Origin of the sequence: Ensifer sp. ENS06, assembly GCF_014852205.1 — a bacterium.
Classification (GTDB): domain Bacteria; phylum Pseudomonadota; class Alphaproteobacteria; order Rhizobiales; family Rhizobiaceae; genus Ensifer; species Ensifer adhaerens.
Map to the genome: position 1 here is coordinate 286032 of NZ_JACVBC010000005.1, position 57100 is coordinate 343131.

52 protein-coding genes and 4 pseudogenes (2 of these 56 only partly in view) are annotated in these 57100 nt (G+C 59.6%); 31 read left to right on the plus strand and 25 right to left on the minus strand.

The window, feature by feature from the left end:
* The 8 genes in view from IB279_RS20415 to IB279_RS37285 are tightly spaced (at most 4 nt apart) and all read right to left on the minus strand, a layout consistent with a single transcriptional unit that may run on beyond the window.
* Positions 1–653, minus strand: the 5' portion of a protein-coding gene (locus tag IB279_RS20415) for a type IV secretion system protein (protein WP_090300428.1). The gene continues 283 nt to the left of window position 1, outside the view; 653 of the gene's 936 nt are visible here — the first part of the coding sequence; it begins with the start codon at positions 651–653; the stop codon falls past the left edge of the window.
* 3 nt (positions 654–656) lie between these two features.
* Positions 657–887, minus strand: a complete 231-nt coding sequence (locus IB279_RS20420; RefSeq protein ID WP_060582387.1) for an EexN family lipoprotein — start codon at positions 885–887, stop codon at positions 657–659.
* Positions 884–1582, minus strand: coding sequence for a P-type DNA transfer protein VirB5 (virB5, locus tag IB279_RS20425; RefSeq protein WP_192339765.1), 699 nt, complete (start codon positions 1580–1582; stop codon positions 884–886). Before virB5 ends, IB279_RS20420 begins: the two co-directional genes overlap by 4 nt.
* Entirely contained in the window at positions 1582–3966 is a 2385-nt protein-coding gene (locus tag IB279_RS20430; protein WP_176960395.1) for a VirB4 family type IV secretion/conjugal transfer ATPase, read from the minus strand. Before IB279_RS20430 ends, virB5 begins: the two co-directional genes overlap by 1 nt.
* Entirely contained in the window at positions 3941–4276 is a 336-nt protein-coding gene (locus tag IB279_RS20435; RefSeq protein ID WP_060582385.1) for a type IV secretion system protein VirB3, read from the minus strand. The genes IB279_RS20430 and IB279_RS20435 overlap by 26 nt, the downstream gene beginning before the upstream one ends.
* 4 nt (positions 4277–4280) lie before the next feature.
* Entirely contained in the window at positions 4281–4580 is a 300-nt protein-coding gene (locus IB279_RS20440; protein ID WP_060582384.1) for a TrbC/VirB2 family protein, read from the minus strand.
* The gene (locus tag IB279_RS20445) at positions 4577–5248 is read right to left on the minus strand and encodes a lytic transglycosylase domain-containing protein (protein ID WP_060582383.1); all 672 of its coding nucleotides are present in this window, start codon (positions 5246–5248) and stop codon (positions 4577–4579) included. The genes IB279_RS20440 and IB279_RS20445 overlap by 4 nt, the downstream gene beginning before the upstream one ends.
* Positions 5249–5250: 2 nt before the next feature.
* A complete protein-coding gene (locus IB279_RS37285; protein ID WP_090300486.1) occupies positions 5251–5772 on the minus strand; it encodes a hypothetical protein in 522 nt (173 codons plus the stop codon).
* Positions 5773–5865: 93 nt separating this feature from the next.
* Here IB279_RS37285 and IB279_RS20450 point away from each other — a divergent pair, with 93 nt between their 5' ends.
* Positions 5866–6228 (plus strand): MarR family transcriptional regulator, encoded by a 363-nt coding sequence (locus IB279_RS20450; RefSeq protein ID WP_060582382.1) that lies wholly within the window; start codon positions 5866–5868, stop codon positions 6226–6228.
* Between the two features lie 186 nt (positions 6229–6414).
* On the opposite strand, the gene IB279_RS20455 is transcribed toward IB279_RS20450, so the two are convergent.
* The 3 genes from IB279_RS20455 to IB279_RS20465 form a co-directional block, all read right to left on the minus strand.
* Positions 6415–7947, minus strand: coding sequence for a hypothetical protein (locus IB279_RS20455; protein ID WP_192339706.1), 1533 nt, complete (start codon positions 7945–7947; stop codon positions 6415–6417).
* Positions 7948–7998: 51 nt separating this feature from the next.
* Complete coding sequence (locus tag IB279_RS20460; protein ID WP_309142304.1) at positions 7999–8703, minus strand: autoinducer binding domain-containing protein; 705 nt, start codon at positions 8701–8703, stop codon at positions 7999–8001.
* 148 nt (positions 8704–8851) lie between these two features.
* Positions 8852–9811: a LysR family transcriptional regulator gene (locus IB279_RS20465; RefSeq protein WP_082584582.1), complete on the minus strand. Its 960-nt coding sequence runs from the start codon at positions 9809–9811 to the stop codon at positions 8852–8854.
* A 151-nt stretch (positions 9812–9962) separates the two neighbouring features.
* On the opposite strand from IB279_RS20465, the gene IB279_RS20470 reads away from it, so the two are divergent.
* On the plus strand, positions 9963–10856 hold the full coding sequence (locus IB279_RS20470; protein ID WP_090300434.1) for a nucleotidyltransferase and HEPN domain-containing protein: 894 nt from the start codon (positions 9963–9965) through the stop codon (positions 10854–10856).
* Between the two features lie 218 nt (positions 10857–11074).
* On the opposite strand, the gene IB279_RS20475 is transcribed toward IB279_RS20470, so the two are convergent.
* Both IB279_RS20475 and IB279_RS20480 read right to left on the minus strand, forming a co-directional pair.
* Positions 11075–11356 carry a hypothetical protein gene (locus IB279_RS20475; RefSeq protein WP_063979503.1) on the minus strand — a complete coding sequence of 94 codons (282 nt, stop codon included), beginning with the start codon at positions 11354–11356 and terminating at the stop codon, positions 11075–11077.
* Between the two features lie 116 nt (positions 11357–11472).
* The gene (locus IB279_RS20480) at positions 11473–12627 is read right to left on the minus strand and encodes an amidohydrolase (RefSeq protein ID WP_089045890.1); all 1155 of its coding nucleotides are present in this window, start codon (positions 12625–12627) and stop codon (positions 11473–11475) included.
* 513 nt (positions 12628–13140) lie between these two features.
* On the opposite strand from IB279_RS20480, the gene IB279_RS20485 reads away from it, so the two are divergent.
* From IB279_RS20485 to IB279_RS37295, 17 genes and pseudogenes are all read left to right on the plus strand, one after another.
* Positions 13141–14166, plus strand: coding sequence for a BMP family protein (locus IB279_RS20485; protein WP_034800184.1), 1026 nt, complete (start codon positions 13141–13143; stop codon positions 14164–14166).
* 18 nt (positions 14167–14184) lie between these two features.
* Entirely contained in the window at positions 14185–15825 is a 1641-nt protein-coding gene (locus tag IB279_RS20490) for an ABC transporter ATP-binding protein (protein WP_210338676.1), read from the plus strand.
* A complete protein-coding gene (locus IB279_RS20495; RefSeq protein ID WP_090300443.1) occupies positions 15815–16864 on the plus strand; it encodes an ABC transporter permease in 1050 nt (349 codons plus the stop codon). The genes IB279_RS20490 and IB279_RS20495 overlap by 11 nt, the downstream gene beginning before the upstream one ends.
* A gap of 1 nt (position 16865) precedes the next feature.
* The gene (locus IB279_RS20500; protein ID WP_034800188.1) at positions 16866–17807 is read left to right on the plus strand and encodes an ABC transporter permease; all 942 of its coding nucleotides are present in this window, start codon (positions 16866–16868) and stop codon (positions 17805–17807) included.
* Positions 17804–19096, plus strand: a complete 1293-nt coding sequence (locus tag IB279_RS20505) for an amidohydrolase family protein (RefSeq protein ID WP_112984687.1) — start codon at positions 17804–17806, stop codon at positions 19094–19096. Before IB279_RS20500 ends, IB279_RS20505 begins: the two co-directional genes overlap by 4 nt.
* 380 nt (positions 19097–19476) lie before the next feature.
* Positions 19477–19743, plus strand: a complete 267-nt coding sequence (locus IB279_RS20510) for an AbrB/MazE/SpoVT family DNA-binding domain-containing protein (protein WP_034800189.1) — start codon at positions 19477–19479, stop codon at positions 19741–19743.
* The gene (locus IB279_RS20515) at positions 19740–20177 is read left to right on the plus strand and encodes a type II toxin-antitoxin system VapC family toxin (RefSeq protein ID WP_034800191.1); all 438 of its coding nucleotides are present in this window, start codon (positions 19740–19742) and stop codon (positions 20175–20177) included. The genes IB279_RS20510 and IB279_RS20515 overlap by 4 nt, the downstream gene beginning before the upstream one ends.
* 276 nt (positions 20178–20453) lie before the next feature.
* Complete coding sequence (locus IB279_RS20520; RefSeq protein ID WP_060643745.1) at positions 20454–20702, plus strand: hypothetical protein; 249 nt, start codon at positions 20454–20456, stop codon at positions 20700–20702.
* Between the two features lie 216 nt (positions 20703–20918).
* The gene (locus tag IB279_RS20525; RefSeq protein WP_192339708.1) at positions 20919–21959 is read left to right on the plus strand and encodes an ABC transporter substrate-binding protein; all 1041 of its coding nucleotides are present in this window, start codon (positions 20919–20921) and stop codon (positions 21957–21959) included.
* A gap of 80 nt (positions 21960–22039) precedes the next feature.
* On the plus strand, positions 22040–22849 hold the full coding sequence (locus IB279_RS20530) for an ABC transporter permease (RefSeq protein WP_246802053.1): 810 nt from the start codon (positions 22040–22042) through the stop codon (positions 22847–22849).
* A 15-nt stretch (positions 22850–22864) separates the two neighbouring features.
* A complete protein-coding gene (locus IB279_RS20535; RefSeq protein WP_113136167.1) occupies positions 22865–23668 on the plus strand; it encodes an ABC transporter permease in 804 nt (267 codons plus the stop codon).
* On the plus strand, positions 23665–24753 hold the full coding sequence (locus IB279_RS20540; protein ID WP_192339710.1) for an ABC transporter ATP-binding protein: 1089 nt from the start codon (positions 23665–23667) through the stop codon (positions 24751–24753). Before IB279_RS20535 ends, IB279_RS20540 begins: the two co-directional genes overlap by 4 nt.
* A 122-nt stretch (positions 24754–24875) precedes the next feature.
* A complete protein-coding gene (locus IB279_RS20545; RefSeq protein ID WP_060643750.1) occupies positions 24876–25736 on the plus strand; it encodes a TauD/TfdA family dioxygenase in 861 nt (286 codons plus the stop codon).
* Positions 25737–25769: 33 nt separating this feature from the next.
* Positions 25770–26417, plus strand: a complete 648-nt coding sequence (locus IB279_RS20550; protein WP_060643751.1) for an RraA family protein — start codon at positions 25770–25772, stop codon at positions 26415–26417.
* Positions 26417–27346 carry a carbon-nitrogen hydrolase family protein gene (locus IB279_RS20555; protein ID WP_082584583.1) on the plus strand — a complete coding sequence of 310 codons (930 nt, stop codon included), beginning with the start codon at positions 26417–26419 and terminating at the stop codon, positions 27344–27346. The genes IB279_RS20550 and IB279_RS20555 overlap by 1 nt, the downstream gene beginning before the upstream one ends.
* A gap of 58 nt (positions 27347–27404) precedes the next feature.
* Positions 27405–28775, plus strand: a complete 1371-nt coding sequence (locus IB279_RS20560) for an MmgE/PrpD family protein (RefSeq protein WP_113136166.1) — start codon at positions 27405–27407, stop codon at positions 28773–28775.
* A gap of 89 nt (positions 28776–28864) precedes the next feature.
* A pseudogene (locus IB279_RS37295) lies at positions 28865–29010 on the plus strand (integrase); the annotation flags it as partial.
* 41 nt (positions 29011–29051) lie between these two features.
* Here the strand turns inward: IB279_RS37295 and IB279_RS37300 are convergent.
* Positions 29052–29198, minus strand: a pseudogene (locus IB279_RS37300) (type II toxin-antitoxin system RelE/ParE family toxin); the annotation flags it as partial.
* 223 nt (positions 29199–29421) lie between these two features.
* Between IB279_RS37300 and IB279_RS20565 the strand changes: the two are divergent.
* Entirely contained in the window at positions 29422–30498 is a 1077-nt protein-coding gene (locus IB279_RS20565; protein WP_162733080.1) for an ornithine cyclodeaminase, read from the plus strand.
* 33 nt (positions 30499–30531) lie between these two features.
* Positions 30532–31881: an MmgE/PrpD family protein gene (locus IB279_RS20570; RefSeq protein ID WP_192339712.1), complete on the plus strand. Its 1350-nt coding sequence runs from the start codon at positions 30532–30534 to the stop codon at positions 31879–31881.
* Positions 31882–31952: 71 nt separating this feature from the next.
* Here the strand turns inward: IB279_RS20570 and IB279_RS20575 are convergent, their stop codons facing one another.
* From IB279_RS20575 to traI, 3 genes and pseudogenes are all read right to left on the minus strand, one after another.
* Positions 31953–33299 (minus strand): amidohydrolase family protein, encoded by a 1347-nt coding sequence (locus IB279_RS20575; RefSeq protein ID WP_113136164.1) that lies wholly within the window; start codon positions 33297–33299, stop codon positions 31953–31955.
* A gap of 34 nt (positions 33300–33333) precedes the next feature.
* A complete protein-coding gene (locus tag IB279_RS20580) occupies positions 33334–34095 on the minus strand; it encodes a response regulator transcription factor (protein WP_177235740.1) in 762 nt (253 codons plus the stop codon).
* 159 nt (positions 34096–34254) lie between these two features.
* Positions 34255–34845 (minus strand): annotated as a pseudogene (gene traI / locus IB279_RS20585) (acyl-homoserine-lactone synthase TraI); the annotation flags it as partial.
* Positions 34846–35089: 244 nt separating this feature from the next.
* On the opposite strand from traI, the gene IB279_RS20590 reads away from it, so the two are divergent.
* Positions 35090–35437, plus strand: coding sequence for a hypothetical protein (locus tag IB279_RS20590; protein ID WP_192339714.1), 348 nt, complete (start codon positions 35090–35092; stop codon positions 35435–35437).
* Between the two features lie 162 nt (positions 35438–35599).
* Here IB279_RS20590 and traA read toward each other — a convergent pair whose 3' ends face one another.
* Entirely contained in the window at positions 35600–40219 is a 4620-nt protein-coding gene (traA, locus tag IB279_RS20595; RefSeq protein ID WP_192339716.1) for a Ti-type conjugative transfer relaxase TraA, read from the minus strand.
* Positions 40220–40438: 219 nt separating this feature from the next.
* Here traA and IB279_RS20600 point away from each other — a divergent pair, with 219 nt between their 5' ends.
* The 4 genes from IB279_RS20600 to IB279_RS36990 all read left to right on the plus strand — a co-directional run bounded on the left by IB279_RS20600 (position 40439) and on the right by IB279_RS36990 (position 43746).
* Entirely contained in the window at positions 40439–40726 is a 288-nt protein-coding gene (locus tag IB279_RS20600) for a TraC family protein (protein ID WP_034800234.1), read from the plus strand.
* A complete protein-coding gene (locus IB279_RS20605; RefSeq protein ID WP_113136161.1) occupies positions 40716–40955 on the plus strand; it encodes a conjugal transfer protein TraD in 240 nt (79 codons plus the stop codon). Before IB279_RS20600 ends, IB279_RS20605 begins: the two co-directional genes overlap by 11 nt.
* The gene (gene traG, locus IB279_RS20610) at positions 40946–42859 is read left to right on the plus strand and encodes a Ti-type conjugative transfer system protein TraG (RefSeq protein ID WP_192339718.1); all 1914 of its coding nucleotides are present in this window, start codon (positions 40946–40948) and stop codon (positions 42857–42859) included. The genes IB279_RS20605 and traG overlap by 10 nt, the downstream gene beginning before the upstream one ends.
* Before the next feature lie 644 nt (positions 42860–43503).
* On the plus strand, positions 43504–43746 hold the full coding sequence (locus IB279_RS36990) for a hypothetical protein (protein WP_210338685.1): 243 nt from the start codon (positions 43504–43506) through the stop codon (positions 43744–43746).
* 448 nt (positions 43747–44194) lie between these two features.
* Here the strand turns inward: IB279_RS36990 and IB279_RS37305 are convergent.
* From IB279_RS37305 to IB279_RS20625, 3 genes and pseudogenes are all read right to left on the minus strand, one after another.
* Positions 44195–44535: pseudogene (locus tag IB279_RS37305) on the minus strand (prevent-host-death family protein).
* A gap of 49 nt (positions 44536–44584) precedes the next feature.
* The gene (locus IB279_RS20620; RefSeq protein WP_192339720.1) at positions 44585–44752 is read right to left on the minus strand and encodes a hypothetical protein; all 168 of its coding nucleotides are present in this window, start codon (positions 44750–44752) and stop codon (positions 44585–44587) included.
* A 340-nt stretch (positions 44753–45092) separates the two neighbouring features.
* Positions 45093–45416 carry a DUF736 family protein gene (locus tag IB279_RS20625; RefSeq protein WP_034800240.1) on the minus strand — a complete coding sequence of 108 codons (324 nt, stop codon included), beginning with the start codon at positions 45414–45416 and terminating at the stop codon, positions 45093–45095.
* Between the two features lie 1317 nt (positions 45417–46733).
* Here IB279_RS20625 and IB279_RS20630 point away from each other — a divergent pair.
* A complete protein-coding gene (locus IB279_RS20630; protein ID WP_113136159.1) occupies positions 46734–47924 on the plus strand; it encodes a DUF1173 domain-containing protein in 1191 nt (396 codons plus the stop codon).
* A gap of 408 nt (positions 47925–48332) precedes the next feature.
* On the opposite strand, the gene IB279_RS20635 is transcribed toward IB279_RS20630, so the two are convergent.
* Both IB279_RS20635 and IB279_RS20640 read right to left on the minus strand, forming a co-directional pair.
* Entirely contained in the window at positions 48333–49250 is a 918-nt protein-coding gene (locus tag IB279_RS20635) for an ArdC family protein (RefSeq protein ID WP_112772580.1), read from the minus strand.
* 1386 nt (positions 49251–50636) lie between these two features.
* The gene (locus tag IB279_RS20640) at positions 50637–51737 is read right to left on the minus strand and encodes a DUF475 domain-containing protein (RefSeq protein ID WP_034800249.1); all 1101 of its coding nucleotides are present in this window, start codon (positions 51735–51737) and stop codon (positions 50637–50639) included.
* Between the two features lie 456 nt (positions 51738–52193).
* Here IB279_RS20640 and IB279_RS20645 point away from each other — a divergent pair, with 456 nt between their 5' ends.
* The 3 genes from IB279_RS20645 (at position 52194) to IB279_RS20655 (ending at position 54480) form a co-directional block, all read left to right on the plus strand.
* Positions 52194–53102 carry a DMT family transporter gene (locus IB279_RS20645; protein ID WP_060521316.1) on the plus strand — a complete coding sequence of 303 codons (909 nt, stop codon included), beginning with the start codon at positions 52194–52196 and terminating at the stop codon, positions 53100–53102.
* Between the two features lie 75 nt (positions 53103–53177).
* Complete coding sequence (locus tag IB279_RS20650) at positions 53178–53573, plus strand: VOC family protein (RefSeq protein ID WP_110819785.1); 396 nt, start codon at positions 53178–53180, stop codon at positions 53571–53573.
* Positions 53574–53700: 127 nt separating this feature from the next.
* Positions 53701–54480 (plus strand): ABC transporter substrate-binding protein, encoded by a 780-nt coding sequence (locus tag IB279_RS20655; RefSeq protein ID WP_192339723.1) that lies wholly within the window; start codon positions 53701–53703, stop codon positions 54478–54480.
* A gap of 74 nt (positions 54481–54554) precedes the next feature.
* Here IB279_RS20655 and IB279_RS20660 read toward each other — a convergent pair whose 3' ends face one another.
* Positions 54555–55613: a GNAT family N-acetyltransferase gene (locus IB279_RS20660; protein ID WP_192339725.1), complete on the minus strand. Its 1059-nt coding sequence runs from the start codon at positions 55611–55613 to the stop codon at positions 54555–54557.
* A gap of 350 nt (positions 55614–55963) precedes the next feature.
* Between IB279_RS20660 and IB279_RS20665 the strand changes: the two genes are divergently transcribed.
* A complete protein-coding gene (locus IB279_RS20665; RefSeq protein ID WP_127890610.1) occupies positions 55964–56713 on the plus strand; it encodes an SDR family oxidoreductase in 750 nt (249 codons plus the stop codon).
* A gap of 125 nt (positions 56714–56838) precedes the next feature.
* Here IB279_RS20665 and IB279_RS20670 read toward each other — a convergent pair whose 3' ends face one another.
* Positions 56839–57100, minus strand: the 3' end of a protein-coding gene (locus IB279_RS20670) for a LysR substrate-binding domain-containing protein (RefSeq protein ID WP_112984706.1). 602 nt of this gene lie beyond the right edge of the window; the window shows 262 of its 864 coding nt (coding positions 603–864); the start codon falls outside the window, past its right edge; its stop codon occupies positions 56839–56841.

The window sequence follows — 57100 nt, forward strand, 5'->3', positions numbered from 1 at the left end:
CAGGTGATCAGCAGTGAGCCGACGGCGACGACGAGCACCTGGAGGATCACGAAGTTTGCAAGTTGTCCCAGCCACGCCTCGGTGAAGCGCCGCGTCGCCTGAAACATCGCCAGGGCCACGAAGATCGGACCGATGGCGAGCACGATGGCAAGCGCCAGCCGGGCATAAAGCGATACAACGTAGCCGATCGCCGCTACCGTGAAGCTCGCGCCGATCACCATTGCGCCACCGATACCCATCACAATACTCGACGACCAAGTAGCACGGGACCAGATATCGACGGCTGTATCCTGTCCCTTGTCGAGCAGACTGTCGAACGTTGTAGCGCTCGGCGCCGCGCCGGTGTTCAGTGCCTGCGATAACTCACGCGGCAACACGTCGAAGAAGACGTCTGTGACGTAGGTCTGGTATTCGTCGGCGTCCCTCACCAGCGTCGCGATGATGGCTAGCTTGATCGTCCGAAATGCGAAGTCGAGGATGGGTTCCTGGACCGAGCCGCGGAGCACGAGATAGCCGTAAAGCACGACGTAGAGCGTGACCGCTGCCGTCAGGGGACCCGAGATCCACTCGGAGACGTTCGAGGTTCCGTCGGAGATAAAGGTCTCCAGCGGAGCCTTGAACTGCTCGTCGACGAAGGCGAAGACCTGATACATGCCTCAGCCTCCAAGCGCTTTTCGCATGCGTCGAAAGCTAGCCTTGAAATCTGCAGCCGCTGCGTTTTGACAATTCGGTGTATTTCCTAATTCACCGGGGTTGGTGCCACACGCCGCCATGATTTCGGCCAGCAGAGCCTCGTCGGCGATGAGTTCGTCGACAGTGTAGGTCCGTTCGGCTTGCTCGGAGCAGCTGACCAATAGGACAGCGAGAAGAACGATATGGCCCTTCATTGCAGTGCAGCCTTCATTGCATCCATGCGTCGGCGCCAGTCCTCCACCTCGCGCTGCTCGTCGACCTGTGCCTGTGCCTGCTGGACCATTCGGAGGGCCTCCATGCGCAGTACATCGGCCTGGAGGAAAGCTGTTTCTGCCTGAAGTCGCGCCTGAAGGTCGGCTATGTCCTTGGCGTCAGCCGCTGTCGAAATCTTCTCGCGCAGTTGGTCAATGCCATCGACGCGCTTGGCCGCGGCATCGTAGATATGCTGCGCTAGGCTCAACTGCCCGGCATTCTTGTTCTGAATGCGGGAAAGCTCCTGCGCGTAGAAGTCCTCTGCGCTGGTCCGATAGGTCGAATTACCCTCAAGGAATTTTGTGGCCGTATCGCCGAACACGCCCGTTGCGCTTCCCTTGAACAGTCCCTCGATGACGTTAAAGTCCTCAGGCAGCGCCTTGCGAACGGCAGGATCGTTCAAGACGCCGGCAACATCCGCCATGTCGGTGATCTTGTTGAGCGAGCCGTAAAGCTGCTGCGCCTGCTCTATCTGCTGGTTGAGCGCATCAAGCTGAGCTTTCAGTTGGGCGATACTCTCGAGGTGCTTGGCGATCGCGGTTCGGTCGATCACCGGGATTCCCTGCCCGGCTGCCGTGCCGGCGCAGAGAATGAGCGCCGCGGCTATTGCCGCGCCGTGAATTCGATTAGAAGCCATTAGCTCAATCTCCTTCTTTGCTGAAAAATCGGAAGCCAATCCGCGAGCCGGTCGCCGACTTCTGTGCGGATGGCATCGGCGAGTTCGACATTCGCGGTGCGGCCGGAGAGGATGGCAAGTTCGTCGTCAAAACCGCTGAGGTTCAGTTCGGCGACAACGCTATTGTGTCCTTGCTTCAATATGAATCGGCGGCTCTCGACGGAGAGCTCGCGTGCAATGAGTTCATACTCCCGCTCGGTGAGCTTGAAGCCGTCGACATAGTCGGCGTAGTTACTGCGGGAATTCGGTAGGAAGATCTGCGTCGGGCATTGCTCGATGATCGTATGAGCGATCGGCGATACGATCGCATCGCGCGGGCTCTGCGTAGCAAAGAGCATAAGCCCGTTCTGCTTGCGGATCGTCTTGAGCTTGTTCTGTGCGAGATCGCGAAATCCTTCGTCCTGGAGCGCCTTCCAGAACTCATCAATAACGATGATGATGCGCCTGCCATCGATCAGTTGCTCGACGCGATGAAAGAGGTAGGCCATCAGCGGCGTGCGGATTTCCTCGTTGTCGAGGAAATCGGTCATGTCATAGCCGACGAATTTGCCGTCGAAGCCGATGTCCTCAATAATGTTATCGAACACCCAACCGAGCGGGCCACCTCTCTCCCATCGCCGCAGTCGCGCGGCAATGCCTTCGGGATCGGCGTTGTTGAGGAAGGTCCTGAGCGCGCCGATCGTCCGGCGCCCCACCGGCAAGTCGGCAAGGCCGTCGATCGCGGAGGCGATGTCGCGGAGCTCGGTCACAGTCAGTTCCCGTGTCGCCGAGCCGACAAGCCTGCCGACCCAGCGCGTCAGAAACACCTTGTTGTCCGGCGTCGGTTCCAGTGCCTTCAGGGGAGCGCACCCGGTCGGGGCACCATTCTTCAGCGGCAGATAGGTGCCGCCGGCGGCGCGCACGTAGAGATCAGATCCCCTGTCCTTATCGAAAAACACAACATGCGGGTCATGTTTCTCGAGCTGCGACAGCATGAAGTTCAAAAGCACGGTCTTGCCGGCACCGGACGGTCCGCACACGAAAGTGTTGCCGAGATCGCCATAATGGAAATTGAAGTAGTACGGTGACCCCGACGCCGTCTTGAGAAGAGCGACGGCAGGTCCCCATTCATTGCCGTGCTTCCGACCGATCGGGTAGGAGTGGAATGGTGCGAGCGCCGCGAAGTTGCGCGACGTAATCGCGCCGGACCGGGCGCGATAGCGGAAGTTCCCTGGTAGTTGTGCCCACCAGGCCGCCTCGAGGCCGAGATCCTCGCGCGCGACGACGGCGGCTCCACTGGTCAGGCTGGCGCGCGCCTTGGCGAGATTGTCGGTCAGTTCCTTCACCGATGGTGCAAAGACGGAAAGCGTCAGGTGGTGCTCGCCTAGCACGAACCGATTGGACTCCAGATCGTCCATCGCCCCATCAAGTTCCTCGATCTGCGAGGCCGCCTTGTCCCCACTGCTGACCATCTGGTTTTGCTTGCGGCCCATGATCACGCGGGCGTCCGCTTTCGAGACGAAGGAGAAGGATTGCGTCAGGATCAGTTCGAAGGGACTAGTGAGCACACCGTCGAGCATGCCGGTCCGAGTTCTGGCCGGATATTCCTTAAAACTCAGCATGCCGGCAAAGCGGCTTTCGGCCTCGTGCCGGATCTCGACTGTCTCGCGGCCGACAATGACACGATCCGAGTAGATCGCCGAGGCGATACGCCCCTCCGTCAGCGGGATCGGCTCCCGACGGCCGCCGACGAACTGATGCAGCACTTCGCTCGGCTCCGAGAACAACAGGCCGTCACGTTCGTAGAGGCACAGCACGCGCGGTTCGAAGCGTTTCAACGCCGCTGTGACATCGATGACCTTGTCGCGGAGCTGCTTGAGGGCTTCCTCGTCTAGTTCGGCCCCGGCCTGACGTGCCCGACGCAAGCGCGCCAGCAGCCTTGCCGCCTTGTCGGACGGATCGCGGGCCGGAGACCACAGGATCGTCAGATAGAGGTCGTTGCGAAACAGGTCCTCCCCAACCATGCGCGCGCGATACTTATCATTGAGCGCCGCCGAGAAAGGTGTGGTGAACGTGCCTTCCGGATAGCTGTTGTCGCGACGGCGGATGAGATGAGTCCACAAGGCAAGCCGCTCGTCGGCGATGTTCCGATAGAGCGTGTTGAGGTCCCGATGCAGAGCATTCAGGTCGAGAACATCCGCGGTCTCGAAAGAGACGCCTTCGAGCGCGATCATTACCATCAGCGCCCGGGAACCGAGCGCGATCGTCGACACGTCGACATGGCGGACATAGGGGATGAAGGTCTCCGGACCGAGTTCGCGAGATCTGAGTGTGGTCAGGCTAGGCAAATCCGAGGTCCCTTTCATCGTATTTCCGGGCGAGCTTCAGGGGACTAAGCGTCGCTCCGCCCCAAAAGGCGCTGTTGCGCGACCGGCCACGCGTCTCCACCCAAACCAGCAAGATGCGGAACATGTTGTGGTCGTGTTTGACGAGCGCGCGGAAAATGAGGTGAAAGACGACGCCAACAGCCAAGTAGGCGATCGAGCCGGCGACGATGTAAAGAATGGTCGTCAGCATGATGTTCATACCCATGGCTTCCATCGTCACGCCCGCGATCATCGCCGGCCGGGTGCAAGCGATGAACAGCGTGTCTTCCTCAAGCCGCGAACTCGCCATGGCGTCAGCTTCCGACGATGGTGTTCACGAGTTCGGTAGCGCCGAAGATGCCGCCAATGCCGATGATCCAGAACCCTGCCCGTCTCAGATCCATGTAGCCGAACATCCAGGCTATGCAGATCACGATGATCGCGATGACGGCCAGAAGCTTGGCGATGTTGCCCGTCAGCATATCGACGATGTTCTGCAGCACGGTTTCGATGCCGGCCGCCTGCGCGAAGGCAGGTTCGACCATGGATGCCAGGATGGCCGTTGCCATTACGGCGGATGCGGCGATCGGGCGGATACGGGCGCTGAAAGTCATTCACTCTCCTCCATATGACTGTTCTGAAACACGAGGACGGAGGACCTCCGTCTCGATCTGAAAACGTCCCAGGACGGCACCGACGCCGTTTGATCGGCAAGGGCCTCGTCCTTACGTGCATCGCCGATCGCCTCGACAAGAGGCGCTTCGTTGAGCTCCCTCTCCCGTCCATCATCTTCGATCATGAGCGTCGTGATGGTGCTGGCGAGCCGGCTTTCTTCCTGGCGGACCTGCTCATCGTACCTGACCATCGCGCCGACAGATGGATCGTTTCGTCCGTAGTAGGAGTGCAGCATCACCTGTTCGGCCCGGCTCGGGTCAGCGCCCGCTTTCACCGCCAGCCGGTAGTACCCATCGAGAATGGTGGCCGTGGCCCGAAGGTTGCGGCATGGGTCGAAGGCATCTGAAATCGATAGATTGAGCTTGCGGAGTTCTTCCATGCCGATGCCGCCGAGGCCGAGCTGTATGTCGTGCCGCTCGGCTGCCAATGACGTGGCGATTGCGATCGCCTTCACCTTGGTTGTGGGCTGCACCGAGAGTGTCGCGCCGCTGTTGACCCGGATGGCGAAGGGTTCGAACCGGCTTTCAAGGCTGACGATGGCGGCGAGCGTCTCGCTTGCAATTGTGGGTGCGCACGTTTGCGCCAAATCGAGGAAAGCAACAGGCATGCTCAGTACCACACTCGTTGCTTGCCAACCCCGTCGATGATCACGTCGATGTAATGGGGTTGGGGGCGGATGTTCGGTCGAGTCGTCACATAGCGCTGACACTGTGTACGGCCGTCTCTCCGCCGCCACGCTGCCGATGAGTTCATCCGATCATCGTTGGAGTAGCATTCAGCGTTCGAGACGGTCTGTTGCGTGGCCGAGATACAACTCGCTTCGAGCCCATGGTCTCCATACCGCGTTGTCAGGCGATAACCGTCATTGCAATAATAGGGGTCGTATCGAGGACGCGAGGCCTGAAACCCAACGCTGCCGCAAGTGGGAAAGGAGCGCCCTCTTGCAAGCGCGCGCCAGAGCCTGTGGATTGGCGCCCGGCATTCCGCGTATTGCGTCGGACCGCTCGGATTGGAAAGGCACAGGATAACCTGGCACCCCCATTCGCCCGCCTGCGCTTTACTCTCGAAAACAAGATAGAATGGCGCTAAACTGGCTGCAGTGACAAATGCCCGTGTAAGAGACTTGTTCATGGCCACCACCTTCACCAACGCGATTGTGCGCAATCCTAATAGCGGCGCAATTTCGCGACGCTTTTTACAATCATATATCTGACAGTATAAAAAATGACAAGCGCACTTAATGCCCATTGGCAGAGCCAGCTGTTTTCGGCTTACGCACTGCAGGAAGTTTTCGACAAACCGGTTGAGGGAGAGACGCCGCAATCGCGTTTGAAGCAGGTCGGAATGATGACGGTGCTCTATATGATGCATCAAAACCATGAAAAGCTAACGCTCTCGAATATAAGCCAAATTACCGGTTTGACGCGCAATGCTGTGGCGGAATCGATCGATCCTCTGATCGCGCGGGGGATATTGACCGAAACGATTGTGAAGAATTCGATGGGACGAGGAACTGCGAGGCAGTTTGAGTTCTGCCCGGACGTTTTCGATCGCCTGAGGTTAAGTCCCGAGCAGCAAAAACCTTGAACTTAGTGATTTTTTTACGACACTAACAGCATCACGCGACGGCGGCGTTGAACCAGCACGCGCAGCATCGTGACCTTTCAGAAGGCGTAGGTTTGGGGCCGATAAATTCAACTCGGCCATCCAGGTCTGCTTTTCGGCGGCCGTCAGGCGAATGCCTGCATCGCGATATCCCAAGAGGTACTTTAATCACTTGGCCGTGCGCCGCAGCTCTTCCAGTAGCGGTCGCAGCTTGTGCTTGCGCCGGTGCTGCTCGATAAGCCCATCAAGGTACGCAAGCCACTGGCCGGACCGCCCGCAAGCCTTATACGCGCGGGCGGCAATCCCGAGCCACAATGCGGCCGTGTCATAGCGGCTTGATCTTCCTTCAGACATAATCGGGTCGGCCATGCGGTATGCAAGGACAATCACCCAATCGGGGTGATCCGCCAATGCCCGTTCAGCAAGTCGACCCAGCGTAGGGTCACGTGGACTGAAGAAACGCGTTTCCTGCAGGTCGATGCAAGCAACGGCGTCGGCGACCAAGTCCTCGTCGAGCAGGATTTCGATCCGCTCATAGGCGTAAGGTGCCGCCGTCAGCGCCGCAAGCAGCAATTCGCGCAACTTCGGCCAATCCGGCGGAGCAACGAGTTTCTTGGCCACGCGGAAATCTTCCCGTGCAAGGCTTTCTTCGAAGGCTACTTGCGTTGCCTTGAACATCATATCCCGATTGCCTACCTCATGCGCCTTTTCGCGCAGCCAGCGTGCCAGCATTGCCCTGCCTGTTCTGTGATGCCAGTTTTCTTCGCCTTCGTCGCGCCCGTCTCGCGACAGCCCCCAGGCAGCAAGGTCGAACGCGGTTTCCACCCGGCCGACAGAAGCCACGACCTCGACAAGCCGCAAGAGATCACCATGGGAGGTTAGGCGCACATGGGCGAGCGCGACCGCCTCACCGACACGCCCCATCTGCGCCAGCTTCACAGCATGGTCGCAATGAAACCCAGCCGCACGGGAAAGGTTGAGGAAATGCTCACCACGCCCCATGGCTTCGAGCGCGGCAAGTCGGGCCCGCGTCAGATCGGCATCGAGCGGATCGCTACCTCCTCCAGGCGGCCAGCTCTGCCCAAGCCCTGCGAGCGTCGCCTGAAGGCCTGGCTCGTCCCAGCCCTGCATGCAAGCTGCAATGGCAGTAGCAAAGGCATCGTCGGCGCCGAATTCTGCGAGTTCGCGCTGCCAGTCGGCCAATTCATCGGCGAGGTTATCGCGCGCCTCCTGTGAGACACCATCCATGAGGGCGGCTTGAGCGATCAATTGATCAAGCCGGGGAAAGAACTCGTGCAGGGTTTCATCCCAATCGGCGTTTTCCGGCCAATATGCGGCCAGCCCCGAGGCAACGGGCTTCAAGATCGTTAATGCATGGGCGCCGCGCCCGGTAGCAAGAAGGGGTTCAGCCTCGTCAATCAGTTGTTCGAGCGCCGCTTCATCGATACCCGCAGACCGTTCGCCCCAACTGTGCCGATGCCGCCCCGAACCGGTCGAAGCGAAAAGCGCTTCGGCGCGACGACGAAACGGCACCGGATCGAGCAGCGCGCTTGCCTCGTCAGCTACCGAAGCCGCGAACCTGGCATCGAGCCAAAGGGCAAAGCCCTCGTCTCTCTCGGCACGTTCCAGCACAAGCGCCTCAAGCCGTTCACGCGAAATCGCCCGTAAATGCTCCGCGCGCTCGTTCGCCGCCTGCTTCATCTGTACTCCTAGAAATTCGACTTCAGACGTTTGGCGGCGAAGCGCTTGGCTTCAACTCAGCTTTAGCTTCGTCGCCAGAGCCGTCGCCTGCGGAAGCGAGTAGGCATTTAGCTTCCTGCGCGCATTATTCATGTGGAAGTTGACGTTCCAGTAGGTCATGTTCTCGATGTCGGCGATTGCTCTCATGGATTTGCCCTCGGACGCCCACTTAAGCATAAGCGCCTGTCTAGTGGTCAAAGCGATGCTCGGTTTTGCTGTAGGCTCAATGTTCGTTTGCTCGATCCGCACATGAAGCTGGGCGACCGCCATGGCGGCCGCTACCGGATCGACATCACCTTTCAGCGAGAGGGAAGGCTTGTGTGAGGCCATGGTCAGCATTGCTATACGTCTGAACGCAGTCGCGACTGGAATGGTGATCCCCGACCGAATACCGAAACCGGCGGCATCCAGATAAAACTGCCGAACGCGCCTCGATCTGACAGTCCTTGAATTTTCGGAAGACCAGGTGAACGCCTTCATCGTCGCCCTTGCAATCTGGATCACGGGATCGATCTCGTTGAAGCTTTTGGCGAAGTACCAATCCTGCCATTCAGGATGATAATTCGAAACGGCGAATGTTCCGATTGGTTGAAGATTAAGGTAGGCGTAATACTCGAAGCCGAGCTCTTGCGCGAGCTCGGTGAGCGCTTCATTGAACATCTCCTTGGTGCGCGCCACGGTGGAAACATCGGTTAGCTTCTGAAACCAGCCCTTCACCTTCTCCTCCTTTTTTGCCCTCTCGTCTTACTCAAACAATACTCGGCCCAGCGACATTCTGGACCTTTTGGAGAGCCGCCGGCAAGTTGTGCTCCTGCCAAGGACCCCCATCGCCAACCTCTGACGGCTTACGTTGCCACTTACCTACCTATTCGCCATGGGCCGGAAGACCGCGCTTGGTGTTGCTTCTTCCGGTATCGTCACCCACAGCTTTAAGCGATCTCGATGCCGCGGCCAGCGTGCGGGCAACTTCTACGATCTCTTCACGGTTCGCGGTCGGGTCCTCTTTGTTCCACGCAAGCCCCATGCCGATCGTGAAATCCACCCCCTCCACTTCCCGAAGGCGGAACGACTGGTGGGGCAAATCTCTGGTCCATTCCGGCACGAAACCTACGCCCATCCCGGCCGCAACCAGCGAAACCAACGAGAGCGTGTCGTCGCAACTACAGGCAACCTGATCGAGAAGGCCAAATTTTCTGAACTGCTCGAAGAAGTACTTTTCCGTGTAAGATAGATTTGAGCGGGAAAAGGAGATGATCCGTTCCCGTTTCAGATCGCTCATTGTGACGGTCTCCGCCGTCTCAAGCCGGCTGCCAAGTGGCACCGCCAGAAGATATCGTTCGTTGGCGATGCTCTGCCAACGGAGCGATCCGATGTTTTCGACCGGCCGGATGAAGCCAAGGTTGATACGGCCCTTCTCCAGGTCGCGGATGATTGCATCGGTGGAACCACTGCTCACGTGGATCTGAATATCGGGAAATCGCTTGCCGAGCTTGTTCAGAAAAAGCGGCAAGACACCGAAGGTCGCGGGATATATGGTTCCGATGGTGATCCGATCGACATTCTTGCCCGCAACGGCCCGGACGATAGCGGAACTGTTTTCGATCTCCCGCAGAACATTGATGCACCGCTCGTAAAAAACTTCGCCGGCTTTTGTCAGTTGAACACGACGCGTAGAGCGGATGAGAAGCTGAACGCCGAGCTCCTTTTCCAGCGTTTGTATCTGCACGCTAAGGGCGGGCTGCGCCATGGAGAGCGTCGCCGCAGCGCGCCCGAAATGCAACTCCTCGGCCAGGGTTGCAAAACACCTCATTTGACGGAATTCCATTCGCCTGTCCTCTGCATCCACGCAAGCCAGTCTACAAGGACACATATCATCCATTAATCGCGGAGTTAGATCAATCTGTTATTTTTTAATAACACGAAACCCATAAATTGCTGCAGTAGACGGCGAATCGTCTTTATCCTATCGGTTGAGTATGAAAACGAGCCTGGAACATCTTCCCGAGAAGAAGCAGCGCGAGATTGCGCGCGTCGTGGAGATCATTCACGAGGAGTTTGCCGATGCACTCGAGGGGGGCTCGGCCGACTTCAAGAAGCGCGGTCGGATCCTGAAAATCATCCTCTTCGGCTCCTACGCCCGCGGCACCTTTGTTGACGAACCGCATACGATGAAGGGCTATCGCTCCGATTACGATATCCTCGTCATTGTCAATTCGAAGAAGCTCGCAGAACCGCAATACTGGGATAAGGCTACCGACCGTCTGATGTGGGACAAGGGGGTCTCGACGCCGGTTGGGCTGATCGTCCATGGCGCCCGGGAGGTGAACAACTTCCTTGCGGACGGACAATATTTCTTCGTCGATATTCTGCGCGAGGGCATCGTGCTCTACGAACTCGACGACCGGCCGCTGGCCGAGCCGAAACGGCTCTCCCCAGCTGATGCGTTTCGATTTGCCAAGGAGTATTTCGATGACCGGATACCTCACGCGAGGGTCTTCTTAAAGACCGCAACGTTCTGCGTCAGGGAACACGACCTCAAAGAAGCGGCTTTTCTACTGCACCAAGCGATCGAACAATCGTACGCGGCGGTTCTCTTGGTCCTCACCAACTACAGCCCGCCGTCGCACAACCTCAAATTTCTCCGCGGTCTCGCCGAGGATCGCGACCAGCGGCTCGTCGAGGCTTGGCCGCGGGACCAGCATCGCTTTACCGCCTGGTACAACGTTCTCAACGAAGCCTATGTGAAAGCACGTTATTCGAAGCACTTCGAGATCACCGAGGAAGGGCTCGGCTGGCTTCTCGAGCGGACGGAGCATCTCCTCCGCCTCGTCGAGATGATCTGTCAGGAGCGGCTGGCGGAATTGGAATAGGGCTCAGCCCAGCTCCCACATACCTACAGCTCGGCACGGCATGCGTTGAAATGAGATCAGGGCGCGATCAACCTCGGGATCGTGCCGCCCGAAGGCGCCCTCGACCATGCCCGAGACGTCCCTGCCGTCGGCGCCCCATCTTTGTGCAGTGTCTATGTTGCCGCGCTTCAAGGCTTCGCCCAACGAGGTCCTGATAGTCGTCCTGTTTGCAGGATGCATCAATTAGCGATGCGCCTGGTGCACTGGTTCTCTCCTTTGATGCAGGCAATCTCCGCCGTCGAGCATTCGGCAATGCCATTAACGATAACGCAGTGCGAGCATTGATCGGTGAATTCCAGGCAATCCGGATTGGCCTTGATGAAGTCTTGCAGGCTGGCATTCTCGGTCTGCTGCGGCTCAGGAACAGCATCGGCAGCCGGCGTATCCGCCGCCTGAGCGGCGGTCATCCCCGCGATGGCAAGCGCCAGGCAAAGCGCGACACGAATGTTGAACTGCCTCATCCCCTGCTCCTTCTCAGCGTACATCCGGCGCGACGTGAAACGGCTCTCGGCCGAAACTGCGCACTGTGAGAGAGTGCCGTCACGGCGCCCGCCGTGCAAGCGACCGTCCGGCGCCCTCACCCCAGTTCGTTGCGGATCGCCCGCATGAACACCTTGGCGCCGATACCGATCAGGCCATCGGGAAAATCATAATCAGGATTGTGCAGCCGCGCGTGGTTTTCGCCAGCGCCGAGGAAGAACATCGCCGCTGGCGCCACGCGCCCGAAAAGCCCGAAATCCTCCGAACCCTTCATTGGCAGCACGCCCTCGCCGCGGTCACGGCTGACGCCCTCCTCGTCCATGGCCCGTCCAAGCGCCGTCACGGCGCGTTCCGCATTGCTGCACTGGTGGAACACGTCCTCGTAGCCGATCGTGACCTTCAGCCCGGCAGCACCGGCCTCTTTCGCAACCAGCCACTCGGCCCGGGCGACGAGATCGGCCATGCGCTCGTCGGTCAGTGTGCGCAGCGTCGCCCAGATCTCGGCATAGCCGGGGCTGATGCCGAAGGCCGCCTCGCCGAGGCGGGCATGCGTCACCGTGACCAGCGTGTAATCCTCGTTAAGCGGCCCGTTGTTGCCAAGCGCCGTCAGCCCGGAAAGCAAGGCGGCCATCGCAAAGGTCGGCGCAATGCCGTCCTCCGGCGTCGAGGCATGCGCGGTCTTGCCGGAAAGCGAAATCCGCATGCCCCGCGAGGCGCAATTGACCGGCCCTGAGCGCAGCGCCGCACGGCCAAAACTTAATCCCGGGAAGTTGTGCAGCGAGAAGACGAGATCCGGCTTGATCTCTTCAAATTTTGGGTCGGCAAGCACCGCCGCAGCACCGGCGCCGTTTTCCTCCGCCGGCTGGAACATCAGGATCGCCCGCCCCTTCGCTGGCCGTATTTGAGCGAACCCTTTGGCAAGCGCCATCAGGATCGTCATGTGGCCGTCATGGCCGCAGAGATGCCCCTTGCCCTTGATCTCCGAGCGATGGCCGATCTCCGAGATCTCCTCGATCGGCAACCCGTCGAGCTCGGCACGCACCATCACCGTCGGCCCTGGCTCTCGGCCCTCATAGATCGCCGCCACTCCGTGCCCGCCAAGACCTGTGATCACCGCATCCGGTTTCGTCTCGGCCAGAGCCTTGACGATCGTATCCGCCGTCTCCCGCTCCTCGCCCGAGACTTCCGGCCGCCGGTGCAGCTCGCGCCGAAAAACGGTGAGCGCCTCAAGTTCACGGTCGATCAGAAACATTCACGCGCCTCCGCTTCTTTATCAGGATAGAAGCTCCAGTTTCCGGCTCCACTGCTCATGCCTCTGGACAACGCATGATCCTGGTGACCTGGCCCCTTCAAAAGTCTCCCAGCCACGACCTTAGACCATCTTCGCTATTGAAAGAGAAGCGCGAAAGACGTCGTTGGACACAGCTGCAGTGGATCGACTTCAGCCCGATCTCACACTTGCTTTGCCGGTCGCACTGGAACTTGTTCGCCCAGGTCGCAACCAAGAAACCGGTTTCTCGAAACTGCGCCCAAAGTACGCACGGCTCTCGGTCTTCAAGTGAGGCCTCCAACTTGAATGATCGGTTAGCGGCTTCAGACGCGACACGTCTTTGTTCAGACTGCACAGAGCTTGTCGCGCAAGCTGCGTCATATCCGGTTGAATGGCGTACCACACCCCAATTGCTGCAAACTCCAACTTCCCCTACATTGACCAAGTGGTAAAAAAGACGCGCGCCAAACGCGCAATCAATCAGAGGGGAACTTAATGCAAAGCGATTCCTTCAATTTTGCCATTTCCAGAAGAACCCTGATCAAAGCTGCTGGCGCTTCCGCCGTGGTGGCGGCGACGGGTCTGCCGGGCCGTCTGCTCGCTGCGGATCCGATAAAGGTGGCGGCCATCTACACCGTTCCGGTCGAGCAGCAGTGGGTCAGTCGTATCCACAAGGCAGCGAATGCAGCCAAGGAGCGCGGCGACATCGAATATGTCTATTCGGAAAACACCGCGAACAACGATTACGAGCGCGTCATGCGTGAGTATTGCGAGGCGGGTCACAAGTTGATCCTTGGCGAGGTCTTCGGCGTCGAGGATGCGGCCCGCACGGTTGCCAAAGACTACCCGGATGTCGCCTTTCTGATGGGCTCGAGCTTCAAGCCCGACGCCGCTATTCCTAACTTCTCAGTTTTCGACAACTATATCCAGGACGCATCCTATCTGTCCGGCCTTGTCGCCGGCGCAATGACGAAGTCCAAGAACATCGGCATGGTGGGAGGCTATCCGATCCCAGAGGTTAACCGGCTGATGAATGCATTCATGGCCGGCGTGAAGGAAGTGGCCCCGGACACCAAATTCCAGGTCGCCTTCATCGGCTCATGGTTCGATCCGCCAAAGGCCAAAGAGACCGCTTTCGCCCAGATCGATGGGGGTGCGGACTTGCTATATGCCGAACGTTTTGGTGTGTCCGACGCCGCCAAGGAGAAGAAGGTCTTGGCCATCGGCAATGTCATCGATACCCAGGCGGACTATCCGGACACCGTTGTCGCATCCGCACTGTGGCATTTCGAACCGACGCTAGACAAGGCGATCAGCGAAGTGAAGGCCGGCGCGTTCAAGGCTGACGACTATGGCATCTATTCCTTCATGAAAAACGGCGGCTGTTCACTGGCGCCTTTCGGCACCTTTGAGAGCAAGGTTCCGGACGCCATCAAGGTCAAGGTCGCGGAAAAGGAAAAGATGATCAAGGACGGTTCGTTCGCCGTCGAGATCAACGACGCCGAGCCGAAGTCGACCTAGCCTTCCTTCCTCGCGTTCATGGGAGAAGTGGTCGGCTGTGGCGGACCAGGAATTACACTTCGCCAACAGCGACCATTCTCTCCTTGGACGGGAAAGGAAGTCCCCACAACTCCTCTTCCGGTCGCCGACGTGTCTAGCAAAACCGCCCTTCGTCTTTCCCGCATCAGCAAGCGCTTCGGCCCACTCAGGGCTAACGACGCCATTTCGTTTGAACTCAAGCAGGGCGAAGTCATAGCACTTCTCGGGGAGAACGGCGCCGGCAAGACGACTCTGATGAACATTCTGTTCGGCCACTACGTCGCCGACGAAGGAACCGTCGAGGCATTTGGCAAGCCGCTACCGCCGGGAGATCCGCGCGCTGCCATAGATGCCGGCGTAGGCATGGTTCACCAGCACTTCACCCTCGCTGACAACATGACGGTGCAGGAAAACATTGCGCTTGGCACGCAGAGCATTTGGCGCCTGCGGCTCGACCGGGCCGCCGCGCGACGGCGCATCGATCGATTGTCCGCTGATTTCGGCCTCGCCGTCGACCCCACAGCTACCGTCTCCAGCCTTTCAGTCGGCGAGCGCCAGCGCGTCGAGATTCTAAAGGCTCTTTATCGCGAAGCCCGAATCCTAATCATGGACGAGCCGACGGCCGTCTTAACCCCCGCCGAGACTGAGGCACTGTTCCGGACGCTGAACCTGCTCGTCGCCAAAGGCCTGTCGATCATCTTCATCTCTCATAAATTGCACGAAGTGATGGCCGTCAGCGATCGTGTGCTGGTGCTGCGTTCCGGTCAACTTGTCGGCGAGCGAGAAACAGGTTCGACCGATCGCAAAGAACTGGCCGCGCTCATGGTTGGAAAAGAGGTCAAGCCAGCCAACGTCAGTCCGCTGAAGCTCGGAGCACCGCTGCTGGCACTCGAACAGGTCTCCGCAACGGCCTACAACGGGGCGGGCCTCGACAAAGTATCGCTCACCCTTACAGCCGGTGAAATCACCGGAATTGCCGGCGTCGCCGGCAATGGTCAGGCTGTCCTTGCTGCCCTTATAGCCGGCATCCGGCGTCCCACCAGCGGCAGCATTTCCATCGCTGGACGGGACGTCGCCGACTGGTCGCCGCGCGCCGCGCTCGCACATGGCGTGGCCCGCATTCCGGAAGACCGCCACGCTATCGGCAGCATCGGCGACATGAGCGTGACGGAAAATGTCATCGCCGAACGCTACCGAAGCCCTCGGTTCAGCCGCATGGGCTTCCTGAATTGGAAAGCCGCCGGGCGTTTCGCAGAGAAACTCATTGCCGACTACGACGTCAAATGCCCTTCGCCCGAAGCACGCATACGCCTACTCTCAGGCGGCAACATGCAGAAGCTCATTCTCGGCCGGGCCCTTGATGCCGACCCCGCGGTCATCCTGGCAAGTCAGCCGACACGCGGCCTCGATGTCGGCGCCGTCGCCTATGTTCATCGCATGCTGCTCTCAGCGCGAGATCGGGGCGCCGCGATATTGCTCATTTCGGAAGATCTCGAAGAAGTCCTGGCATTGTCCGACCGCATCTTCGTTATGTTCAAGGGGCGCCTTTCCACACCCTCTGCAAGGGGCGAACGCAGCATTCGGGAACTGGGGGAACTGATGGCGGGCCACAGCGGGGAGCGCGGCGATCATGCGGCTTGAACCGAAACCCGCGCTGTCCCTGGCGATCACCTTGCTGTTTCCGCTGGCTGCCATAGGCACCACACTGGTGCTGACGTCGGTACTGGTTCTCGCCGCCGGCGCTTCCCCACTGTCCGTCTTCTATCTTGTGGCGAAGGGGGCGGCCGGCTCACAGTTCGCATTCCTAGAGACCTTGACCCGGGCGACGCCACTGATCTTCACGGGTTTGGCGATCGCCGTCGCCTTTCGGGCAAAGCTCTGGAACATCGGCGCAGAAGCCCAACTCTACATCGGTGGCGTCGTCACCGTGGCGCTGGGAACGGGCGCACTGCCCCTGCCTTCGGTTGTTCTAATCCCGGTAATTATGGTCGCCGTCATGGCCGCAGGCGCGTTGCTTCTGCTCGGCCCAGCCGTGCTGAAGACGCGTTTCGGCGTCGACGAGGTGGTCACAACGTTGCTGCTTAACTTCATCGTCCTGCTGTTCGTGTCGATGCTGCTCGAAGGTGTGCTCAAGGATCCGATGGGGCTCGGCTGGCCGCAATCGCAGAAGGTCATTGCCGAAGCACAACTGCCGCGCCTTATCCAGGGCAAGCGCCTGCACTATGGCTTCATCATCGCCCTTGCTTCGGCCGTCCTCATCTGGCTCGTCATGAAAAAGACGGTTCTCGGTTACGAAATGCGCGCCGTCGGCATCAATCCCGAGGGCGCACGTTTTGTCGGAATTCTGGTCGACCGCACTCTGATGAAGACGGCGTTGCTTTCGGGAGGATTGGCCGCTCTCGCGGGTTTTTCCGAAGTCTCCGGGCTCAAAGGCAACCTGACGCTCGACCTGTCGCCAGGCTACGGCTACGCGGGCATCGTCGTCGCTATGCTGGCCATGCTGAATCCGCTCGGCGTCATCGCCTCTGCCATCTTCGTCGCCGGCATCTTCGTCGGCGCAGATGCCATGAGCCGAGTGGCCAAGGTACCGAGTTACATAGCCGACGTCATGGTCGCCACCTCGTTACTGACGATGGTTGTCGCGATCCTTCTGACGCGATTCCGAATCAGGTGGAGGTGACATGGACGCGCTCGAAATCCTCTTCACCGCTTCTTTCTGGGTTGCCGCAATCCGCATAGCATCTCCGCTGATTTTCGCGACGATGGGCGAGTTGATCTGCGAGCGCGCGGGCGTTCTTAACCTCGGCATCGAGGGGATCATGACGGTAGGCGCTTTCGCCGGCTGGTTTACCGTATATTCCGGCGGCGATCTTTGGGCCGGCTTGCTGGTCGCTGCCCTTTTCGGTGCCATGTTCGGCCTGCTGCATGCGACGCTTACGGTACCACTCGGCCTTTCGCAGCACGTCGTCGGCATCGGTGTTACGCTACTTGCCACAAGCCTTACCTATTTCGTCTATCGCCTTGCGCTGCCCGAAGTGACGTCGCCGCCCAAAATCGAGCCGTTCCAGCCCCTGCCGATCCCGGGCTTATCCAGCATCCCGGTCGTTGGCGAGGCGCTGTTTACCCAGACGCCATTGACCTATCTCGCATTCATCTCGGTTGCAGCCGTTGCCTGGATCCTCTATCGCACGCCCATCGGTCTCGCCGTTCGTGCTGCCGGCGAAAATCCGTCAGCGGTCGAAGCGCAGGGCATTTCGGTCACGGGCATCCGCATGGGCGCCGTTGTCGTCGGTAGCGCGTTAATGGCGGTCGGCGGTGCCTTTCTCACCACCTCGGCTTTCAACTCGTTCTTCTTCCAGATGATCAATGGACGCGGCTGGATTTGCATCGCACTCGTCGTCTTTGGCTCCTGGCGGCCAGGAAAGGCACTGATCGGCGCCGTCCTCTTCGCCGCCTTCGATGCCTATCAGGTTCGTCTGCAGCAAATTTCGGGCGGCATCGTGCCCTATCAGGTTTTCCTGATGATGCCCTATGCGCTGTCGATCCTGGCGCTGATCCTGGTCGCACGTCGTGCTGCATACCCTAAAGCTTTGATGATCCCGTACCAGAAAGGCGAAAGATGAGTTTTGACCTGATCGTAAAAGGTGGCACGCTACCCGATGGCAACGTCGCCGACATCGGCATCAAGGGCGATAGGATCGCCGCGATCGAGCCACGCATCGATGCCGAGGCTGGTCGTGTCGTCGACGCCTCGGGCGACCTCGTCAGTCAGCCCTTTGTCGATCCGCATTTCCATATGGACGCAACGTTGTCCTACGGCCTGCCACGTATCAATGCCTCAGGTACGCTGCTCGAAGGCATCGCGCTGTGGGGCGAACTCAAGCCGCTCCTGACCCACGAGGCCGTCAAGCAGCGGGCGCTAGCTTATTGCGACTGGGCGGTCTCGATGGGTCTCCTCGCCATCCGCACCCATGTCGATACATGCGACGACCGCCTTCTTGCGGTGGAAGCACTGCTAGAGGTCAAGAAGGAGATCGCCGCCTATATCGACCTCCAGCTTGTCGCCTTCCCGCAGGACGGGTTCTATCGCTCCCCGAATGCTCGCGAAAACACCATCCGCGCCCTCGACATGGGCGTCGACATCGTCGGTGGCATTCCGCATTTTGAGCGGACCATGTCCGACGGCACGCGTTCCGTTACCGAACTATGCGAGATCGCGGTAAAGCGCGGCCTGATGGTCGACCTGCATTGTGACGAGACGGACGACCCGTTATCGCGCCATATCGAGCAGCTTGCCTATGAGACCCAGAGGCTCGGCCTGCAAGGCCGGGTAGCTGCCTCGCACCTTACATCGATGCATTCGATGGATAACTACTACGTCTCGAAGCTACTGCCGCTGATTGCGGAAGCCGACATCTCAGTGATCCCCAATCCACTCATAAACATCATGCTTCAGGGGCGCCACGACACCTACCCTAAGCGCCGTGGCCTGACGCGAGTGCCCGAGATGCTGAAGGCCGGCATCCGCACCGGCTGGGGTCAGGATTGCGTGCTCGATCCCTGGTATTCCCTCGGTACAGCCGATATGCTCGACGTCGCCTTCATGGGAATGCACGTCGCCCAGATGTCCTCGCCCACAGACATGCGCACCTGCTTCGACATGGTCACCAAGATCAATGCCGAGATTATGGGCCTCGATCATCTCGGTCTAGCCGTGGGCAAATCTGCAAGCCTCGTCGTACTCCATGCGGGCAACCCCATCGAGGCGGTGCGCCTGCGTGCCGAGCGGCTTTGTGTCGTCGCAAAGGGCAAGGTCGTGGCAGAACGCGAAAAGCGCGATACGACTCTGTCCATTAAGGGCCGTCCCGCGACCATCAACCGCCGTCACATTGTGCCACTGCAAGCGTTTTGATATGCACACGCACCCGCGCACCGAAGCGCTAACATCTTTGACTTCCCCTAAACATTGGAGGCCTGCGCCTCCAGATAGGGCAGATCACGATGCCAACACCACGACGTTCGGCCTGGTTGGCAATGTCGCCGAGCGTGGCTTTGCGCTGCAGCAGTGCTTTCCGAAATCCCTCGATCGCGACCGGAAGACCGATCTGTTCCCGCACCAGAACGCAACAACACTTTGCCACCTTGCCCCGGTCGCATGAGATCGAGTTTGGCTGCTATCACGGCCTCGATCCTGTTTGGAGGAAACCTTCCTTTCACCGAGCAAGTCAAGCTCTCACTTGAAATCTCACTTGTCAGTGTGTATATGCAAATGTATATGCAATGGAGAGTTTTATGCCGCAGATTAGACACAACGAACCTCCTGCGAGGGAAGCTAAGCTCTTCCGGAATAACAAGAGCCAGGCTGTTCGCATCCCGGCTGACTTTGAGCTTCCTGGCGATCGAGTGATGATCCATCGCGACGGGGATCGGCTTATAATAGAGCCGCTGCGTCGCAAGAACCTGCTGGAAGTCTTGGCAGGTCTAGATCCTCTTGGGCCTGAAGATCAGTTCCCGGATATTGACGAGACTTTGTTGCCCGCCAAGGAAATCGACCTGTGAGCAACCTTTTCATGCTGGACACAAATATCGTGTCCGAGTTGGCTCGGAACCCGAGAGGGCAGGTCGCTGAACGTATTGCGGCGGTCGGGTCGGAGGCAATCTGCGTCAGCATCATAACGGCGGCAGAATTGCGTTATGGATGCGCCAAGAAGGGTTCCCCGAAGCTGCTGGCCCAAATCGAAGCCCTTCTAGAAAGCATTCTGGTGCTCGCGCTCGACGTGCCCGCCGATGCCAAGTACGGCAACATCCGCACTGAGTTGGAAGCTGCAGGCAAACCAATCGGCCCAAATGACCTATTGATCGCTGCTCATGCCTGTGCCGCAGGAGCAGTCCTCGTCACAGCCAATGCCCGTGAGTTCACGCGCATTCCCAACCTTCGGGTTGAAAACTGGCTGGACGCGACCTCAAAGCAACTTAGGGGTGCCTCCAACTGAGAGATGATCAAGTTAGGCAAGGCTCCAGCATCCGCAATGCCGGTGCCGCTTAACAGCTTGCACAGGAGCCAGATCATCTCGGGCGTCAGCCCGAAAACTTCAAAGAAGCTCGACCAAAGATTTCAGCGCAGAGTTTTGGACTTCTCCCAGGGCGGGAAGTAAGCTAAGATTCAACCTGTTCGATATGAGCGGCACCGTGTGCTTCCGGACGACGCGATCTTCGCTGTGAGACCGTCCGGCCACATTTCCTCGCCGGACTCTCACAGGAGAGTCGCCATGTCGAAGCCTTTGAAGAATGTACTGGAACCGTCAAACGAGGCGGGTGCGCAAAATGACGTCGCGGTGGCGGCGGCTGTGGAACTTGCGATGGAGTTTTACGGCTGCGACGCCGTGACCGCTGCGGCCAAGCGCGCATTCGAGGCCAGGGATCTCAATCGCGAAAGCCATTACCGGTTCTGGCTTCATATCTTCAAATCCCTGAAAGCCAATCCACGCCTAATCAACGAAATCTGCCAGCCGGGGTGACAGAGCGGCTGCCTGTGGCAGCGCGTATAAACCCAAGCGCGGATTCATAGAGCTTGAGGCCCTCAAGACCGAATCCGCTTCACGCCGTCCGCCAGCTCAGCGAATGCAACACGATTGATATGATTTCCGTATCAATACCGGGAAATCAATATTGGAGATCGCAAGACTGGCTGGCGCAATGTCACCGTACCGACAACACCAACAAAGGGGATCGTCATGAGGTACACTGCGCTGTGCGCGCCCGCGATCGTATCAATGGTTTTGGCTGCGAACGGCCACGCCGAAACGCTCATCGTCAACAGCTATGGCGGGCCGTACGAAACCATCATTCGGGAGCGGATCATTGAGCCTTTCGAGGCCAGGTTCGGGATAAAGGTAATCTACGACGCCGTCGGTTCCGCCTCCCAGGATTACGCCAAGATCAAGGCCACCAATGGCCGCCCTGGCTTCGACGTCGTCGTAATGACCGCTTCCCAATCGCTCGAAGGATGCAAGGAGGGCCTGCTTGAGGAATTTTCACCAGAGGAGGTTCCTAATCTTGAGCGTCTGTCGTCGGTGATTGCCGGCGTTGCTGGCCCCTGCGGCGCGGTTCACGAAGTACAGTATCTCTCGCTTCTTTATCGGACGGACAAGCTGGCAGAGCGTCCAAATTCCTGGAACGCGCTCTTGGATGATGGCCTCAAGGGCAAAATCATTCTGCCGACATTCCAAAACGTGATGGGCGCCTACCTGATGGAGATCTTCTCGGTCGCCCATGGTGGAGATCTGCTCGAGAACGTCGATCCCGGCTTTGCCGCCATGGCCAAGCTCGCCGGACAGTCGATCGGCTTTGAGCAGTCATCCTCAGTCATGGAAACGTACCTCAAAGGGGGCGACGTCTGGGCGATGCCATTCTGGAACGGGCGCGCGCAGCTGCTCGTCGATAGCGGTTTGCCGGTCGACTATGTTCTGCCGAAGGAAGGCTCTATCCCCTTGGTCGCAACCCTGAACGTCCCGAAGCACGCGGCGAACCGAGACGCAGCTCTCAAGTTCGTGAACTTCTTTCTCGAAAAGACCAGCCAGGAGGCATGGGTCACCGGCTACAAGGTCGGCAGCGGCAGAATCGACATCGAGGTGCCCGCCGATATCCGCGCCAAGCAGATCACCACCGAAGCCGATCTCAAGGCCCTTCTGTTGCCCGATCTCGCGGCGGTCGCAACACGGCTCTCCGCCTGGGGCGAACGATGGGAACGTGATGTCGTCGCGGCGGCCAAGTGAGGTAGATGATGGCCGTCATTGTTTGCTCCACTCCGACAAAGCCCCCGCCCGCCGGAGCCCCTGCCAAGGGACTTCTGCCGATGGTCGCGCCGTCGCTCGTCCTGGTGCTCTTCTTCGCGATACCGATGGGCATGATGATCGGGATCAGCTTTCAAAGTCAAACGGAGGGCGGCCCGACACTTGCGAGCTACAGCCGCTTCTTCAGCAACGACCTTGTCCTTGCTGGCCTGGCCCGCACCGTCGTGATGTCCAGCCTCGTTGCGCTCTGCGTGACCGTCTTAGCCTATCCCCTCGCCTACTATCTGGCTCGCGCCACGTCGCGCTGGCGAACGGTCATCTTCGCGCTTGCCATTGCGCCCGAATTGGCGGGGGTCGTGCTTCGCACCTATGGCTGGCTCATCATTCTTGAAGATCGCGGGTTTATCAATTCCGCGCTGATGTGGACCGGATTGATCACGGAACCCTTGCCTTTGTCGAAAAACCTTCTCGGCGTCGTGGTTGGGCTTACTCACGTCATCCTGCCATTTGGCGTGCTGTCGCTTCTGACGAGCCTCCAGGGTATCAACCCCAGTCTGGAAAAATCTGCGCAAATTCTTGGCGCGTCACGTCTTGCTGTAATCCGGCACATCATCCTGCCGCTCTCCGTGCCAGGAATCGTAAGCTCCTTCTTGATTGGCTTCACCATGGCCGCAAGCGCCTATGCGACCCCGGCCCTCCTTGGCGGCGCTGGTTTCAAAGTCATGGCCACAATGGTCTACGAGCAGGTGCTGTTCTATCTCGATTGGCCCTTCGCGGCGGTCATGGCGAACGTTCTTCTCATCCTGATGCTGGCCGCCGGCTTCGTCGGATCCAAGCTGGAGTCGCGCCTCCACCAAAAACTTCACCTTTAATTTCGGGAGGCTCCGATGAACCGACTGCTCACATATCTGTTCAGGATGGCGCTTGTCGCCATCCTTGCCTTTATCACTCTTCCGCTGGTGGTCGTCGTTGCGGCCTCTTTCAGTCCAACTTCGGCTGTGACGTTCATCCCAAGCGAATGGACCTTTCAATGGTACGCGGCACTATGGACTAGCCGCTGGCTCGATCCGTTTCTACTCAGCGTCGAACTTGCCGTCATCGTATCGCTCGCTAGCGGACTGCTCGGCGTCCTTGGAGCTTACAGCGTCGCCTACGCAAAATGTCCGGGGCATACCGCCATCATGGCGTTCCTCTTGTCACCCATGTCGGTCCCGCAAATCGTCAAGGGCGTGGCCGTCGTCCTGTTCCTGTCCTCGGTTGGACTTTACGACCTGCTAGGGACACCCGGCCTTGTCATGGCTCACATCATTCTGACGTTGCCCTACGTCGTGCGCATGGCGGCCACGGCGATGTTTGGTTTCGACAAGCGGCTGGACCGCGCGGCACGCGTATTGGGCGCTAGCGTCACGCAGAGGATCCGATACGTGCTGTTACCGCTGATCCGCTCCGGCCTCTTCTCGGGGATGACCTTCGCCTTCATCATTTCCTTCAACAACATCCCGCTCTCCGTCTTCCTGGTCAGACCCGGTCAGACGACACTTCCGATTACCGTCATCAATCATCTCGAATACAGCCTGGATCCGGTGCTTGCGGCCGTGAATGTCACATCACTCCTCTTCATCCTTGGCGTAATCATCCTTTTCGAAAAGATCGGCGGCTTCTCCGCCCAATTCCACGGGGGTAGCAAATGACCACCATCGATATTGAACTCCTTTCCGTCAGCAAGCAGTTCGGTGCAAACCGCATCGTCGACGATATCAGCCTTGCCATCCCTAAGGGAAAATTCGTCAGCATTCTTGGTCCGTCCGGATGTGGTAAGACGACGACCCTCAATATGATCGCCGGATTTGAAGCGCCCTCGAGCGGACAAATCCGAATTCGCGGCCGCGATCAGCAAGGCGTCCCGCCGGAAGCCCGGAAAATCGGACTGGTCTTCCAGAACTACGCACTCTTCCCGCATATGACGGTCGCCCAGAATGTCGGCTTTGGCCTAAGGATGCAGGGCCGGCCCCGCGAGCAAACCGCCGACGGTGTCTCACGAGCCTTGAAGAGTGTCCATCTTGAGGGCTTTGAGGATCGCTATCCGAAGGAACTTTCAGGGGGGCAACAGCAACGGGTCGCGGTCGCCCGGGCGATTGCGCCCTCGCCGTCGGTGCTGCTTCTCGATGAGCCGCTCTCAAACCTTGACCTTAAACTCCGGGAAGCGATGCGCGTCGAGCTGAAAGAGATCCAGGAAGATCTCGGCATGACCTTCATCTATGTCACACACGACCAGGAAGAGGCGATGGCCATGTCCGATCGGATCATAGTCATGCATGGCGGAGTGGTCGCGCAGGAAGGAGCGCCCGCGGATATCTACGGCCGCCCGAGAACCTCCTTCGTGGCAGATTTCATAGGCAAGTCCAATATCCTCCCGGCATCCGCAGAGACCGGGGCCGATCGGAAGCTGAAGGTTTCCCTCGGCGCGGGAAAGGCGGTGCTCACCGCCGAGCCGGCAGAGGACGTTGATCCTGACGATGTGCGCTTCTGCTGTATCAGACCGGAGGCCGTTAGGCTCGCAGATGCGGCAGGGGCCCTCGACGAACCGGCAAACCGCCTGACGGGAACCGTCCAAAAGGTCGTCAATCTGGGCGCCTATCTCGAGGCCTGGATGCTCGTCGATGGCGGGATCACCTTGAAGTCCATGATCCGCTCGACCCGTCTCGAGAAGCTCTCGGCCGGCTGCCGCGTAGACCTCGCCATCGCCCATTCCGCTGTCCAACTGCTGGAGCAATAGTGACATTCATTGTATTCCAATATTAATGCAAACGAATTGATATTGGAATGCCGACTTATCACTCCGCTAAGCTCTATGTGATCCCGAGCCCGGGATCTTCCCACACAGAGGCGAAGACACACATGAAAACAAGAGTTTCGGCAATCCAGAATGACAGCAACGTCTGCGCAGATATCGTCGGGTTCGATTTCTCCGACTACAACGACGCGGACATTGCGGCAGTTCGATCCTACTGGCTGCAATACGGCGTCATTCGCTTTCGGGCGACCGATATCACAGACCAGCAGCAGGTCGACTTCTCCCGTCACTTCGGAGATTTCGTCATCCATCCCAAGCAATTACAGGAAGGCGGACACCCGATCCATCGCGAAATTCTGGTGATCAGCAATGTGATGAAGGACGGCAAGCCGGGCGGCGCGCTCGGCAACAGCGAGGCGACGTGGCACACGGACACATGGTTCTACGAACGCCCGCCCGCCGGCGCCATCCTCAGGGCGATCGAGGTTCCCGCTTCCGGCGGAGACACGTATTTCCTGTCGACCTACCAGGCTTTTGAAACGCTCCCCGAGGAGCTACGCAGTGCTGTTGAGGGGCGGCAGATCTTCTTCCAGAACGTCTACGACAAAACGGGAAAATTGCGCCTCGGGAAAGGCGAACCGACGAGCGCGGATTTTCGCGAGTGGAGCGGCGTCGTTCATCCGCTGGTCAGGAGCCACGGCGAGACGGGCCGCAAAGCGCTTTATCTTGGCGGGACGTCGGAAGGGGCGTGGATCGTCGGCTTGCCGCTCGATGAAAGCAACGACCTGATCTCAAGGCTTTGGGAGCACACCACCAACACGCCGGAAGTCTTCGTCCAGAAATGGAGCGTGGGCGACATAGTGATGTGGGACAACCGTTGCACGATGCACCGGCGCGATTCATTCGACCCGAACACGATCCGGATTATGCATCGGACGACGACATCCGGCGAGCGCCCGGTCTGATTTGTGAACCACAGGGCAGATCGGAGTTCATCGATGTCCCAGCCTTACAAGATCGAAAAACAGCTGCAAGCGATTCCGGACGCATTGCGAACCCTGCTTGAGGGAGTCGAAACCGCAACCATCGGCCACTTCGAATATCTTGGATTTGTTGGGGCAGGAATTGCGCCGGTCTTTCCGGTCAAGGCAATTGGAACGGCAGTCACGGTCGCCGCGCCCGGCCGTGATGGAGCCGTCATCTACACGGCAATCGATCTGCTCCGCCCGGGAGATGTTCTCGTCATCTCCCGGGTCGACCGGGACGACGTCGCCTGCGTCGGCGGCGGTGTCGTTGCTGCTGCCCGAGCGCGTGGCGCTGTCGCCATTATCGTCGATGGTCCTTGCACCGACATCGAGGAGATCCGCGCCAGCCGCTTCCCGGTGTGGTGTCGCGGAGTCTCGTCCAAGACGACCAGCCGCCGGCACCAGATTGGTGGCGCGATCAACGTCCCGATCGCATGCGGCGGGGCGGCCGTGCTGCCCGGCTATGCGGTCTTAGCAGATACGGAGGGTGTCTTCGTTGCCGATCCGTCCGATATGCGCTGCATCGCGGACGTCGCCCTCGAGCGCCAACAGCGTTCCCTTAAGCTCCGGCCCTACCTTGAGGCCGGCCATTCCATCTTCGAACTGGATCGGATCGTATAATGAAGATTTCCCTCGTCCAGATGAACTCCCAACCCGACCGCGACAGCAATTTACGCGCGGCCGAGAGCCTGATGCTGCAGGCAATCACACGCGATACACCCGATCTCATCGTTCTCCCGGAACATTTCGACTGGTCCGGCGGCACGGTGGCGGAGAAACTGGCGGCGGCTGATCATATGCCGGGCGGCGACGCCTATCGCATGTTGCAGACGTTCGCCGCCCGGCAAAAGGTCTGGATCCACGGCGGCAGCTTGCTCGAAAGGGTCGATGGGAGTTCGAAGATCTACAACACAACGGTCGTCTTTAACCCAGAAGGTAACGAGGTCGGCCGCTATCGCAAAGTTCACCTGTTCGACATCGAGGCGCCAGATGGCAAGATGTATCGAGAATCCGCCACCGTTGCGCCCGGAGAAAGCCTGTTCGTCTACGAATCCGGCGGTTTCAGGATCGGCTGTGCGATTTGCTACGACCTTCGCTTCCCCCGGCTCTTTGATGCGCTTGCAGACGCCGGCGTCGATGTGGTCATTCTGCCCGCGGCCTTCACGTTACAGACGGGAAAGGACCACTGGGAAGTGCTCTGCCGTGCACGCGCGATCGAGCACCAAGTCTATTTCGTCGCCTGTGGTCAGTGGGGAGGCTACACTGCAGCGGACGGAGATCGCCGTTTCACCTACGGCAACTCTCTCGTCTGCGACCCCTGGGGACAGGTTGTAGCCCGCGCCGTCGATCAGGTCGGTGTGGTTTCCGCACACCTCGATCTCGACCGTGTGGGGGTAGTCCGCAAGCTCATTCCCGCCGCGTCACACAAGGTTTCGTTTGTCGATCAGGCACGCGTCGACCGAGGTTGCAGGCGCAGTGATCGTTGCAATTCCTCCTGCAGCTCCTCTGCGCAGACCTTCGGGGCACCAATTTCTTCTAGTAGCACGTAGACAACGCGCACCTGAAAATGGACCGCCAATCGCCATCGTCGGGTAATCGGACACAGATATGACCGCTTTCATCACGCAAACGTTCGGCAGCTACATCGCCGAGGAAGCACTCGCTCGTGTTCCGAGCGACGTTTTCGACAGGAGCAAGCTTTGCCTTCTGGACTCCCTTGGCTGCTTGTTCGGTGGGCGCCAGCTGCCCACGGCTGGAATGCTGAGAAACCTACGGGGGGACAGCCAGGTCGCACCCTCCTCCGGCGGACCTGTCAGTGGCTGTGCCGAACCGGCGGCGGCCGCCTTCGTCAAGGCCACTTTGATCAATGCGCTCGACTTCGACGACATCTACGAGAAGGGCCATCCCGGAGCCACGGTGATTGCGGCAGCCTTATCGGTCGCTGAGCACACGAAGTCTTCAGGCACAGAATTCCTCGCGGCCGTGATCATCGGCTATGAGGTGAGTTGCCGCGTTGGCATCTCACTGGCTCACGTCCAGCCCAGAAAGGCGATTCACGGCCATGGGACTTGGCAGATATTCGGTGCAGCAGCCGCGGCCGCGAGACTCATGCGTCTCGACGCCGGACGAGCGGCGCATGCCATCGCGATCGCTGCTGCGAATGCGCCAGTAGCGTCCGTCATGAAGACCGTCTACGGAGACGCGCCTTCGATGGCGAAGAACAACTTCGGCATGGCCGCGCAAATGGGAGTCTTGGCCGCACGCCTTGCCGCTGCCGGCTACGAGGGGCCTTTGGATGTCTTCGAGGGTGAGACAGGTTTCTGGCGGATGGCGGGCGCCGACGAGTGCCGTTTCGATAAACTGACCAAAGGTTTGGGGGACGCCTACGAAATTCTTCGGGTTGGCTTCAAGCCATTCAGTTGCTGCCGACTCATCCTAAGCAGTGTCCAGGCCAGCCGCGACGTCATCCGTATGGCCGGCATTGATCCTGCCGACGGCTTGCATGCCAAGCTGATCGTGACCGCGCCTCCGATCGTGTGCGAACCGCCATTTTGCAAAGTGCGTCCACGGGACATGTGGGCAGCACAGTTCAGCGCACCGCACGCCATAGCCATGGCCGTATTCGGCGTCGAGCCCGGTCCCGACTGGTTCGTGGATGATTGGCTTCATGACGAGATCGCCGGGCGGTTTCAAGACAGTATCGAGCTCAGGCCACATACCAGCCACGCCTCGCCTCGAGGCGCTCACGCCGCAAGCGCTTGGTTACAGTTGCGCGACGGACAAATCTTCGAAAGGCACGTGGACGTTGCGGAGGGAGAGGCAAGTAACCCCATGCCGAAATCAGCTCTCGAGGGTAAGTTCTTGCGACTTGCGAGCCCGGTCGTGGGAGACAGCGGTGCTTGCGAAGCCATTGATAAGGTGTACGCGCTGGATAAGGCGGGATCGCTCCGGACGCTCCTTCGCGTATTGGTCAGCTGATACCGGCATATACCGACATGACACATTTTGTTCGCAAGCTAAGCCTGCAACCGCAAATCAACGCCTTGGGGACGGGAGTCCCCACGGTCCTTCCCCCTGGCCTGCATAGCGACCTCAGCGAAGAATGCGGGCAGCCAAATTCTCTAGTCATTCGCTGCGCGCCGGCTTGCCCTCCTCAGCCGAAGTCGACGAGCCCCACGTGCAGAACCGCAGCTACCACCGCCGACGCGACTGATTTAGGGTCAATCTGACGAGGGCCTCGGGGCTGTAAGAATCTTACCCCGCCAGCATACGTGCGAGCATATTTTCTGATGTGGTCCTGCGCGCCGTAGAAAATTGCCGCGACAACGATTCCGCGGCTATGTCCACCGGTAGAAACCAAATAGCCGCCTTGTCCCGCCGTAGAAACCGGATCCCGAAATGGAACGGGCAAACGAATCCTGCTGCTCGGTCAACGAGATCGACGGTTTCACACTCATCGGCTTATCTTCTTTGAGCCTAAGTTGCTACTCAGTAGCGCCTCAGCGGCGGAAGTCGTTCATTTAAAGACGACAAAAATGTATCCGAACCTTTCCTTTAATCCCTCCGTTCCAGATGCGAAATTGCTCCCGGTCGCATGACGTCGGCAATTCCACGGAGAACGGTGATGGAGAGCACACCCAGATACATTTCACTTGCGGAAATGAAGCGCCTCGGCGTCCGTCTCGAGGCCTCCGCGCTCCACGATGCCGCCAGGGCAGCTTGGTCCGACATCCGCTTGGGCCAAGCCCATGGCCTGAAATCTGTTTTGTCCTTTCCCGAAGCCGCCTTATGGAACCAACCCCAGTTTGAAGCTTACCGCGATACGTTGCAAGGCGAGCGATTGGGCTGGAAGCTCTCTGCGCTTTCCAGCGTCGGGGCCAGATATGCGGCCGTGAAGGTGGTCGGTGCCAATGCGATAAACCGTCGACTGGGTCAGCCGCGTTCGACGTCGACGATCCTGCTGCTAGACAGCTTCACGCTGCGCCCGCTTTGCGTGATGGACGGAACCGATATCTCTGCTGCAAGAACGGCAACCTATGCCTCAATGGCGCTTGAACTTTTCTTCCCCAAATCAGAAGAACTCTCTGTTTTCCTCTTTGGAGCAGGCCCCATTGCCGAGCAGATCATCAGAGTGCTCGATCATTTCGGAGCCGGCATCGTCTCGAAGATATTCGTGCGCAGCCGCTCAGGCGCTTCCGCGCGCCAACTCGTTAAAAGCCACAGACAGTCACCTCGAATTCGGCTTGAGGCTGTCGCGGATAATAAGAGGCTGCGTGGTTGCGGGTTTGTCATCACCGCTACCAATGCCAGCGCACCGGTGTTTGACAGCGCGGAAATTTGCCCAAATGCCGTTGTCCTACATCTTGGGGGAGACGAGACGCCGTCCGGCCATATCCAAAAAGTTCTTCGGTCCGGACTGGCGCTCTGTGATGACGTTTCGATGGTGTCGCGGCGAAACTCGCAAAGCCTGGCGCTCTATTTCTCGCGCAAGGGATCGACATTGGAGCAGCTTGGCCCAGCGCTCGGTGTCATGAACTTAACGGATTTCTGTGACGCGGGCGGCGGATCGGAATTCCCGATCCTCATCACGTGCGTTGGCCTGCCTATGCTGGACCTTTACGTCGCCGCTCATGTTTACGAAACCTGGTTCTCGCCAGAGGGGGGCGCGGGGTCATCCGTCCACTCATCTAGCAGGAACTGACGCCAGGCAGCCGAAGCTTTACGGAGAAGGCTGATGTATGTCACCGAGATCCTTGCAGATTATCTGGCGAATTATCCTTCCGATGCTCTGCCGCCCGAACTGAGGCTAGGTGCCGCCTGCTGTATTGTGGATGCAGTCACCGCTTACGTCGTCGGCTGCGATGTTCCGAGTGCCCGCGCAATGCGCGCGGTCGCCCGGCAAGATTTTGGAAGCGGCCGGGCTTCAGTCTGGTTTACGGGTGAATGTCTCGGGGTCACTGCTGCGGCAGTCTGTAACGCCGCGTCAGCCTCCGCACTCGATTTCGACGACGGCCATCGCGCCGCGCGCGGTCATCCCGGTGCGGCTGTGATACCCGTAGCACTCTCCGTGGCATCTACGAATGGTTCATCCGCCGATGATCTCCTGACCGCAATCGCTCTCGGATACGAGACCGGAATTCGCATCGCGGTGGCGCAGAACCCGCAAGCTATCAAAAGCCGACAATCGGGACGTTGGACCGGCTATGCTGCCGCGGCCACGGCCGGCCGCCTCTACAGAACCGATCCCCCGGCACTCGCACACGCACTCGCTGTAGCCGGGGTCCTCGCGCCAAACCAGGAGGCAAACGGCAGCTCCGGCTATGCCAATCTCACCGGGAACGACGTCAAGGAGGGTATTCCCTGGAGTGTCCTGACGGGCCTGACCGCCTTGCGTCTTGCGGAGCGGGGATTTACCGGGCCGCAGGATCTGCTCGATCATGCGTCGCACTTCGACCGGCCGAGCATCATAGCGGACTTGGGTGATCCAACTGAGATCTCGAGGGTCTATTTCAAACCCTATTCCTGCTGCCGCTACATCCATCCCGCTCTTGATGCCTTCGCGGCGCTTTCGTCAGGTGCTGACATCAGGACCGAACAAATCGCATCAATCGAAGTACAGACCTTTCAATGGGCTCTCCGACTTTCAAACACCGTGTCTCCCAATACATTGACGGAGATCCAATACAGTCTGCCTTATTGCATAGCGATTGCTGTTGTCGATGGAGCTGCGGCGCTGGCGCCGGTCGGTGGTGCGCAGCTGGGCAGGCCGGACCTCATCGAATTCGCCCGCAAGGTTCGTCTCTCGGTTAATCCTGAGATCGACGCCCGTTTTCCGGGTGAGACCCTTGCGCAGATATGCCTGCGAATGACCGATGGCAAATCGATCACATCCAAGGTGACCTCGCCACGCGGGGACAAGGCGCGTCCCTTAGACTGGGAGGATCTCATCAATAAGTTCTCGGCAGCGACGCGGGGCAAGCTTTCTCCCAGGGCGCAAAATACTGTCCTGGAGGCTTTTGAGACGCTTAAAAATGGAGATGCGGTCCCCCTCCTCCAGCGCCTAAGGATGCGATTGATCGACTGACCTCGACCACTACTGCACTTTGTGTCAATCGGATCGTATCCGGCGCCGACATCTCGCAACTGCAGCCGCGGTCAGATAAGCCGGCCATTCCTGACGACTATACGGCCTGCGATCACGACATGCCTGACCCGGCTCAGATTAACGTGGTCGACAACGATCAGGTCTGCGCGCTTGCCTTTTTCAATCAGTCCGCGGTCACCGGCCATTTGAGTGAAGACACGCGCGACATTCCCGGTCGCAAGGGCCACCGCTTCGGCCGCAGACAATTGCTTCTTTCTGACCATTCGCTGGATCGCTTCAAGAATTCCATCCCAATGCCCGCCGGCAAAATCGGTCGAAATCGTATCGACACAGCCCGCATCGATCAGTGCGTCAAGGTTGGATGGATCGTTGCGCCAGCGCGTCCCTATACAATCCAGTGTCGAAACATCGATGATGGCCCCTTTCCCTCTCAGGTTCTGGGCGTTCGAGACTGCCTCCTCCGGGAGAAAGCTCGGGTGATTGCTATGACCGGCGACGAGACGTGCTTTCGGGTGCTTCTCGACCGCGGCAATCAGACGCTTCGCAGATGGTGCCGCATTGTGGAAGATCGCGGGATATCCTAACCGCTCGGCTTCGCGTGCGATTTCATCGAATCCGGCCAACGAGAGGGCAACCGAAGGCATCACCGATCGCGTAATGATATCGCGAACGCGATCCGCATCGGCGAGCCCGGAAAGACCGCAACACTCCAACTCGTTAGTCAGTTTTAAATTCGACAGGCCTTCCGCCGGATCGAGATAGCGGCCAAGAACCGCGTTCTTCAAGCGCCTCGCGGCTGCGGGTGTCACTTCGACCCCGAACTCTTGCAGAAAGGCTTGCGGGATGAACCTGTATTCTTGCGCGCCGCCACCCAGTGTCTGCCCACCACCTGCCTCGCCAAGGGCGACCGCGCCGCAGGCCAACAGGTCATCTGTCGTCGCGCTCAGGTGTCGTGCTGAAAGTCCCTTGCCGTCGACCACAAGCGCCGCCGCGATGTTTTTCGGAGTGTGAGCCGTGGAAACGCGGATATCCATGGCATGACGTTCTACGTTGTCGACATCTATTTCGTCGGCCATGGCCAGACCGCAGACGTTCAAAAGGGTGGTTGTTCCCTGAAGAAGATGACGGTTCCGGAAATAGGCAACATCATCGCCTGCAAATGGCTTCGAGCCGCTCGGCATGGAAGGCCCCCGAATACAGCCGTGCGCATGTGCATTGATGAGACCTGGCATAACGATGCCGCCGGCCGCATCGATGGTTTCTCGCGCCGCGATTTCAGCGCCTGCGGCGGCGTCGACACCTATGATCCGTCCCTTCCGGACATATACGGCAGCCCGCTTGTGAAACGTCTTGCCGTCGCCAGTGATGAGACCTCCATTTCGGATTACCAGATCCATGACAGCTGTTCCTTTCGTCAACCAGGGGGCTGTCCTAGTCGCCAGTCCCTTCGCCCGGCCGAGCCGGGTTGTACTGCGATCGTTCCTGACTGGAACCATCGAGCATGTAGCCGGACGATCGAACCGTGCGGATGAGATCAGGGCCGCAGGTCACGCTCAGCGCCTTGCGCAGTCGACCGATATGAACATTCACCGTCTTGACGTCGACGAAACGGCGCTCCGGCCAACCAGCTTCAATGAGTTGTGCGCGACTGCACGCCTGCTCGTGGTTCTCCATCAGAAACTGCAGCAGCCGGAATTCGATCGGTCCCAAGTGGACGTTGATGCCGAGACGCCTGACGCTGTGCCTGTTGGTATTCAGTTCAATCCCTGCATAGACGAGGATATGACCGTCGTTCGCCATCGGATCCGACACTTGCGGAAGGAGGATACGGTCGCGCAGGAAGCTGAGCAGCTTAGAGGGAGTGATCGGTCTTACGAAATTCTCGTCAATCCCGGCTTTCAGCAGATCGATAAACCGACTTTCCGCACCGGGGCCAATCAACCCGACCGTCGTAATCCCGAATGTCCGCGGCTCCTGCTTCAGCTTTACACAGGCTGCGGGAGCCCAATTTTCTCCCGATCGACAATCAAGAAGAATGGCTGCGACATCGTACTCGCCTGCAAAATGGACGATCTCCTCGACCCCGGAACCAAGAATGACCTGATATCCCTCGGATTCCAGGATGTGGACGAGTAGCAGATAGTAATCCGCATCGGTCGAACCGATCAGGATCTGCGGTCGCGCGGAATTCAAAGACCTCTCCTCTATTGCGCAGCGTCAGTTGTGATCTGATCCCTCGTGAGGACCTGCATCATCCTCTGTGGGTGTGGCCGCTTGCGCTAAATCGGCAGAAGGCGCCGTTCCACGCCGTGCCACCTCAAGCAGCGAAGTTGTGGTGCACATGTGTTCCTGGCGACAGGCAGCAGCGCGAATCCGATTAAGGCTCGCGGCGTCGGCAGGAAGCACGCCTGCTACGGCCATCGTGCTGCCGATGGGACACGGCTGACCAAGACGTTGCATCGGCCAGCCGGCGCGTTTCAAAATGCGCTCGAACCGCAGGTCCGTTGCCGTGACGATTTCATAATAGCCGTTCGCCATCGACCACTCGATGATGCCGGCGAACATCTCAAGCGTCATCCCATGGAGAACTCCCCCTGTCCTGCCCTCGTCGAGCACCGTGTCAACGCAAAAGCGCGAGCTTTCGACCATGCCTGCATGGGCGTCGAGCCGTCGCGATGAGAGGAGCTGCGGAAACGTATTGGCGAGCATCGTCGGCCCGGTAGCGGGGAGAAGCCTCGCGCAGCCCGCCACTGCACCTGTGGTAGAAACGGCCAAGATATAGGTGGGATTGAGTTGATCGTAAGCATCGGCCTCACGATCGTCCCTTATGTCTACATCCCAGTCCAGTCTGTCGCCAAAGACTCGCGCACGCAGCCGATGCATCGAGTCGATCAAGTCAGCAAATTCTCCGCGCGCTGCAGCCGGCACAGCTAGTATCTCCATCTCCATTCTCCGAAGAAAACCTGCTTCAGACCACTGGACACGAGTTTCCGCCCTTAGGCGACTAATAGAATTAGTAGTCGAGCGCTCGACCAAGGCGTGCATGAATATGACACGCATGAGTTGTCATACATCAGCGATCTGTATCGAAAACCGTGCCACGAGCGTGCAGGACCAAGGTGGCGAAGCAGCCGAGAGCCGAAATTGATAATTCAATGCACGCGAGGATTTGCAGCAAGGAGTGCCGATGTACAAGCATACCGCAGAAGCGTTCGTGGCAGTCCAGAATGCGGAACAGGGCGTAAGCGAGGTCTTCGCCCGTTACCGCGAATACTGGAGCCCGATCGGCGCCACGGGGGTCGATCGGTCGCTGGACTTTGGTGACGCACGCGTGACGCTGAGGCCGACGGACGAGGGCTTGCATTTTCGGATAGACGCGCAGGACACCCTCGCCTTTTACGGTATCTGGACGCTTTTGCAGGTAGCCTTGGCCGCGCTACCGGAATTTACAGGTAAAGACGTTGGGTGGCACGCGGCCGACCGGTTCCCGTGTCTGTCAAAGGTTTTTTTTCGTAGAATTCTATCGCCTGATTGATAAACCGGAGCGTGTACTTGCACCGGATTGATGCCAAAGGAGAAACGTCATCGGATTCCAACCCCGTTCTTCGGTTCGGTCTGCGGAGCAACTCGCTGCCGCGCCGTGCAGCAAGGACCGGCTGCCGAGACACCTGAGTGAATGAAGCTCTTTGAATTGCCTCTACCGCTCGACACCAGGACCCCGATTGACCGCCTGTCGTTGGCGCTCGGAAACGATCTTCTGGCCGCTATCTGCCCGCACGATCTGCTGAAGAAGCTTCAACTTCTCCTGCATTGCCTCGAATGCATTCCGTTGCGCTGTCGACACAAAGTTGAAAACGTCCCTGTTCCCACGCAGGAACGCGTTGCGGCCGAAGCGCTCGTCGAGCGCCCGGCTGACGGCGACGAATTCTTGGGCGACGGTCGGATCGGTCAAACCCGCAGCAACGTCGAGCCCGCCACTCTTCTTCTTCATTCTTGCCGTCAACTGCCGCAGCGTATCCTCAGCCTTCCGCGATAGGCCGGGAATGGCGACCCCCATACGCCGGCGCTCTGCGGCGATAGCCTTGGTCTCGGCCTCAAACGCCGCGGCATAAGACGCTCCGAGAGAACGGACACAGCTTGCTGCTTCCGACACGCCCTGAAGCGCAGCCTTCCGCTCCCGGCCGGGAGCAAGCAACTTGTCCATTAGGCGACCGGAGCCGCGCAGCCCCCCATAGGCGGCCGGATCGTTGGTGACCGCTGCGGCAATCCGCTCGCCGGCAAAACCCTTTGCGACAAGCTCCTCGATCTTGGCGACCGCGCCGGCCGGATCGCGCCAAATGCGTGTCGCTGCATCCATGAGCGCGGCGCGATGATGATTGTAATAGGGAGCGGCAAGCGCCCTTTCCCGTGATTCATCGGCGACGGATGTCTTGAACTCCGTGACGGCGGCAAGCATGGGCAACACGTGCACTGCTTCCTTTCCGAACTCGATACTTGCGCCGGCAACGATTTTCGAGCGATCCTGCTTTTCTACGCGATGCTGCTCGTCGCTAAAACGCCTGATCACCTCGAACAGGCGCACCAGTTTTTCACGGTGCTCAGTGGCGAGATTTTCCGGCATCCGCTCTTCAACATTTCGCTCGGCGATCGGATCGGCCCTGGCGGTGAATGCAGACCAGCCAAAGCGTGAGGTCAACGCCTCGTTGACCGCCTTGACCTCCTGCACCAGCAAACGGTCCTCAGCGGCGTAGGCGAAGGCCGTCTTGTAGGCATCGACCCCGCCGCGCTCCCGGACCGCCTCGACTTCGACGAGACGCGCCATCGCCATTTTCGAAAGCGCGGGAATGGACAATGCCATATGAGCGCGCCGCTGCTGCTCGCGGCTGGCGAAGCGCTCCGCCTGCCTGCGGAACTCGGTTGCATGCGCGCGCGCCAAAGTCAGCAGCTCCGATAAGGTGGCCATGGCTGCGTTGCGCTCGTTTCGAGCGGCGCGGCCATCGGCCATGCGGTCAGAGCCGAGTAATCGGCCAAGGCGTTCGGGTGCAAGGCCAAGATCTTCGGCAATCTTGCGCGGCTCGACGTCTCCGCCCGATACCAGAGCGTTGAGCGCCGACAGCGCGCCACCCGGGTCGCGATAGATTTTCTGCAGCACCGGCCGGAGTATTTCCTCCCGCTCCTTCCACTGTTGCGAGGCGAGCTGCGCGAGACGCGCATCCTCTTCAACGCTGCGGGGGAACTCGGTGGCGGGTGGAAGCAAATAGTTTCCGGCTAACGGGATGCCGGCAACCAAGGATACTCTGCGCTCCTCGTTGTACGAGACGCTCCGTTCCCGGTCGATTGCAAAATCGAGCGCTATGCTCGCTCGCTCCCAGAGCTTCGCCAACCGCGACCGCTTCTCCGTAAGCCACGCCAGCCGCCGCGCCGCACCCTCCTCCAGTTCCGCAGCGGCCCGGGCGAGCGTGTCGATGCCACGCCGCTGGGCAAAATCAAGGACATGCTCCCGATAGCCTTCCTTACTTTCGAAATCGAGCGTCGTCGTCTTGGCGCCGGATCGTCCGAGGCGCTCAGCAAGCTTTCTGAACACAAGCGGCCGACGGCTTTCCCGCTCGATCCTCGCCTTGCGCGCATCGACAGTTTCGATTTGGGTTGCAGTCCAGACGTTGCGCTCGACCTGACGTTCCTCGAGACGCTTCTTGCCGGTCTTTTCATCAGTGACGGGCACCCTTACCGTGACCGTTTCGACGCCATCCTTGCGGAGCATCACAGTATCACCGGTCCTGATTCCGCCCTCCTCGAGTGCCTTCGGCAGGCTCACGCCCCAAAGTCGATGAACGGTTCCGTCGTCCGTCCTCACATCGGCGTAGGGGCTTTCCTTGGCATCTTCATCTTGCGGCCGGAACTTGGCCAACCCGGTATCCATCATTTCACCGGTGACGCCGGCTGCATGGTCGACACGTGCGCTACGCGCCCACTGCGGCTTCGGTTCGAAGTTCTCGCGCGCCACGTAGAGATCGGCGTGGTTACGATGCCTGGTCATCGCCACATAGGTCAGATGCTGGTCCATCATTCCGGTGGCGAGCACGAAGGTCCGGTCGATGGTCGAGCCTTGAGATTTGTGGATGGTCGCGGCGTAGCCGTGATCGACATTGCTGTAGCTATCCTCGCTGATCACGACGTCCCGGCCATTGTCGAGATGTACAGTCAACAGTGCGTCAGCGCGTTCGTCGCCGGATGAAACGACCGTGCCAAGCATGCCGTTCTTGACATATTGGGGACCAAGCCGCTTTGCCCGTGGTTCGAGGAAGCGGGCGTTTTCGAGGAAGATCACCCGGTCGCCCGCGGCAAACTCACGAAGCCCACGTGCCGTCCGGAATTGGCGCGCACCTGTCAGCGCGCCCTCGTCGATCATGACCTTGCGCAAGGCCTCATTCAGCTTTCTGACGTCATCGTTGGTGTGAGCAAGCACAAGCAGTTCGTCGCCGCGAAGACGTCCCGGATGCTCGCCCACGGCAGGTTTCTGAAGCAGGTCCCGGCGGGCGTCGGCCCAATCGGCAACGAGGCGGTCTATGATCTCGGCCCTGGTTTCGGTCTCGACAATGCAGCCCCTCTGCGCGTAGGCATCAAGGCCCTCTTCGACCTTGCCGCGCGCAAGGAGACGGGAAGCATCGCGCGCCCAGACATCACGCTGCCGCCGCACGCCGGCAAGTTCCGCGAAGCCGATCCGTTCGGTGATTGCCCGGAACGCCGCACCCGCCTGGATCGGCTGCAGTTGCATTGCGTCGCCGACCAGCACGGCTTTTGCGCCTGCGTCCTCCACAGCCCTGAGGATACGCGCCATCTGCTGCGATGACACCATGCCGGCCTCATCGATGACGAGCACATCGCCGCGCTCCATTGTTTCGCGCCCCCCGGCCCAGGCAAGCTCCCAGGACGCCAGCGTGCGCGACCGGATCCCGGAACTGTCCTCCAGCCCTTCCGCAGCCTTGCCGGCTAGGGCCGCGCCGATCACCCGTCGGCCGTCGCTTTCCCATGCGACGCGGGCCGCCGAAAGCAGTGTCGACTTACCGGCGCCGGCAAGCCCCACGACCGCCGCAATGGAATTATCGCGCGTGACATGACGTACCGCATCGACCTGTTCCGCATCGAGCCTGAAGGATTTTTTCGGATCGGCCGTTTCGACGCTTCGGACGGCGGCGGCGGCCTTGGCACCGGAGACGCCGAAGCCCTTTCGCATCGACAGAACCTCGGCTGACTGCGCCATGTCATATTCGATGCGCAGGATCCCCCGCGTTGTGAACACCGCCGGCTCTGTCACCTTGCCCGTTTGGGTGTCGATCTGCTGCGCCTTCAGCAGCACGAGGTCGTCCGAAGCCATGAGCCGCGCGCGGATATTGGCGAAGTCCACTGGATCATCGACATAGCGGTGCAGCGTCTTGGCGATTTCGCGCTCGTCAAAGGTGGAACGTTCGTTGCCGAGCTGCTTGAGGAGAAGCGCAGGATCCGCGAGTAGCCGGTCGGCCATCGCCTGCCGCCGCGCTAGATCGGCGGGCGCGAAATACATCTCGACACCCTTGCGCGCGAGCGCCGCCTTCTCCGGGCCGAGGTGTTTCTGCGCGATCCCATTGAGGCCTTGCTCAGCATAGGAGCGGCCGTCGAGACGGAGCTCATGGCCGGCCAGCGCCAGGTGGCGGTTGACCGTTTCCGCCCACGCGACCTTCCATGCCTTCATGGTTTCTTTGTCGCCGGCCCAGAGCTTGTAAACGATTTTGCCGTTCGGCCTGTTCGGCGTAACGACACGCAACGGCTCTCCGTCATCGCCCAGGACTGGGACCTTCTTCGGCCCAAACCCCTCCTCCGTAATAGGCCTGAGCGTCGTCATCAGGTGGATATGCGGATTGCCGTCCTTGTCGTGATAGACCCAGTCAGCGACCATGCCCTTCCACGTCAAATTGTCTCGGACGAACTCGCGCACCAGCGCGATATTCTCCGCCCGCGTCAGCTCCTCGGGCAGCGCGATGATCAACTCCCGCGCAAGCTGCGCGTCCAACCGCGTCTCGAACGCATCTACCGCATTCCAGAACACCTCGCTGGCCTCCGCGACGGTCTTGTCGTCGACTGTTCTCTTCAGCCAGAGAGGTATCTGGTCCGGCAGCGCCAGCTCCTCATGCACCAGCTCCGACGCGCCGCCACGGTAGCTGAAGGACGTCCCGGCCTGCTCGTCCGTCATCCGGGCGCGGTGGCGGTAGGCGGCGGCCGAGACGATGCTGCGCCCCGCTCCCCTGCTGATCACCTGCGCTCTAACGAACATGATCGCCACGAGTGTCTCCGAAGCTTTCAAACACGTCGCGCCAGCGACGTATATTGCGCCCTCAAACCGATCGGACCGGAGGGCCGATGCCGCTCTTCCGTAAAGACGCCCGATGCCGAAATTCCGGCTGCGGCTTTTTCGGGGTGATGCAACCTATCCTATTTTACTATCACGAAATAGATAGTATAACTATCGCCGTGAGATTGCTCCGACACGAGGGACGCTGGAATGGCCGTAAAATCATCGCTCTCTGATATCGATGCCCAGATCGAGAAGCTGCGCGAGCGCAGACGAACGCTAATCGTAAAATCCGCCGAGCGGTTTGCGCGCGCCGCGACAAAAACGGGATTGGCGGAAATGGAGATCACGGAGGAAGAACTCGACGCGGTCTTCGAACAGATTGCCGCGCGATTTCGCAAAGAGGAGAAGAAGGGGACTGCTGGCGCAACAGCTTCGTCGCGTCGACAGCCAGGTGGCGGGTCTGGAACGACGGCGGAGGTTTCTCATGACGAATGATCGCAAACGAGTGGCCCGCGAGAAATTCCTGCTCGGTGGCATCGTCGTCAGAGCGGGTCTCGCGGGGGCCGACCGAGCGTTTCTGCTTGGCGGCCTAACGGAACTGGCAAGCGTCGTGCCAGGCACCGACGAGCATCGGCGGCTGCGCGATATCGGTGAGCAAGCCTTCAAGGCGACTTCGCATGATAGAGGATCATCTCACATCGAGGAGGCGGCGAAGTGGCACTAAAGGAAAGACTGCATCCCAGCCTGCTGCTCGTTCTGGTGCCAATTGCCGTCACCGCCTTTGCCGTCTACATCGTCGGCTGGCACTGGCCGAAGCTTGCCGGCGAGCTATCTGGAAAAACATCATACTGGTTCCTACGAGCCTCGCCCCTGCCCGCGTTGTTGCTTGGGCCGGTCGTCGGATTATTGACTGTTTGTGCGTTGCCGCTGCACCGGCGAAGGTCGATCGCGATAGTGAACCTTGTCTGCTTTCTGTTCGTGGCCGGCTTCTATGTCCTGCGCGAGTTCGATCGGCTCGCGCCGTACGTGGCGAGCGGTGCGGTCTCGTGGGACCGGGCACTCCCCTATCTCGACATCGTCGCCGTCATTGGCTTGGTGGCCGGCTTCCTGGCGGTGGCGGTGGGCGCGCGCATCTCCACGGTTGTTCCAGAACCGGTGAAGCGAGCCAAGCGCGGGATCTTCGGGGACGCGAACTGGCTGTCGATGGCCGCGGCGGGAAAGCTGTTTCCGCCAGATGGCGAGATCGTCGTTGGCGAGCGTTACCGGGTCGACAAGGAAGTCGTTCATCAATTACCTTTCGATCCGAACGATCCAGCAACATGGGGCCAGGGCGGCAAGGCATCATTGCTGACCTACAAACAGGATTTCGATTCAACGCACGTGCTCTTCTTTGCCGGGTCAGGTGGATACAAGACCACCAGCAACGTCGTGCCCACGGCGCTGCGTTACACCGGGCCGCTGATTTGCCTCGATCCATCGACCGAGGTCGCGCCAATGGTCGTCGAGCATAGAACCCGCGCGCTCAGCCGCGAGGTGATGGTGCTCGATCCGACGAGCCCGATCATGGGCTTCAACGTACTCGACGGCATCGAGAAATCGAAGCACAAGGAAGAGGACATCGTCGGCATTGCTCACATGCTTTTGTCGGAGAGCGTGCGCTTTGAAAGTTCGACTGGCTCCTACTTTCAGAACCAGGCACACAATCTGCTGACCGGTCTGCTCGCCCATGTCATGCTGTCGCCCGAATATGATGGGCGACGGAACTTACGCAGTCTCCGGCAGATCGTATCCGAGCCAGAACCCTCTGTGCTCGCCATGCTGCGCGACATCCAGGACCATTCGGGATCGGCCTTCATCCGTGAAACGCTGGGCGTCTTTACCAACATGACTGAGCAGACCTTCAGCGGCGTCTATTCCACGGCCTCTAAGGACACGCAATGGCTGTCGCTCGACAGCTACGCGGCGCTTGTCTGCGGGAACGCGTTCAGGTCGAGCGACATCGTAGCGGGCAAGAATGACGTGTTCATCAATATTCCGGCATCGATCCTGCGCTCCTATCCGGGTATCGCCCGCGTGATCATCGGCTCGCTGATCAACGCAATGGTGCAGGCCGATGGCACCTTCAAGCGCCGTGCGCTGTTCATGCTCGATGAGGTCGATCTGCTCGGCTACATGCGGGTGCTGGAAGAGGCGCGTGATCGCGGCCGAAAGTACGGAATCTCCATGATGCTTATGTACCAATCGGTCGGACAACTGGAGCGGCATTTCGGGAGGGATGGCGCGACGTCGTGGATCGACGGCTGCGCCTTTGCCAGCTATGCCGCGATTAAAGCGCTCGACACGGCCCGCAGCGTCTCGGCCCAATGCGGCGAGATGACGGTCGAGGTGAAGAGAGGCTCACGCGTCATTGGCTGGGGCCCAAAAAACGCAGGATCGCGCCTATCCGAAAGCGTCAATCTCCAGCGCCGACCGCTGATCATGCCGCACGAGATCACGCAGTCGATGCGCAAAGACGAGCAGATCATTATCGTGCAAGGTCATAGCCCAATCCGCTGCGGGCGCGCGATATATTTTCGGCGGAAGGACATGGATCAGGCAGCCAAGGCAAACCGCTTTGTCCGGATTTAACCTTCCACGTCAAGCCAACCATTACCCGTGCTTATTGCCCCGTCCGACATCCGGCTTGAGTGACGTCAGCACCGCCGATACGAGCCGAAGTTGTCTTCCTGACGCGAGCGGTAGTGTCCTTGCCGACCCCGCGCCCTTGGCAAGGATCTTAAGGTCAACGCACAAGTTCCCCATCTGGCAATGGTCCAAATCGGGTTCGAGCGCGGTGGAAAAATCGAGCGGGATCTAGCTTAAAGCAATCGCGGTGAGGTGTGTGCTGCGCTTGAACGCGCTTGCTCTACCCGATGCTCTCGAAGCCGTTCACCAACCCGGAACGTCCGATCTTTCGGCAACTGGTGTTGCGGACCTGTTCAGGATCTCGCAGCGATCGCGGCGGAACATCGTAACACGGTACACGATCAGGATCCATCCGAGTTCCACCAAGCTACAGGCCGCGCTGCGCGACTTGATGCGCGTTCTGTTCGCGGCATCCGTAGTGCAGCCGACAAGGAGCGCGCACTGTTATCGAGAATGCTCCAATGACGCAACTCGTTACAGAAGGCAGGACAAAGGATGCGATCGACTACCTGGAATTCCATCAGTTCGGGATATCTTGGGTGATCCTCGAACACCTTCCCGCGGGCGCGTTGCTCTATCGGGCGCATATGCCAGAATGGGCGAGCTTGCCAAGGAGCAGGGCGGACGCGGCGCTCAAGGGCGGCCGGTTCAATCGAGAGGGCGTCGAAGCTCTATACCTGGCGTTGGACGAGGTCCGCCCTCCGGGAGTACCAGCAGACCTCGCCGTTTCTGCCGCCCTGCACCGTTTGCTCGTATACCGCGACATTGATGAACCTCGTCGACCTTGCGCAAGTGAGCTGCGGCGACCCGTGGGACGACCCTTGGCATAGCTGGCGAGAGGACTGGCGCCACCTCAAATTCCACCTTCACGTCGAGCCGCCGACATGGGTACTGGGCGGCCTCCCGTGCTCGGCGCCGGCCTTACGGGCAATTTTTTCCCAGCATAGCGAATACAAGTGGCATCTATGTTGCTATCTTCAGCGAACGGCTCGAAGGCGAGAACCGGATCGAAGTCAATGATCCCGAGGCTAGACCCCCGCGTAATCGATCGAGTTGGGAGAATACGTGGAAATCCGTGGTCCCCTTATGCCACTGAGTCAGCGGAACACTTTGTCTTCAATACACGCCACGTGGCACGATGTTTGTTCTGTCAATGAGAACTGTCGCCGAAACCGGCATTTGGTGCATGCGATTTGATAACAGACGGACCGTCGGGATAGTAACGTGTGGCACTGCCTTGCACCAGCGAAGCTCACTAATGGCAAACTAAGCCGAATCTCAGCGCGTAACCGACGTCCTGCCGCTTCCTGAAGAGCGAACCATCGGCAAGGTTGCGTTATTTGCCTGCGTCGAATTATTCAGGCAAGCGCTCGTCCTCGACCAAAAGACGTCGACGGCACTTACGAAGTCCGCAAAGAGGCTGTTGGAATTGGTTTCGATGGTTCCGACCGAGCGCGCTTCGGACGCGCATCAGGGCTCATAGTCGTTAATGTTGAGGAGGACCAAGCGCGGCTTGTCGCCCTGGGTGATCGTTACTGACCAAGACAGGGGGCGATGATGTCCCCGGATTTCCGGGAAAAATCGCTCGTCGCATAGGAACCCGAGCGCGGGTTGGCGATCTGCTATATTCTTGGATTTGCCGTAAATGCGAGCCTGGCGAAAGCCTCCCTAGAAGGGAGGCTCGCTGCTGACGCGGCCCTCGACCTCGGCTACGATGACCTCAAGCTCCGCATAGGCCTGTTCCAGTTCGGCCTGGATCTGGGCGCGTTCAGCCGGGTCGCAGCAGTTCAGCTCGCGGCGCAATTCCTCGATGTGGGCTTCCAGTGCAACCGTCATTTTCGTCATCTCCTCGGCTGTTGGGAAAGATGACGCCGCCGGCCGCGAGAATTGGGCCGGGTCAAGGATCGCGAATGCGACCGGCCGAGCCGGCGAGTGGGGGAGCCGGAATGCGGAGCATTTCGGGGGGACCGCTCGTCCTTTAGGCGGCACGATTCCTCGCGGCAGACTTGGCGATCTGAGCAGATAGTTTTTCATCTCGTGTGGCAGGGTAAAAGAACAGGTGCGGGCTCGATGCCCGTCCTGTTTCTGGGTACAAACGTGGGCATCCCGCTCGGGATCGGTCGCATTCAGAACGAGCGGGTGCCGGTCCCGATTGATCGGGACCGGCGCTGGTGGCTCAGTTTGGGTTATTCCAGATGATCACCTTGCGGTTCGGATCGCCGCCGGGAGCCTGTGCGAGGTTGCCGAAGATCACGCCGATCTCTGGAGCCTCCAGTTTCACGGAGAGGTACTCTTCTCCGGTCTGGCGGGCGATACGGTTCCACGCCGCGCCGATTTCGAACCCGGTCTTTCGGTGGATGACGCGATAGTCAGGGGCCTCTTCGCTCGTTTTGTTGGCGTTGGGGACGATAGCGATCGGCGCGTTCACTCGGATGGTGGCGAAAACGCCTTCGAGAGTGCCATCGGTCTTCTGCGTGAGAGCTGCGATCGTGGTGGCCATGGTATTGTCTCCTTCGGTTGCTCGGGACCATTCCCGATAGCGCGCGAGGAGACGGCCGATCTGCTGCGGTCATCTCGCACAAATATTCTGCTAAATTCCATGTTCTGCTCAAAAAAACGCGTGCGCGTTTGTCATGCTTGCTGGAGGAAAGCATCCGGTGCCCAGCAGTGATCCAAAAATAGAATTTTGCAGAATATTTGGGTGAGACGTACCCCTTCAGGGGTTGACCGGAAAGGCAGGCGGTCGGCTAAAGGGCGATGTAGAAGAGGGAATGATCTAGTGCAACCGACGCCGGCGACAGACCGTTCCGGCCACCCGCCGGTACCTCATAAGACCGCGGCACATTTCAACTGGGCACGCCGCCCTACGATACGCGCGTCCCGGTCTCTGCCATTGCAAGCAGCGAGCAGCATGGACTGCCGCCAGATCTCTCGGATGCACATTGCGCGGTCGCGGTGACCACAACGCCCGCAAACTGGATTGCAAGTCCCCGCCCCGGCCATCGCCGAGATCGACAAACGAACTTCAACGATGCTGCCCCTAGCTGCGTTGCCGCGTCAGACGCGCGCCAATTGCCATCCATCGTCCTGAGCGACCGACGTCGTACCGCGCGGCCAGGAGTTACGGCTCGAGGTCACGCCCCTCGCGTTCGCCAGGCAGCCGATCGCTCCGGCGAAAAATTTCTCCTTGTTCTTTTGACACGTGAGGAAACCATCTTTGCGTCGAGGTTGCTCATCGACCCATGTTCGCTCGCAACCTCGAAATCAGCACGAAGCGGGATAGCCCACATCGACTGAGCCAGATGGATTCGCTGCCGGCCGCGGTGACATCGCCGATTGCCCATTTCTGTGGTTGCTTCCCCGATTATGTCCCGGAGCTGGAGCGACTTCGGCCCGGCCCAATCTCATCGATTCGCAAAGGTCGCTATGCGCTCCGGTTGCAGCGCGTTTGAAGAGCGTTACCGCGATCTAGCAAGCACGGGCCCTCGGCGACCCGGCAAGTCGCCGAACCTCCGATACCGCTAGAAACCGTTGTGTTTTCAGTAGCGACGAAAGCTTTCCTTACAATTATCATGCTCCAGGGAATGGGATGAAAGCCAACGCCACGTGAAGGTGGATCGACGTCGCATCCATGAAGACGCTTGCCAATGCTGCGGCGAGAAATTTACTTTTGGCACCGCCTTCATCTCCGTGGCGACAGCATGTGGCGCCATCCCATCCATTGTATACTATCGTTTTTAATATAGTATAACCGAAAAATCCATGCTACATCGTCATTGACCCTTAGGGCCCATTGAATGGGAAGCGGAGGCTCAATGTGCGGCGGTTTCTGATCGGCGACAGGCTATTCGAGGAGGAATCGAGCGAATTCCGGGCAATTCTTGCACCTGCTTATGAACAGGGGCTTCGGCCATATTGCCAGTGCAACGAACCGCCGGTTGCGATGTACATCGCGCGGCTCGATGAGCAACACCTCGTCAAACGCATGCCGCTTACCGGGCGCAATCATGACCCGGCTTGCCCATCCTTTGAACCTCCCTATGATTTATCCGGCCTCGGGCCTTTGATCGGCAATGCAATCCAGGTCGATGCGAACGGGCGAGCAAGCTTGAAGATCGATTTTTCGCTGACGAAGAAAGGTCCACGAGCGGCCGCATCTCGATCGGCGGGTCCGCAAGAGTCCGCCATTCGCAATGAGCCAGAGAAGCTCTCGTTGCGCGCAACGCTGCACTATCTGTGGGAAGTGGGAGAATTGACCGAATGGCATACCTCCTGGGCTGGAAAGCGCGGCTGGGGTCGGGTTCGCACGAGCCTCATGAATGCCGCGTCGCAGATGACGACCCGCGGCGGACAGCTCAGCGATGTGCTGTTTGTGCCGGAGACGTTCCATCAGGAGGACAAGGAAGCAATTGCCGCACGCCGAGCAACCGCGCTTTGCGGTGCGCAAGCGTCCGGGACAGGACCGCGCAAACTGATGATCGCTGTTGCGGAAGTAAAGGAGTTCATCCCCGCACGCGTCGGACACCGGATCGCGGTTCGGCATCTGCCCTTTCCCTTCATGCTTGAAGACCAAGCATGGAAGCGGTTGAACGCCAGATACGACACGGAACTTGAATTGTGGCGTTCGAACGATGAATTGCACCTCGTCATGATCGCGACGTTTGGGATTTCGGCATCCGGGGTTGCAGCCGTCGAAGAAGTCGCGATGATGGTCGTGAACGAGAACTGGATCCCACTCGAAAACGTCCATGAGCGCCATCTTCTGAACAGACTGGCAGGGCTGCGACGCAAGTTCGTCAAAGGCTTACGCTTCAACCTCTCACACGAGCAACCAATCGTGTCGGTCACCCTGCCGGAACAGCGACCCTGCCCGGTTGCGATGTTTATCGTGTTGGCCGGTGCAGGTGGGAACTACCAGCGGGCATTGACGGAAATGATCGAGGCACGACCGGAGATGACGCCTTGGATTTGGTACATTGCCGAGGGAGACATGCCGCAGTTGCCGTGATCGTCAGAATGCCGGCTGCGTTGCCTTTGCTCGGACAAAGGTGGCAAGCTTTTAGATGATGAAGGAAGGCGCAAAGGGAAACGGACGGTTCGCAGAGTTCACGAACAAATCCAGATTCTGCGGACAGCGTAAGCGCACTTCGCCATGGGCCACAGCTCCCTCTGTTGTCGGCAACTTTTTATTCGGTAGAGCGTGCTAAGCGACAGAGATGCCGTCATGCGGCGAGCCAGCATAACTTCATTTGCCGACGCCCTTTCTTCAGAAAATTCAAGGGACCGATTGCCGCGGCGTCGGCAACCGGCCATTCCAAACACCGCGCCCTGCCACCGCCTTCGGCGCACCCATTCATCACCTCGCATTTTCACTTGCGAGGTGATGATCCATGGCATTTTCTCTTGAAAGGGACGCCTAGTCGGCGCCCCTTGCCTCAATTTGCTTGGCCTGTTGTGCATGCATCCAGTCGGCAATCTCCTGCGCTTTGCTGGCAGCAGTGAAGATGGCGCGCTTGTCGGAATGCATCACGTCGACCCAGGACCGAATGTAGCGAGCATGGTCCGGACGCGGCTCGACACTGAGACCTAGGTCGGCGCAAATCATAGCACTCAGAAGCTCGACCGTGCATTCCTCCATCGCATAGGCGGCCGAGCCGAAGCGTCCAGAGAGATCGCGGCCGAGACGGTGGCTGGCGCCAGAAGCGTGGCCGCATTCGTGGAGCAGCACCGCATAGTAGGCGACCGCATCGCGGAAACACGCGAACCTTGGGATCTGCACCTGGTCCATAGCCGGGCGGTAATAGGCTTGCGAGCCGCCGTGGCAGATGTCAATCCCTAGAGCTGCGCAAAACCGTTCGGCCCGATCGATCCGCTTCGCCTCCGGCAACACCGGGCTCTCGGGCGGTGTGTAGCCGTCAACCTGGGCGCAGTTAAAAACCGAGTAGCCACGAGCAAACATGGACCGGGCGGGTTCGTCACGATTTGCGTCGTCGGCTTGGTCCTCCGTTTTGTCGCGATCGTGGGTCTTCCAGAACACGACAAGGTGACCGTGCTCGCCCTTACGAACCTGAGCGCCGAGCGCTTGCCATTGGTGGTAAGTGCCCCAGATCCCGGTGGGATAGCCGGCCGCGTGGGCCGCAGCCCAGAGTGAGAGGATGTTGACGCCGCGATAAGTCCTGCTTGAGGCGATGTTGACGGGCGTGGTGATGGCCGATCCGTCGTGATGCCAGGGCATCCGGTAATCACCGGCGCCGGCCTCGATGGCGGCGATAATCTGGTTAGTGACGCGCTCGTAGATATCGACTTGTGTTTGGCGTCTGCGATCTTTGGTCATTGGTGCCTCCTTTAGCTCGCCCCCTCCGTCGAGGGCGAGGCGGCAGGGGCAGGCGCGGGAGGCCGGCCCGTCACACCCTGTTCTCGGTGCTTGTGCGGAACAGGGTTGATGGGCTGGCAGCGTCTGCCACAACCGAGCCATGTCTCGACGGGCGTGCTGAAGGAGAGGCCGATCATGATCGACGCCCGAAAAGTCCGGGCTCTTGCGCCACATCAACTGGCCTCGTCTGGCGGAGAGTGCTTGAGGAGACACCCCTGGCGACAAGATCGGGTCGGGCCTGTCGAAAGTCCTCGATGACGATAGTCCCCTACGCGACCTCCAACGTCAGCACATGGATGTGTTTACAAGCGTGCGGTGATGCCGCATTTTCGAACGTCTTGGCACCGTGCAGGGGCGGCTTTGGTTCGGCTTCTAAGGCACGGATTCACTCTCTACGGGTTCTCCGAAAGGACCGTCGCTGACGAACTAAGACAGCCTGGAAACGTGGCGTTCCCCCTCACCGGACCGTTCGATGTCACCCGGTGGGCACCGACCTCGCTGCATGAGCGCCGGTTCGTTTTGAGGGTACTCGAGGGGCGCGACGGCCACGCGCAACGCCGTGTCGCTCTCCGGCTAGAGCGCGCTCATCACGCCGTCAGCGGTACTGATGAACCGGTGTACGCGCCGCTTGTCGCGCACAATGGCTTCGCCCATTCATGGGCGTGGGTCGATCGAACACGGGCCTTCATCCTCGGCGACTGGGATACACCTCAGTTCGCAGGGCGGTTTTTCTGGCTATCGGTGGGCGGTTAGGACTTGTGATCTCGGAAGCGGGAATGAGCACACTTGATGATCCCGCCTCTGGGTTTAGACGGCGCTTACCGTTGCCGGCGCCCTCGCCAACGGAAGAGACATCGGCGGCAGCCAAAGGTAGCCGGCGTGGGAAATAAGCCGCCGCAAGGCTGACCTTGGAAGGACACAGCACGCTTTGTACGGGCTCGATCCGGCAGATTGATCTACGGTGCTTTTATTTAACCTTGGGCCGGCCAGGCGTAGAACCCGCGCACCGCTTCAGATGGCCTTCGTGGGGAGACGGCAGGATTAGGCGGCATCACTGGGACGGCGATCAGGATTTCCGATTTGCTTAAATTGCGATCGACGGCTGAATTGAGAGCACAGGTACCCTTTGCCGTTGACCACGGATGTACTGGCATCGGCATGGTGCGATCAGGAAAGGTCGGGTTTAACCCGGCCTTTTTGTTGGATGACGCTTTTCTTGGTCCTGTGCCAGCCGTCATTTTGCCATTTCAAAGCAAAACCACCGATCCCCCTCGAGAAGTTGCTCTCGATAAAGAATAGGCCCGGCGGACATGCCCGCCGGGCTCATTATCAAGTCAAGAGATCCGATCAGGCTCGCAGTTGCTCCTGCGAATCCCGCGTTTGCACCTCTTCCATTTCGCGTTCGCGCCTATTGTGGCGAATGGACGACCAGAGCGAGATCCCGATGAGCGCGGCACCTCCAAGGCCGGTGATGACTTCCGGAATGTGGACCAGCGTCTGAAAGTACATGACCACCGAGAGGACCAGGATCGCGTAGAACGCGCCGTGCTCCAGGTAGCGATACTCGTTGAGCGTTCCCTTCTCAACCAGCATGATCGTCATCGAGCGCACATACATGGCGCCGATGCCGAGGCCAATCGCAATGACGAAGAGGTTCTGCGTCAATGCAAAGGCGCCGATGACGCCGTCAAACGAGAAGCTGGCATCGAGAACTTCGAGGTAGAGGAAGGCGCCGAAACCGCCCTTTGCCGCCGCATTCATGGTCTGCTGCGAGGCATCAAGCAGACCGCCGACCACCTCAACCACGAGGAACGTCAAGAGGCCGTAGATCGCCGAATACACGAATGTGTGGACCTCTGCCGGTTCGAGCAGCGTCGAAAAGCTGAGAATGAGGGCGAGAACGAACGCAATCTCGATACCCTTGATGGTCGCAAAGCGCGCCATCTTGGTTTCGATCCACTTGATCCAGTGCACGTCCTTTTCATGGTCGAAGAAGTAGGTCAGGCCCACCATCATCAGGAAGGTGCCGCCGAAGGCCGCTATCGGCAGATGCGCGTCGTTCATGATGCGCGCATATTCCTCAGGCTTGCTTGCCGCCAGAACGATCGCTTCGATCGGGCCGATCTTCGCCGCGATGACGACGATCAGGAGCGGAAAGACAATACGCATGCCGAAGACGGCGATGATGATGCCCCAGGTCAAAAAGCGATGCTGCCACTCGGGCGTCATGTCCTTGAGCTTGTTGGCATTGACGATGGCGTTATCGAACGACAGCGAGATTTCAAGCACCGCAAGCACGGTGCAGATGAAGAAGACGGAGGCCATGCCACCGATGGTGCCGGTCGACTGCCAGCCGAGCCAGGCGCCGAGCACAAGGCCGACCACCGTGACGATGAAGGCCCAGGTGAAATAGCCGAGCGCGCTCGAATGCGATTGAGGCTGGTTCATCGACGTGCCTCCTTCGCGCGGACGACGCCGGATTCGGTGAAAAGATGGGGTTTCAAAACAGAAATGCGCACGGCCAAAGGGGCACATGCGTGAGGCATGAGATCAGTTTTCATGAGAGCTAATCCGCCGGCTAATTTGCTGGCGGTACCGACATCACGAGAGCGCCGTAAAAACTCTCGCCAGAGGGGCCCGGCACCAGTGTTCGACCCGCGATCCGATGTCTGGACGGCGGGCACGCTTGACTAATTAGCAGTGTCGGGCGGAACGTCAAGGGGGCGGCCACTCGCTTTGATGGTGGATCGCCAAACGTTTGTTACCAAGCCCTGCCTTAGTTCGGCCGCCGCACCAAGCGTCGTCACCGATTCATTCGCAAAACTTATGGTTCCATACACAGACGGCAATGGATCGGCCGCGCTGAATGTGGCATGGCGTGCGCAACTTATTGAAGGCCCTGACATGACCGTGATCTCCGCCCCCATAACCGCCCCGAACGCCGCCCGTACCGGCGTCCTCATCATGCTCTTGGGCATGCTGATGTTTTCGCTAAACGACGTGATGGGCAAATGGCTGGTGGCGACCTACTCCGTCAGCCAGCTGATGGTGATCCGAAGCGTTGCGGCACTTCTGTTCCTGTCGCCCTTCATTCTCAGGCGCGGCCTACGCTCTATGTTCCAGGTCGAACGGCCCGGCCTCCAGGCTCTGCGCTCGCTGCTCTTTGCCATCGACGCCTCCGCCTTTTATTTCGCGGTCGCCTACATGCCGCTCGCCGATACCATGACTTACTGGCTGGCGGCGCCGATCTATGTGGCGGCCGCCTCGCCGTTCCTGCTTGGCGAAAAGGTCGGCTGGCGGCGCTGGACGGCGATCCTCATCGGCTTTGCCGGCGTCTTGATCGCGCTCGAGCCCTCCAAGGAAAGCCTCGGCCTTCCGGCCTTGATTGCGCTTGCCGGCAGCACCGCCTTCGCCTTTGCCCTCATGCTCGGTCGCACGCTCCGCTCCACGCCTGACACGACGCTGGTCTTCTGGCAGATCGTCGGCGCGCTCATCTTCTCGCTCGTCGGCGTTGCCGCCAATCCCTCCGGCTGGGCGCCGGTCGATGGCGAAGCGCTATTGCAGCTCGGCGCGCTCGGCATCGTCGCGATGCTCGCCCATATCCTCGTCAATCGGTCGCTCAAGCTCGCCGATGCCGCCACCGTCGTCCCGCTGCAATACACGCTGCTCTTTTGGGCCGTCGTCTTCGGTTGGTTCTTTTTCGGCGACACCCCTCGCCCGACCGTGCTCGTCGGCGCGGCATTGATCGTCGCCTCTGGCCTTTTCATCTTCTTCCGCGAACAGCAGTTGAAGAAGCGAAACGCAAAAGCCTGATCTCCCGCCCGGCGGGGTTCCCTCATCGGCGACACTCTGCTACGCCGCCGAGGTCCAAGCTTGAAGGAGATGTCCGTGGCCAAAGCGATCCATTCGATGATCCGCGTTCTCGAGGAGAAGCGATCGATCGATTTTTATCGTGTGGCCTTCGGGCTCGAAATCGCTGAACGGCTGGAGTTCGAAACCTTCGTGCTGATCTATCTCAGCAACGGGGAAAGCGAATTCGAGCTGGAGCTGACGGTCAACAAGGACCGGACCGAGCCCTATGCGCTCGGTGATGGCTATGGTCATCTGGCGCTGTCGGTCGACGACCTCGACGCCGAACATCAGCGGCTCACGGAAGCCGGCCTCAACCCGGGAAATATCGTCGACTTCAACCGAGACGGCGCGCTGCTTGCCCGGTTTTTCTTCGTGGTCGATCCTGACGGTTACAAGGTCGAAGTGCTGCAGCGCCACGGTCGCTACAAGTAGGACCTGGCCGCCGGACAGATCAACCAAAACAATACCGATTATCGCGCCTATCTATTTCGCTTATAGACGAGCGCGACTTAGTCTTCCCCGGAAGCATCAAGAATGATGCGCAACAAGGGGAACGCGAATGAAGAAGCGGATTGCAGCAGCAGTGCTCGCCATCATGGCGGCAACGGCCGTTTCGGCCCAGGCCGCCGAAAAGATCAAGATCGGCACGGAAGGAGCCTACCCTCCCTTCAACTTCATCGACCCCGCCGGCAAGATCGGCGGCTTCGACGTCGACATCGGATTAGCACTTTGCGAGCGCATGAAGGTCGAATGCGAAGTCGTCGCCCAGGACTGGGACGGCATCATTCCCGGTTTGGTCGCCAAGAAATACGACCTGATCATCGCGTCGATGTTCATCACCGAGGAACGCAAGAAGCAGGTCGCCTTCACCAATCCCTACTACCTCGCAGCCATGACGCATGCGGCCCCGAAGGGTGCAGGCTTTACCGAGTTCACCAATGAGGCGCTCAAGGGCAAGGTGATCGGCGCACAGTCAGGCACGACCCAGGCCGAATACATCACCGCCACCTACCCCGATGCGGAGATCAAGCTCTACCCGACCCAGGACGAGGCGAACCTCGACATGGTCAACGGCCGCCTCGACCTTCAGGTGGGCGACATGCTGCCGCTGCTCGACTGGGTGACGAAGAATGCCGACGGAAAGGCATGCTGCGAACTGATCGGTGAACCGATCACCGACAAGAAGTTCGTCGGCGAAGGCGTCGGCATTGCCGTGCGCCAGGAGGACAACGACCTGCGCGAACGGCTGAACAAGGCGCTGGACGAAATCCGCACCGACGGCACTTACAAGAAAATCAACGACAAGTACTTCACCATCGACGTCTATACGATGAAGTGACGCGTGAAGACGCGCGGAACAACCCAATTTAAGATCCGGCCGCGTCCTACGGGCACGGCCGGATCTTCTTGTTATTACTCTTCTCTTATCGCGCGCTGCCTTGCCACGATCGCCTTGAATTGGGGATCGTCGACGAGCGATTGCACGGCCCAGTAACCTTCGAGCCACTCGGCCTCGCCATCCCAACCGCCATCGACAAGCTGGCGGAGATTGGCAATCGCCCGAGTGCGGTCGCCGGCAAGCATCCAGGCTCCGGTTGCGTGGAAGCGATACCAGTTGATGTGATCGCTTGCCTGCTCCAGATGAATGCCCCATTCCCGGCAGGTGTCGAGATCGAGATCGCCGACGTTCTCTGCCGGCAGGTTACCGCTATAGGCTACGTGCCGATCGCGTTCGAGGAGGCCGATGCCCCTGGCAATCGCGATTGATCCCTTGTTCGAGGCGTGCGCGTGCCACTCGATATCGGGACGTCCGCGCTTGATGCACTCGGCGATCGTCACAGCCGCTACCGCTTTGCCAAGCCCAAGGCGCCGGTAGGCAGGCTCGGTCCCGACGCCCACTTCGCAACGAGTACCGCTGACGCTGTCGGTTGCGCAATGGCTGACGACGGATCCGTCGTAAAGCACACAGAAGCCGATGGCGTTTTCCAGGAAGAGTTCGGGAGAAGCCCACCCTTCCATGAGATCGGTTACCGTCTCGATATTGCCGGGTTCCAGATCGAGCAGGCGCTGGTCGATCGGCACGAGACGGAAGCCGTCAGGCAACACCGTCGCAGCAAGACCAAGACTTGCTCCCGGCAAGCCCATCCTGACGCGCGGATGGGGCCGGGCGAAGCGATTAGACCAGATATCGCCGAGACGATCGGACCAGCGGTCTTCGACGAAGAAATAGGCCCAGTCAGGGATCAGTTCCTTCAGATTGGCAAAGCTATCGACCACCTCGTCGGGCAGACCCGCGAGATAATAGGCATCGCCATTGGCGAGCAGCGCGACGCGTGGTCCGACTGGACGATCGACCCAGACTTCACCGTCTATGGTGCCGTCGAGTACGGCAGCGATGGCTACGTGGGTGGAGGAAAAGTCCTTCAGAAGGGACTGAGCAGCCGAATAGGCCGCTTGTTCGAGTAGAAACATGAAAATGCAATCCTGTTGCGGCGGGATATCCCATCCCTGCCGCCAGAAGAAAGAGTAGAGACGAGCAGGTCGTCCCGTTTCAGACCGGCTTCAGCCGACCGGCGCACGGCGTTGGAGACTGTCATCTTGCACCCTCTCTCTTCCTGCGCGCCCCGGATCGGGCGCCATTGCATTCGACGAACTAGACAGCCGGGCCGGACGGAACAAGCGCTTTACGGTAACCGCTTCAGGACGGCCCTGCGGTCCGTGCGCTTGCGCCATTGGCGGCTGCAATGACAGGCGCTAAAGCTCTCCTGCCGGGATTTGGTGTAGCGTCAGCCCGGAATCGGCGGAATGCATCGGAGACCGACATGTTCGACCTCAGCGGAATGACGGCATTGGTAACGGGTGGCGGCCGCGGTCTCGGCTTTGAAATGGCAAAGGCGCTCGCACGGGCAGGAGCAGCCGTCGCGATCAACGGCCGCAGTTCCGCCGCACTCGAAACGGCCCGTACCCAGGCTGCCTCGGAAGGCACCGCACTCGACATCGTTCCCGGCGACGTTTCGACGGATGCGGAAAAGATCGTCGCTGCCGCCGCCGGCAGGACCGGCCAACTCGACATCCTCATTCACGCCGTCGGCGAGCGCGACCGGCGCGGCACCGACGTCATGGATCCCGCCGCCTTTGCCACCCTCGTCAACACGGACCTGACGGCAGCCTATGCAATGGCGCGGGCAGCACTTCCCTATTTCCGCCGCTCCTCATCCGCCCGGCTGATCTTCGTCACCTCGATCGCCGCCTCCGTCGCGCGGCCGGGCGACCCCGCCTATACCGCGGCAAAGGGCGGTCTTGATGCCCTCACCCGTTCACTGGCCGTGGAACTTGGATCGGCGACGCTGACGGTCAACGCGATTGCGCCCGGCTGGTTTGCAACCGAGACCAATGCCGCACTCGCCTCCGATCCGGCACTGCAGTCCTTCGTCGATATCCGAATTCCCTTGAAACGCTGGGGCCGACCGGAGGAGATCGCACCGGCCGCCGTGTTCCTGGCCTCGCCTGGCGCCAGCTTCGTCAATGGCATCACCTTGACGGTGGACGGCGGCATGACCGCGCAGATGTGAACGTCATCCTAGACAGTTTTCCCGGTGCTGCGGCTGCTTTCGGAATTCGCCTTGGCGCTGTGTGCTTGGATCCGGAATGCCCGTAGATCGGCGCGGCAGCGCCGCAGTCTTCCTGGTGATCGTTTTCACCACCGCTCGGAACCGGCCGCCAAGCCTTCGGCAAGCAGTGTAGCGAGGTTCGACGCCGGCTTGTCGGCTTTTACCTTCAGCCGCAAGCTGAATTCCGCATTCGGCAATGCCGGGAGCGAAAGTGCCGGGGGTGCGACCGCGATCCCTTCTCCGAGGAAGCGTGCTGTGCGCGCCGTAACGGCAATCCCGCTTCGCACGGCTGCGCGCAGACCGGAAAGGCTGGGGCTTGTCGCCGCGATGCGGTAGCGACGACCGGTC

What these genes read in the sequence shown, in the direction of transcription:
- IB279_RS20525 (WP_192339708.1), top strand. Translation starts at nt 20,919, where the DNA reads ATGAGGTACACTGCGCTGTGCGCGCCCGCGATCGTATCAATGGTTTTG.
- IB279_RS20420 (WP_060582387.1), bottom strand. Translation starts at nt 887, where the DNA reads ATGAAGGGCCATATCGTTCTTCTCGCTGTCCTATTGGTCAGCTGCTCC.
- IB279_RS20640 (WP_034800249.1), bottom strand. Translation starts at nt 51,737, where the DNA reads ATGAACCAGCCTCAATCGCATTCGAGCGCGCTCGGCTATTTCACCTGG.
- IB279_RS36990 (WP_210338685.1), top strand. Translation starts at nt 43,504, where the DNA reads ATGCCAGAATGGGCGAGCTTGCCAAGGAGCAGGGCGGACGCGGCGCTC.
- IB279_RS20635 (WP_112772580.1), bottom strand. Translation starts at nt 49,250, where the DNA reads ATGACCAAAGATCGCAGACGCCAAACACAAGTCGATATCTACGAGCGC.
- IB279_RS20625 (WP_034800240.1), bottom strand. Translation starts at nt 45,416, where the DNA reads ATGGCCACCACGATCGCAGCTCTCACGCAGAAGACCGATGGCACTCTC.
- IB279_RS20540 (WP_192339710.1), top strand. Translation starts at nt 23,665, where the DNA reads ATGACCACCATCGATATTGAACTCCTTTCCGTCAGCAAGCAGTTCGGT.
- IB279_RS20620 (WP_192339720.1), bottom strand. Translation starts at nt 44,752, where the DNA reads ATGACGGTTGCACTGGAAGCCCACATCGAGGAATTGCGCCGCGAGCTG.
- IB279_RS37285 (WP_090300486.1), bottom strand. Translation starts at nt 5,772, where the DNA reads ATGAACAAGTCTCTTACACGGGCATTTGTCACTGCAGCCAGTTTAGCG.
- IB279_RS20575 (WP_113136164.1), bottom strand. Translation starts at nt 33,299, where the DNA reads ATGGATCTGGTAATCCGAAATGGAGGTCTCATCACTGGCGACGGCAAG.
- IB279_RS20520 (WP_060643745.1), top strand. Translation starts at nt 20,454, where the DNA reads ATGTCGAAGCCTTTGAAGAATGTACTGGAACCGTCAAACGAGGCGGGT.
- IB279_RS20490 (WP_210338676.1), top strand. Translation starts at nt 14,185, where the DNA reads ATGGGAGAAGTGGTCGGCTGTGGCGGACCAGGAATTACACTTCGCCAA.
- IB279_RS20445 (WP_060582383.1), bottom strand. Translation starts at nt 5,248, where the DNA reads ATGCCTGTTGCTTTCCTCGATTTGGCGCAAACGTGCGCACCCACAATT.
- IB279_RS20495 (WP_090300443.1), top strand. Translation starts at nt 15,815, where the DNA reads ATGCGGCTTGAACCGAAACCCGCGCTGTCCCTGGCGATCACCTTGCTG.
- IB279_RS20605 (WP_113136161.1), top strand. Translation starts at nt 40,716, where the DNA reads ATGACGAATGATCGCAAACGAGTGGCCCGCGAGAAATTCCTGCTCGGT.
- IB279_RS20550 (WP_060643751.1), top strand. Translation starts at nt 25,770, where the DNA reads ATGTCCCAGCCTTACAAGATCGAAAAACAGCTGCAAGCGATTCCGGAC.
- IB279_RS20555 (WP_082584583.1), top strand. Translation starts at nt 26,417, where the DNA reads ATGAAGATTTCCCTCGTCCAGATGAACTCCCAACCCGACCGCGACAGC.
- IB279_RS20485 (WP_034800184.1), top strand. Translation starts at nt 13,141, where the DNA reads ATGCAAAGCGATTCCTTCAATTTTGCCATTTCCAGAAGAACCCTGATC.
- IB279_RS20645 (WP_060521316.1), top strand. Translation starts at nt 52,194, where the DNA reads ATGACCGTGATCTCCGCCCCCATAACCGCCCCGAACGCCGCCCGTACC.
- IB279_RS20470 (WP_090300434.1), top strand. Translation starts at nt 9,963, where the DNA reads ATGAAAACGAGCCTGGAACATCTTCCCGAGAAGAAGCAGCGCGAGATT.
- IB279_RS20455 (WP_192339706.1), bottom strand. Translation starts at nt 7,947, where the DNA reads ATGAAGCAGGCGGCGAACGAGCGCGCGGAGCATTTACGGGCGATTTCG.
- IB279_RS20560 (WP_113136166.1), top strand. Translation starts at nt 27,405, where the DNA reads ATGACCGCTTTCATCACGCAAACGTTCGGCAGCTACATCGCCGAGGAA.
- IB279_RS20530 (WP_246802053.1), top strand. Translation starts at nt 22,040, where the DNA reads ATGGTCGCGCCGTCGCTCGTCCTGGTGCTCTTCTTCGCGATACCGATG.
- IB279_RS20590 (WP_192339714.1), top strand. Translation starts at nt 35,090, where the DNA reads ATGTACAAGCATACCGCAGAAGCGTTCGTGGCAGTCCAGAATGCGGAA.
- IB279_RS20535 (WP_113136167.1), top strand. Translation starts at nt 22,865, where the DNA reads ATGAACCGACTGCTCACATATCTGTTCAGGATGGCGCTTGTCGCCATC.
- IB279_RS20665 (WP_127890610.1), top strand. Translation starts at nt 55,964, where the DNA reads ATGTTCGACCTCAGCGGAATGACGGCATTGGTAACGGGTGGCGGCCGC.
- IB279_RS20435 (WP_060582385.1), bottom strand. Translation starts at nt 4,276, where the DNA reads ATGGCGAGTTCGCGGCTTGAGGAAGACACGCTGTTCATCGCTTGCACC.
- IB279_RS20480 (WP_089045890.1), bottom strand. Translation starts at nt 12,627, where the DNA reads ATGTTTCTGATCGACCGTGAACTTGAGGCGCTCACCGTTTTTCGGCGC.
- IB279_RS20440 (WP_060582384.1), bottom strand. Translation starts at nt 4,580, where the DNA reads ATGACTTTCAGCGCCCGTATCCGCCCGATCGCCGCATCCGCCGTAATG.
- IB279_RS20430 (WP_176960395.1), bottom strand. Translation starts at nt 3,966, where the DNA reads ATGAAAGGGACCTCGGATTTGCCTAGCCTGACCACACTCAGATCTCGC.
- IB279_RS20570 (WP_192339712.1), top strand. Translation starts at nt 30,532, where the DNA reads ATGTATGTCACCGAGATCCTTGCAGATTATCTGGCGAATTATCCTTCC.
- IB279_RS20660 (WP_192339725.1), bottom strand. Translation starts at nt 55,613, where the DNA reads ATGTTTCTACTCGAACAAGCGGCCTATTCGGCTGCTCAGTCCCTTCTG.
- IB279_RS20510 (WP_034800189.1), top strand. Translation starts at nt 19,477, where the DNA reads ATGCCGCAGATTAGACACAACGAACCTCCTGCGAGGGAAGCTAAGCTC.
- IB279_RS20465 (WP_082584582.1), bottom strand. Translation starts at nt 9,811, where the DNA reads ATGGAATTCCGTCAAATGAGGTGTTTTGCAACCCTGGCCGAGGAGTTG.
- IB279_RS20500 (WP_034800188.1), top strand. Translation starts at nt 16,866, where the DNA reads ATGGACGCGCTCGAAATCCTCTTCACCGCTTCTTTCTGGGTTGCCGCA.
- IB279_RS20655 (WP_192339723.1), top strand. Translation starts at nt 53,701, where the DNA reads ATGAAGAAGCGGATTGCAGCAGCAGTGCTCGCCATCATGGCGGCAACG.
- IB279_RS20600 (WP_034800234.1), top strand. Translation starts at nt 40,439, where the DNA reads ATGGCCGTAAAATCATCGCTCTCTGATATCGATGCCCAGATCGAGAAG.
- IB279_RS20450 (WP_060582382.1), top strand. Translation starts at nt 5,866, where the DNA reads ATGACAAGCGCACTTAATGCCCATTGGCAGAGCCAGCTGTTTTCGGCT.
- IB279_RS20545 (WP_060643750.1), top strand. Translation starts at nt 24,876, where the DNA reads ATGAAAACAAGAGTTTCGGCAATCCAGAATGACAGCAACGTCTGCGCA.
- IB279_RS20565 (WP_162733080.1), top strand. Translation starts at nt 29,422, where the DNA reads ATGGAGAGCACACCCAGATACATTTCACTTGCGGAAATGAAGCGCCTC.
- IB279_RS20505 (WP_112984687.1), top strand. Translation starts at nt 17,804, where the DNA reads ATGAGTTTTGACCTGATCGTAAAAGGTGGCACGCTACCCGATGGCAAC.
- IB279_RS20475 (WP_063979503.1), bottom strand. Translation starts at nt 11,356, where the DNA reads ATGAGGCAGTTCAACATTCGTGTCGCGCTTTGCCTGGCGCTTGCCATC.
- virB5 (WP_192339765.1), bottom strand. Translation starts at nt 1,582, where the DNA reads ATGGCTTCTAATCGAATTCACGGCGCGGCAATAGCCGCGGCGCTCATT.